Source organism: Micromonospora sp. WMMD558, assembly GCF_049315255.1.
Taxonomy (GTDB): Bacteria; Actinomycetota; Actinomycetes; order Mycobacteriales; family Micromonosporaceae; genus Micromonospora.
Genome location: NZ_CP186061.1, coordinates 5905770 through 5962862, shown reverse-complemented (window position 1 = coordinate 5962862; position 57093 = coordinate 5905770). Strand labels below are relative to the sequence as shown.

Annotated in this window: 50 protein-coding genes and 5 pseudogenes (2 of these 55 running past the window's edge); 27 read left to right on the top strand and 28 right to left on the bottom strand. The window is 68.9% G+C overall.

Annotation, left to right across the window (positions count from 1 at the left end):
• Positions 1-580, bottom strand: the 5' portion of a protein-coding gene (locus ACN26Y_RS28260) for an enolase C-terminal domain-like protein (RefSeq protein WP_422733827.1). It extends 488 nt beyond the left edge of the window; only the first 580 of its 1068 coding nucleotides appear in the window; its start codon is at positions 578-580; the stop codon falls past the left edge of the window.
• 207 nt (positions 581-787) lie between these two features.
• Between ACN26Y_RS28260 and ACN26Y_RS28255 the strand changes: the two genes are divergently transcribed.
• A complete protein-coding gene (locus ACN26Y_RS28255; protein WP_422733826.1) occupies positions 788-1636 on the top strand; it encodes an aminotransferase class IV in 849 nt (282 codons plus the stop codon).
• Here the strand turns inward: ACN26Y_RS28255 and ACN26Y_RS28250 are convergent, their stop codons facing one another.
• The 12 genes from ACN26Y_RS28250 to ACN26Y_RS28195 all read right to left on the bottom strand — a co-directional run bounded on the left by ACN26Y_RS28250 (position 1637) and on the right by ACN26Y_RS28195 (position 14138).
• Positions 1637-1900: an NIPSNAP family containing protein gene (locus ACN26Y_RS28250; protein WP_422733825.1), complete on the bottom strand. Its 264-nt coding sequence runs from the start codon at positions 1898-1900 to the stop codon at positions 1637-1639.
• 962 nt (positions 1901-2862) lie between these two features.
• Entirely contained in the window at positions 2863-3891 is a 1029-nt protein-coding gene (locus ACN26Y_RS28245) for an alcohol dehydrogenase catalytic domain-containing protein (protein WP_422733824.1), read from the bottom strand.
• Positions 3878-4528, bottom strand: coding sequence for a GntR family transcriptional regulator (locus ACN26Y_RS28240; RefSeq protein ID WP_422733823.1), 651 nt, complete (start codon positions 4526-4528; stop codon positions 3878-3880). Before ACN26Y_RS28240 ends, ACN26Y_RS28245 begins: the two co-directional genes overlap by 14 nt.
• Complete coding sequence (locus ACN26Y_RS28235; protein ID WP_422733822.1) at positions 4525-5385, bottom strand: 2-deoxy-5-keto-D-gluconate 6-phosphate aldolase domain-containing protein; 861 nt, start codon at positions 5383-5385, stop codon at positions 4525-4527. Before ACN26Y_RS28235 ends, ACN26Y_RS28240 begins: the two co-directional genes overlap by 4 nt.
• On the bottom strand, positions 5382-6371 hold the full coding sequence (locus ACN26Y_RS28230) for an alcohol dehydrogenase catalytic domain-containing protein (protein WP_422734977.1): 990 nt from the start codon (positions 6369-6371) through the stop codon (positions 5382-5384). Before ACN26Y_RS28230 ends, ACN26Y_RS28235 begins: the two co-directional genes overlap by 4 nt.
• A 5-nt stretch (positions 6372-6376) precedes the next feature.
• On the bottom strand, positions 6377-7192 hold the full coding sequence (locus ACN26Y_RS28225) for a carbohydrate ABC transporter permease (protein ID WP_422733821.1): 816 nt from the start codon (positions 7190-7192) through the stop codon (positions 6377-6379).
• Positions 7189-8142: a carbohydrate ABC transporter permease gene (locus tag ACN26Y_RS28220; RefSeq protein ID WP_422733820.1), complete on the bottom strand. Its 954-nt coding sequence runs from the start codon at positions 8140-8142 to the stop codon at positions 7189-7191. The genes ACN26Y_RS28225 and ACN26Y_RS28220 overlap by 4 nt, the downstream gene beginning before the upstream one ends.
• 4 nt (positions 8143-8146) lie before the next feature.
• Positions 8147-9442 (bottom strand): ABC transporter substrate-binding protein, encoded by a 1296-nt coding sequence (locus ACN26Y_RS28215; protein ID WP_422733819.1) that lies wholly within the window; start codon positions 9440-9442, stop codon positions 8147-8149.
• Entirely contained in the window at positions 9442-10557 is a 1116-nt protein-coding gene (locus ACN26Y_RS28210; protein WP_422733818.1) for a 6-phosphofructokinase, read from the bottom strand. Before ACN26Y_RS28210 ends, ACN26Y_RS28215 begins: the two co-directional genes overlap by 1 nt.
• 2 nt (positions 10558-10559) lie before the next feature.
• Complete coding sequence (locus tag ACN26Y_RS28205) at positions 10560-12011, bottom strand: aldehyde dehydrogenase family protein (protein ID WP_422733817.1); 1452 nt, start codon at positions 12009-12011, stop codon at positions 10560-10562.
• Positions 12008-13174 (bottom strand): mandelate racemase/muconate lactonizing enzyme family protein, encoded by a 1167-nt coding sequence (locus ACN26Y_RS28200; RefSeq protein ID WP_422733815.1) that lies wholly within the window; start codon positions 13172-13174, stop codon positions 12008-12010. The genes ACN26Y_RS28205 and ACN26Y_RS28200 overlap by 4 nt, the downstream gene beginning before the upstream one ends.
• 181 nt (positions 13175-13355) lie before the next feature.
• Positions 13356-14138 carry a DeoR/GlpR family DNA-binding transcription regulator gene (locus ACN26Y_RS28195; protein WP_422733814.1) on the bottom strand — a complete coding sequence of 261 codons (783 nt, stop codon included), beginning with the start codon at positions 14136-14138 and terminating at the stop codon, positions 13356-13358.
• A gap of 129 nt (positions 14139-14267) precedes the next feature.
• Between ACN26Y_RS28195 and ACN26Y_RS28190 the strand changes: the two genes are divergently transcribed.
• The 5 genes from ACN26Y_RS28190 (at position 14268) to ACN26Y_RS28170 (ending at position 18295) form a co-directional block, all read left to right on the top strand.
• On the top strand, positions 14268-15134 hold the full coding sequence (locus ACN26Y_RS28190; RefSeq protein ID WP_422733813.1) for a hypothetical protein: 867 nt from the start codon (positions 14268-14270) through the stop codon (positions 15132-15134).
• A gap of 3 nt (positions 15135-15137) precedes the next feature.
• Positions 15138-15860: a TSUP family transporter gene (locus ACN26Y_RS28185; RefSeq protein WP_422733812.1), complete on the top strand. Its 723-nt coding sequence runs from the start codon at positions 15138-15140 to the stop codon at positions 15858-15860.
• Positions 15767-16162, top strand: a complete 396-nt coding sequence (locus ACN26Y_RS28180; protein ID WP_422733811.1) for a YidH family protein — start codon at positions 15767-15769, stop codon at positions 16160-16162. Before ACN26Y_RS28185 ends, ACN26Y_RS28180 begins: the two co-directional genes overlap by 94 nt.
• A gap of 200 nt (positions 16163-16362) precedes the next feature.
• Positions 16363-17754, top strand: a complete 1392-nt coding sequence (locus tag ACN26Y_RS28175; protein ID WP_155333921.1) for an NF041680 family putative transposase — start codon at positions 16363-16365, stop codon at positions 17752-17754.
• 244 nt (positions 17755-17998) lie between these two features.
• Entirely contained in the window at positions 17999-18295 is a 297-nt protein-coding gene (locus ACN26Y_RS28170) for a DUF202 domain-containing protein (RefSeq protein ID WP_422733810.1), read from the top strand.
• Positions 18296-18437: 142 nt separating this feature from the next.
• On the opposite strand, the pseudogene ACN26Y_RS28165 reads toward ACN26Y_RS28170, so the two are convergent.
• Positions 18438-18640: pseudogene (locus tag ACN26Y_RS28165) on the bottom strand (DALR anticodon-binding domain-containing protein); the annotation flags it as partial.
• A gap of 177 nt (positions 18641-18817) precedes the next feature.
• On the opposite strand from ACN26Y_RS28165, the gene ACN26Y_RS28160 reads away from it, so the two are divergent.
• From ACN26Y_RS28160 to ACN26Y_RS28105, 12 genes are all read left to right on the top strand, one after another.
• On the top strand, positions 18818-19150 hold the full coding sequence (locus ACN26Y_RS28160) for a DUF3870 domain-containing protein (protein ID WP_422733809.1): 333 nt from the start codon (positions 18818-18820) through the stop codon (positions 19148-19150).
• A gap of 171 nt (positions 19151-19321) precedes the next feature.
• On the top strand, positions 19322-20038 hold the full coding sequence (locus ACN26Y_RS28155; RefSeq protein WP_422733808.1) for a CoA transferase subunit A: 717 nt from the start codon (positions 19322-19324) through the stop codon (positions 20036-20038).
• Positions 20028-20678: a 3-oxoacid CoA-transferase subunit B gene (locus tag ACN26Y_RS28150; protein ID WP_422733807.1), complete on the top strand. Its 651-nt coding sequence runs from the start codon at positions 20028-20030 to the stop codon at positions 20676-20678. Before ACN26Y_RS28155 ends, ACN26Y_RS28150 begins: the two co-directional genes overlap by 11 nt.
• 17 nt (positions 20679-20695) lie before the next feature.
• On the top strand, positions 20696-22048 hold the full coding sequence (locus ACN26Y_RS28145) for an aminotransferase class III-fold pyridoxal phosphate-dependent enzyme (protein ID WP_422733806.1): 1353 nt from the start codon (positions 20696-20698) through the stop codon (positions 22046-22048).
• 69 nt (positions 22049-22117) lie between these two features.
• A complete protein-coding gene (locus tag ACN26Y_RS28140) occupies positions 22118-23098 on the top strand; it encodes a tripartite tricarboxylate transporter substrate binding protein (RefSeq protein ID WP_422733805.1) in 981 nt (326 codons plus the stop codon).
• A gap of 8 nt (positions 23099-23106) precedes the next feature.
• Positions 23107-23547: a tripartite tricarboxylate transporter TctB family protein gene (locus ACN26Y_RS28135; RefSeq protein ID WP_422733804.1), complete on the top strand. Its 441-nt coding sequence runs from the start codon at positions 23107-23109 to the stop codon at positions 23545-23547.
• A 10-nt stretch (positions 23548-23557) separates the two neighbouring features.
• On the top strand, positions 23558-25111 hold the full coding sequence (locus ACN26Y_RS28130) for a tripartite tricarboxylate transporter permease (RefSeq protein WP_422733803.1): 1554 nt from the start codon (positions 23558-23560) through the stop codon (positions 25109-25111).
• Positions 25086-26153 (top strand): phosphotriesterase family protein, encoded by a 1068-nt coding sequence (locus tag ACN26Y_RS28125; RefSeq protein WP_422733801.1) that lies wholly within the window; start codon positions 25086-25088, stop codon positions 26151-26153. The genes ACN26Y_RS28130 and ACN26Y_RS28125 overlap by 26 nt, the downstream gene beginning before the upstream one ends.
• A complete protein-coding gene (locus ACN26Y_RS28120) occupies positions 26153-27343 on the top strand; it encodes a thiolase family protein (RefSeq protein ID WP_422733800.1) in 1191 nt (396 codons plus the stop codon). The genes ACN26Y_RS28125 and ACN26Y_RS28120 overlap by 1 nt, the downstream gene beginning before the upstream one ends.
• Before the next feature lie 1085 nt (positions 27344-28428).
• Positions 28429-29193 carry a hypothetical protein gene (locus ACN26Y_RS28115; protein WP_422733799.1) on the top strand — a complete coding sequence of 255 codons (765 nt, stop codon included), beginning with the start codon at positions 28429-28431 and terminating at the stop codon, positions 29191-29193.
• A 339-nt stretch (positions 29194-29532) separates the two neighbouring features.
• Positions 29533-31761: an McrB family protein gene (locus ACN26Y_RS28110; protein ID WP_422733798.1), complete on the top strand. Its 2229-nt coding sequence runs from the start codon at positions 29533-29535 to the stop codon at positions 31759-31761.
• Positions 31758-33002: an McrC family protein gene (locus ACN26Y_RS28105; RefSeq protein ID WP_422733797.1), complete on the top strand. Its 1245-nt coding sequence runs from the start codon at positions 31758-31760 to the stop codon at positions 33000-33002. Before ACN26Y_RS28110 ends, ACN26Y_RS28105 begins: the two co-directional genes overlap by 4 nt.
• A 713-nt stretch (positions 33003-33715) precedes the next feature.
• Here ACN26Y_RS28105 and ACN26Y_RS28100 read toward each other — a convergent pair.
• A pseudogene (locus ACN26Y_RS28100) lies at positions 33716-34660 on the bottom strand (IS701 family transposase); the annotation flags it as partial.
• 534 nt (positions 34661-35194) lie between these two features.
• Between ACN26Y_RS28100 and ACN26Y_RS28095 the strand changes: the two are divergent.
• A complete protein-coding gene (locus ACN26Y_RS28095) occupies positions 35195-36973 on the top strand; it encodes a reverse transcriptase/maturase family protein (RefSeq protein WP_196255720.1) in 1779 nt (592 codons plus the stop codon).
• A 97-nt stretch (positions 36974-37070) separates the two neighbouring features.
• Here ACN26Y_RS28095 and ACN26Y_RS28090 read toward each other — a convergent pair.
• Positions 37071-37370 (bottom strand): annotated as a pseudogene (locus tag ACN26Y_RS28090) (transposase); the annotation flags it as partial.
• Positions 37371-37953: 583 nt separating this feature from the next.
• Between ACN26Y_RS28090 and ACN26Y_RS28085 the strand changes: the two are divergent.
• Positions 37954-38484 (top strand): hypothetical protein, encoded by a 531-nt coding sequence (locus ACN26Y_RS28085; protein ID WP_422733796.1) that lies wholly within the window; start codon positions 37954-37956, stop codon positions 38482-38484.
• Positions 38485-38761: 277 nt separating this feature from the next.
• On the opposite strand, the gene ACN26Y_RS28080 is transcribed toward ACN26Y_RS28085, so the two are convergent.
• The 4 genes and pseudogenes from ACN26Y_RS28080 to ACN26Y_RS28065 all read right to left on the bottom strand — a co-directional run bounded on the left by ACN26Y_RS28080 (position 38762) and on the right by ACN26Y_RS28065 (position 44214).
• The gene (locus ACN26Y_RS28080; protein WP_422733795.1) at positions 38762-39973 is read right to left on the bottom strand and encodes an IS110 family transposase; all 1212 of its coding nucleotides are present in this window, start codon (positions 39971-39973) and stop codon (positions 38762-38764) included.
• Positions 39974-40480: 507 nt separating this feature from the next.
• A pseudogene (locus ACN26Y_RS28075) lies at positions 40481-41862 on the bottom strand (IS1380 family transposase).
• 1046 nt (positions 41863-42908) lie between these two features.
• On the bottom strand, positions 42909-43547 hold the full coding sequence (locus tag ACN26Y_RS28070; RefSeq protein ID WP_422733794.1) for a class I SAM-dependent methyltransferase: 639 nt from the start codon (positions 43545-43547) through the stop codon (positions 42909-42911).
• A 247-nt stretch (positions 43548-43794) separates the two neighbouring features.
• Positions 43795-44214, bottom strand: coding sequence for a barnase inhibitor (locus ACN26Y_RS28065; RefSeq protein ID WP_422733793.1), 420 nt, complete (start codon positions 44212-44214; stop codon positions 43795-43797).
• Positions 44215-44350: 136 nt separating this feature from the next.
• Here ACN26Y_RS28065 and ACN26Y_RS28060 point away from each other — a divergent pair, with 136 nt between their 5' ends.
• From ACN26Y_RS28060 to ACN26Y_RS28050, 3 genes are all read left to right on the top strand, one after another.
• On the top strand, positions 44351-44677 hold the full coding sequence (locus ACN26Y_RS28060) for a hypothetical protein (RefSeq protein WP_422733792.1): 327 nt from the start codon (positions 44351-44353) through the stop codon (positions 44675-44677).
• Positions 44665-45075, top strand: coding sequence for a hypothetical protein (locus ACN26Y_RS28055; RefSeq protein ID WP_422733791.1), 411 nt, complete (start codon positions 44665-44667; stop codon positions 45073-45075). The genes ACN26Y_RS28060 and ACN26Y_RS28055 overlap by 13 nt, the downstream gene beginning before the upstream one ends.
• 610 nt (positions 45076-45685) lie before the next feature.
• Positions 45686-46357 (top strand): hypothetical protein, encoded by a 672-nt coding sequence (locus ACN26Y_RS28050; RefSeq protein WP_422733790.1) that lies wholly within the window; start codon positions 45686-45688, stop codon positions 46355-46357.
• Here the strand turns inward: ACN26Y_RS28050 and ACN26Y_RS28045 are convergent.
• From ACN26Y_RS28045 to ACN26Y_RS28035, 3 genes and pseudogenes are all read right to left on the bottom strand, one after another.
• Positions 46325-47173: pseudogene (locus ACN26Y_RS28045) on the bottom strand (tyrosine-type recombinase/integrase); the annotation flags it as partial. The gene ACN26Y_RS28050 and the pseudogene ACN26Y_RS28045 overlap by 33 nt on opposite strands.
• Before the next feature lie 21 nt (positions 47174-47194).
• Positions 47195-47779, bottom strand: a complete 585-nt coding sequence (locus ACN26Y_RS28040) for an HD domain-containing protein (protein WP_422733789.1) — start codon at positions 47777-47779, stop codon at positions 47195-47197.
• On the bottom strand, positions 47776-48903 hold the full coding sequence (locus tag ACN26Y_RS28035; RefSeq protein ID WP_155333137.1) for a helix-turn-helix domain-containing protein: 1128 nt from the start codon (positions 48901-48903) through the stop codon (positions 47776-47778). The genes ACN26Y_RS28040 and ACN26Y_RS28035 overlap by 4 nt, the downstream gene beginning before the upstream one ends.
• A gap of 405 nt (positions 48904-49308) precedes the next feature.
• On the opposite strand from ACN26Y_RS28035, the gene ACN26Y_RS28030 reads away from it, so the two are divergent.
• The 4 genes from ACN26Y_RS28030 (at position 49309) to ACN26Y_RS28015 (ending at position 51306) form a co-directional block, all read left to right on the top strand.
• Positions 49309-49485, top strand: coding sequence for a hypothetical protein (locus ACN26Y_RS28030; RefSeq protein WP_196255719.1), 177 nt, complete (start codon positions 49309-49311; stop codon positions 49483-49485).
• Positions 49482-49700, top strand: coding sequence for a hypothetical protein (locus ACN26Y_RS28025; protein WP_155333136.1), 219 nt, complete (start codon positions 49482-49484; stop codon positions 49698-49700). The genes ACN26Y_RS28030 and ACN26Y_RS28025 overlap by 4 nt, the downstream gene beginning before the upstream one ends.
• Entirely contained in the window at positions 49697-49870 is a 174-nt protein-coding gene (locus ACN26Y_RS28020; RefSeq protein WP_196255718.1) for a hypothetical protein, read from the top strand. Before ACN26Y_RS28025 ends, ACN26Y_RS28020 begins: the two co-directional genes overlap by 4 nt.
• A 65-nt stretch (positions 49871-49935) precedes the next feature.
• Positions 49936-51306 carry an IS701 family transposase gene (locus tag ACN26Y_RS28015; RefSeq protein WP_155333135.1) on the top strand — a complete coding sequence of 457 codons (1371 nt, stop codon included), beginning with the start codon at positions 49936-49938 and terminating at the stop codon, positions 51304-51306.
• Between the two features lie 189 nt (positions 51307-51495).
• Here ACN26Y_RS28015 and ACN26Y_RS28010 read toward each other — a convergent pair whose 3' ends face one another.
• The 5 genes from ACN26Y_RS28010 to ACN26Y_RS27990 form a co-directional block, all read right to left on the bottom strand.
• The gene (locus ACN26Y_RS28010; protein WP_196255717.1) at positions 51496-52470 is read right to left on the bottom strand and encodes an alpha/beta fold hydrolase; all 975 of its coding nucleotides are present in this window, start codon (positions 52468-52470) and stop codon (positions 51496-51498) included.
• Between the two features lie 161 nt (positions 52471-52631).
• Positions 52632-54152 carry a bifunctional 3-(3-hydroxy-phenyl)propionate/3-hydroxycinnamic acid hydroxylase gene (locus tag ACN26Y_RS28005; protein WP_155333133.1) on the bottom strand — a complete coding sequence of 507 codons (1521 nt, stop codon included), beginning with the start codon at positions 54150-54152 and terminating at the stop codon, positions 52632-52634.
• Positions 54149-54505, bottom strand: coding sequence for a DoxX family protein (locus ACN26Y_RS28000; RefSeq protein ID WP_155333132.1), 357 nt, complete (start codon positions 54503-54505; stop codon positions 54149-54151). Before ACN26Y_RS28000 ends, ACN26Y_RS28005 begins: the two co-directional genes overlap by 4 nt.
• Positions 54502-56385, bottom strand: coding sequence for an acyl-CoA synthetase (locus tag ACN26Y_RS27995; RefSeq protein WP_155333131.1), 1884 nt, complete (start codon positions 56383-56385; stop codon positions 54502-54504). Before ACN26Y_RS27995 ends, ACN26Y_RS28000 begins: the two co-directional genes overlap by 4 nt.
• Positions 56382-57093, bottom strand: the 3' portion of a protein-coding gene (locus tag ACN26Y_RS27990) for a fumarylacetoacetate hydrolase family protein (RefSeq protein WP_155333130.1). 227 nt of this gene lie beyond the right edge of the window; 712 of the gene's 939 nt are visible here — the last part of the coding sequence; its start codon lies off the right edge, out of view — the gene reads right to left on this strand; its stop codon occupies positions 56382-56384. The genes ACN26Y_RS27995 and ACN26Y_RS27990 overlap by 4 nt, the downstream gene beginning before the upstream one ends.

Here is a 57093-nt window from a genome sequence, read left to right as displayed (position 1 = left end):
CCTGATCGAGGGCGTCGACGAACCGCCGCGCGTCATCGTAGGAGTACTGACCGTGTGCGTCGACCTGCAGCCAGGAGTGTGGTAGCGCGGCGGCGACCGCCCGTACCCGCGCCACGTCCAGCTTCCACGGGCCGACTGCCTTGATCTTGATACGACTAAACCCCGACCTCCGGGCCGCCCGGGCGGCGGCGAGGGTGTGGGGGATGTCGCCGGGGAGGACCGTCAGGCTGGACCGTAAGGGCACGGGCGATCCACCGAGGTGCCGCACCAGGGACAATCCGGCCCGACGCGCCCCGGCGTCCAGCAGCGCCTGTTCCACGCCACACCGGGTCGCGGTGAGACAGGGGGCCAACGCCCGGACCCGGCGGGAGAGCTCGCACCACATCTGTCCGCAGCTACCGCGGACCGAGGACTCGATCCGGCGGAGCGCAGCAAGGCTCGATCGCTGCGACTCGCTGGTGATCCCGGCGAAGAGTGCCACCTCTCCGTAGCCGACCGTTCCGTCGCGGAGGACCGTACGAACGATGACGTTCCTCGACACGATCCGGGCGCTGCCGGCCGGCTGCGGAATGGACAACATGACGTTCAGTGGAACGGCGTCGATTCTTGTCACCATGCAGCCTGCGTCGCACTGCTGCGGGCGCGGCGACGTGGGAAGGGCCGCCGTTGCACATCGATGCTCCATCCTTCCGGAATGATAACCACTCATCGAGATCCCTGGAATTCTTTCTCAGGGGCCGAGGATCGGCTCGGGGTATGATCAGCCCCTCGGGGGTGGGCGGCACACATGGTCGATTTCGTAGCGGTGTACGGCACCGGCTTCGTGGACCCCGACGAACCCGTCGCCCATGCGGACGACCTCGGGCTGCTTCGCGGCGACGGCGCCTTCGAGGCCCTGTTGTTGCACGGCGGCAAGCCGATGTTGCTCGAGGAGCACATGGACCGTCTCTATGCCTCTGCCCGGCGTATCGAGCTGGAACTGCCCGACCGGCTGCCGCTCACGGAGTTCGTCAACGAACTCGCGGCCGCCTGGCCGGCGGACGTCGAGGGCGTGCTGAGGATCGTCTGCACCCGCGGTCGCAGTGGTGCCGGTCGCCCGACCATATTCGGCACCGTCGACCGTCTCCCCGCCGCCACGGCGGTGAACAGGCGACACGGAGTGACGGCCCGTACCGCCACTAACGGCTACCCGGTGGCTGGGCGCCTTGGTGCGCCATGGCTCCTGGGCGGCGTCAAGTCCCTCTCGTACGCGGTCAATCTGGCGAGCCATCGCTGGGCCCTGAGCCAGGGCGCCCAGGAGATGTTGTGGCTGAGCACGGAGGGCTATGTCCTGGAGTCACCTAGCTACAGCCTGCTGTGGATCACAGGCTCGACGCTGTTCTCTGTACCCGCCTGGACCGGGATCGTCGCCGGAACGACGGCCGCCACCCTCCTCGCGAGTGCCCGGCACCTCGGCCTCGCGATCGGAGAGGCACTGGTGACGCCGGTCGACCTCGCTCGCGCCGACGGCGTGTGGTTCACCGGCTCACTGAGCGGAGTCCTGGCGGTCACGGAAATCGACGGCAACCCACTGCGGCGCTCACCGCTCCTTGAGCCCGCCCGATCCTTGATCGGTTACCCTGGCGCCCTACCATAGTCAGAGGACGGTTTCGACCTGCCGGGTGACCTCCGATACCAAATAGTCGCGGGGATTGAGATCCATGGCGACCCGCTCGGGCGAGGCCCAGTACGCGGCGTTCGCCTCCTCGAAGGAACCTGGCCCCGTATAGAAAACCACCCAGATGTGCTGATCGAGTGAGCGGTCCACCCAGGACCCGGTGATTTTGAACCCGAATTGCCGCCGGAGCGGCACCACCAGGGTGCGCCACCGCTGGACCCACTCGTCCAGCAGGCCCGGCATCACAGTGTAGATCCGTAGCTGTCCGCTCATTCTCTTGGCCTCATTACCCGACCTAATCCGGACCACATCACATGGTCTAGGTGATCGGACGGTACCAGCGGGTCGTCATCGCACATTACCCGTCCCTGATTCCGGGATCCTGCACCGTCGAACCACTTCGGTCGCCTCGGCGCCAACCGGCTGCAGGACCGTCCAATGTCAGCCTGGTGGGCAGCAGCCCTATTACAAGCCCGGGATTGGGGAGCAAGTTGGGAGCAATTGGATGCATTGAACGGCCGTCACCCGCGCCGAACGGCACCCAACGACACGCAACTGCACCCACCCCTGCCTGCGGCTTCGCGTTTTTGCACGTCAGAGTCGATGCAGCGTCCTGCTTCACGCGGAGTGCTCCGCGGTTTGCGCAGCAGTCGACAGCACTCATGTCCCCTGGCAGGGGAGTATGCGCAGGTGACGGCGGTAAGGACCTGCTGGATGGCCAGGCCTTGCAAGTGGGAGCAGACTGGGTGCAGGTTGGCGAGGTGGTCACCGCGCCCGAAGTGCTCACCGACACTGGACAGAGCCGAGGGCTTGACCTGCGGTGATGTGGGCGAGCGGTCCGGCGTGACCTCCCAGAGAACACCGAAGAGGTCACGCTCCGCTTGTCCCGCTTACTCATATCGGTCGCCGTCTCGATCCCGCCAGCGCAGGCGTCCTGGGCTCCGCCAGTATCGACGTGTGGCTCTGGACCATGCCTGTGCCGGCGGCAGAGCGGATCCTGAGGACTGGAACACGAATCCCACGAGGAACTCTCTGAGCAGGGCCTGCAGCTCGGTGACCTCTTCGGCAGCTCCGAAGGGGTCACCACGCGGCTAAACTGGCCTGAGCTTCGAAGTCATGCCGATCGTCGTCGGCGGTGGTTCGTGTCGCCCCGACACGTGCCACGCAGGTCCGCGGCGACCAGCCCGTCTCCCGACACTGATTCGTCAACCCTGTGCGGCGGCGATGCCGTGCGGGGCAATGAACACCTTGTCGGCCGTGCCTGTCCGCTGCGCCTCGAGGGCCTCCGGTAGCTGGTCCAGGCCGTAGAAGGCCGGACGCAGCCGGTCCAGGCCCAGGACCGGCAGCATCTGCACCGCGCGGTGGTGCGTGTACGGGTTGATCACCGCACCGACGAGCGTCAGCTCACGCGCGAAGATCTCGTTGGGGCGTACCCGGGCCTCGTCGTCGGGCCGCGCCACCCCGAAGACCAGGATCCGGCCGCCGCGCGACGAAACGGTGATCGCCGATTCCAGGACCCGGCCGGAGCCGACCGCGTCGATCACGTGCGGGAAGCCGAGACCGTCGGTCAGCGCGATGGCCTCGTCCAGCGACGCCGGGTCGAGGGCATCGTCCGCGCCCATTCGCAGGGCGGCCGCCCGCCGGTCGGCGCGCGGGTCCAGCACCACGACCGGTGCGAGCCCGCGGGCTTTGGCTAGGGCGACCATCATCGCCCCGGCCGGTCCGGCGCCGAAGATCAGGATCGGCAGCCCCGAGCGTGGGTTCAGCTGGTCCATCCCGTGCAGGCAACAGGCGAGCGGCTCGGTCAGCGCCCCTATCCACGGCGGCGTCGCCTCCGGCAGCCGGTACGCGATCCGCGCCGGCACCACCATCCGCTCGGTCATGCCGCCGTCGAGCTTGACCCCGTACCCCCGCTTGCGGTCGCAAAGGTGTTCCTGGCCCAGGCGGCAGTACGTGCACCGGGTGCAGTAGTCGTGCGGTTCGACGGTGACCAGGTCGCCGACGCTGAGCCCGTCGACCGCCGAACCCACCTCGGTGATCCGGCCGCACACCTCGTGGCCGAGCACGACCTGCGGCGCGGCGGCGAAGCTGCCGGCGACGATGTGGCTGTCGGTGCCGCAGACGCCGACCGCGAGGGGCGCGATCGCCACCTCCGCCGGGCCGAGCGGCACCGGCTCGGACTTGAGTAGCCGTACGTCGCCGGCGCCGAAGAAGCGGGCCTCAGTCAGCAGCACGGAGCAACTCCTTCAGTCGGCGGATGTGCGCGCGGGCGGCTTCCTCGGCGGCTTCCGCGTCACCCGAGCCGATGGCCTCGAAGATGGCCTGGTGGTCGTGCACGGCCTGGACCATGCCGCCGGTCAGGCTGGTGGAGCGCATCGCCACCAGGACCCGGCTCTGGACGCTGTCGAGCATCCGGGCCAGCACCGGGCTCTGCGCCGCCTGCCGGATCTCCCGGTGGAACGCCGCGTCCAGCTCGATGTGGCGGGCGAAGTCGCCCTGTTCCGCGACGGTGCGGTGCTCGGTGAGCAGCGCGAGCAGGGTACGCCGCAGCGCGGCGTCGTACTTCTCGGTCGCCAGCCGGGCCACCGCTCCTTCCAGGACTTCGCGGGCCTCGTACAGGCTGACCAGTTCGGCGCGGGAGACGCGCGCGACCTCCGCGCCGCGGTTCATCGTCTCGGCGGCCAGGTTCTCCTGGACGAGGCGGATCACCGCGTCCCGGACCGGGCTGCGGCTGACGTTGAACTCCTCGGCGAGGGCCGGGACGCTCAGCCGCGTGCCCGGGCGCAGTTCGCCGGAGATGATCCGGTCGCGGAGGGTCCTGTAGAGCACCTCACCGACCCGCTGCGGGTCGACCTGAAGAGAGCTGGTCACTGGAGGAACGTCCCTGCGAAGTGGCGGTAGTTGGCAGCGACCGCCGCGATCGCCTCGGGCCGCGTCAGGTCGCCGGCCAGAAGTCCGCGCAGCGCGTCCCACCAGATGCTACGGCCGATGGCGAAGCCCGTGAACCCGTTGGCGGCGGCGTCGGTCAGCCACCTGTCCACTGTGGCCTGCGGGGCGTTCGCGCCCAGCAGGATGCACTCGCCGCCGGTCTGCGCGGCGAGGTCGGCGGCCGTCCGGTAGTGCTCCGGTGCGCCGAGGTGCTCCAGCTTCCAGACGTCGACGGGCACCTCCTCGACGATCTCCGCCATCGCCCGGTGGATGAGCCCCGGCCGCACCTCGGTGTCGAACACCTCGCTTGGGATGGCCCGCTGCTCGGGCGTCGGCGGCACGAGCAGCTCGAAGAGGAACCGGCCGCCGGAGTCCCGGACCGCCTGCGAGACCTTGGCCAGCCGGGACCGCTGCTCCCGGTTGTCCGCCGCCGAGCCCTCGACGTTGTAGCGGACCAGCACCTTGGGGAGCTCGGGGCGGAAGTGGGCGAGGAAGCCCGGCAGGTCGACCGGTTCGGTCTCGTAGAGGTCTCGGCCGCCCCGCTCGACCGGCATGCTCAGCGTCACGTGACGGGCCCGGGCCCGCTCCGCCACGCCCGCCCCGAGCTGCTCGTCGACCAGGATGCCGGCGTGCGCGGCCATCCGCGGCTCGGCCTCGAGGGCGGCGAGCAGTCCTTCGAGGACCATGTGCTTGCCGTCGGTGATCGCCGCGCGCTCCGCGGGCAGCGCTGCCGCGGTGTGGCCGTACAGGGCCTGGGTGAGCCAGGGACGCTGGTCGACGGCGAGGATCAACAGGCTCATCGGGTTACCTCCGACACGAGATGGGCGTCCGCCGACACGATGCAGGGCTTGACGTAGTCGCCGGCCACGAAGCGGGCGAACGCCTCGGGCAGCTCAGGCAGGGTGAGGGGCTTGACGATGAGGTCGCGCAGCCACGCGCCCATGACGCGCAGCAGGTCCCAGTTCGCCTCGACCTCGTTGACCGGGAAGTAGAAGGACCGGACGGTGTAGCAGTCGGTCCGCCGCCAGCGCGGCGTCGCCGGCATGGTGTACGGCTCGTTCGACTCGCCGAGCGCGACGACCGTGCCGCCGGGCCGGATCACCCGCTGTGCCGTCTCCCGGGCCGCGTTCGCGCCGCTGACCTCGACGACCATGTCGTACTGGTTCTCGGCGGACAGGTTACCGGCGGGCGTGGCGCCGAGCGCCGTCGCGGCCTCGAGGCGGGTGGGATTCGGGTCGAAGACGTCCACGGCGATCCCCATGGCCCGGGCGACCGCGACGACACCGAGGCCCAGTGGCCCGGCGCCGACGACCAGCGCGCGGTCCACCGTGTCCTGGGTCCGCAACGCCAGCCGCAGGGCGTGCGCCGCAGTGCCGACCGTGTCCAGCCCGAGGACCGCGACCGACAGCGGGATGTCGTCCGGCACCGGCAGGACGCACCGCGCCGGCACGTCCACGTGCTCGGCGAAACCGCCGTCCCGCTGCCAGCCGATCAGCTGCGACAGGTTCAGGCACTGATTGGTGCGGCCGGCGGCGCAGCGCACGCACGTGCCGCAGAAGACCGGGATGTAGACGATGCCGCGCGTGCCCTCGGGCAGCGCCCCGCCGACGACCGTGCCCCCGATCTCGTGGCCCGGAACGACGGTCGAGCCGCTCTGGAGCAGGCGCTTGTCCGACCCGCAGAGCGCGCAGACGTCGACCCGCAGGCGCACGTCGCCCTCGGCGACGTCGCCGAGCGTGACCTTCTCGAACGTGATCTCCCCGTTGCCCTGGAAGCGGGCCCGCATGGACGTCACTTGACGGCTCCTCCGGTGATGCCGCGGACCAGCCAGCGCTGCGCGAAGAGCGTCAGCAGCAGGGCGGGCGCGGAGATGAGCGTGCTCGCGGCCATCAGGCCGCCGAAGTCGTTGGATCCCTGGCCGATGAAGTTGAACGCGATGACGGTCAACGGCAGCGTCTGCTCGTTCGCCAGGGCCAGCGCGAAGAGGAAGTAGTTCCAGCTGAAGATGAAGCTGAGCGTCAGCGCGACGGACAGCCCGGGCAGGGCCAGCGGCAGGGCGATGCGGCGGAACCGCTGCCAGGCGTTCGCGCCGTCGATCAGCGTCGACTCCTCGATGCTGATCGGGATCTCCTCGAAGAAGGGCACCAGCAGCCAGATGCACAGCGGCAGCGTGATGATCAGGTGCGCGACGATCAGCAGCGTGTAGTTGAGTGCCACGCTGTCCGGGCCGCCGACGCGGATCGAGAGCACGAAGAGCGGCAGCACGAACAGCACGCCGGGCGCCATGCGGGCCAGCAGCGTCATGAAGCCGAGGGCGGCCAGCTTGCGCCGCACGATCACGTACGCCGCCGGCGCGCCGAGGACGAGCCCGAGGATCGTCGACCCGCCGGCCACGATGAAGCTGTTGGCGATGTAGCGGCCGAACTCGAAGCGCTCGAAGAGGTTGGTGAAGTTCTCCAGCGTCAGCGGCGACCCGAGGTCGAACAGCGAGCCGGTGATGTCGACGTTGTTGCGCAGCGAGGACCAGAGCATGAAGAGCACCGGGCCGAAGAAGATGACCGCGAAGACGAGGTACGCGGCGTACACGCCGCTGAGCCGCTTGGTCATCGCGCGGCCCGCTGCCGGAACCAGGTGAACCCGCCCGCGATCACGATCACCAGGGCGAGCAGGGCGATCTGGAGGGTGGCCGCGTAGCTCGGCTCGTAGTCGACGAAGCCGGCGTTGTAGCCGTACACGTTGAGGGTGTTCGTGGAGTTCACCGGCCCCCCCTGGGTCATGATGTAGATCGTGTCGAAGAAGCGCACGAGGTCCACCGTGCGCAGCAGCATCGCCACCGTGAGCACCGGACGCAGGAGCGGGAGGCCGATGTTCCAGGCCGTACGCCAGCCGCTCGCCCCGTCCAGCGCGGCGGCCTCGAACGGCTCCTCGGGCAGCGACCGGATCCCGGCCGAGATGATCAACGCCATGAACGGCGTCCACTGCCAGATGTCGACCAGGGCGATGGACCAGGGCGCGATGTCCGGGTCGCCGAGCCACACCACCGGGTCGACACCGACCTTGGCGAGGATCTGGTTGGCCGCGCCGAGCGTCGGGTCCATGATCAGCAGCCAGACCAGGCCGACCGCGACCGACGCCGTGATCGCCGGGATCAGCATCATGCCCTGGAAGATCCGACGGCCGGGCACGTCGAGGCTCATCACGTAGCCCAGCGCCAGCCCCAGGACGGTCTCCACCAGCAGGCAGACAACGAAGAGGAACAGCGTGACCTTCAGCGAGTTCCAGAACTCCGGGTTGCCGAACATCTCGGCGTAGTTGGCGAACCCGAGGAAGCCCGAGTTCGTCCCGTCGGACTGCCGGTCGCTGACGGAGAGCCAGATCGTGTACGCCACCGGCACCAGCACGAGCACGGCCGTGACCAGCACGGCCGGCAGCGCGAACGGCCACACGCCCCGAGCCGTCGGGTCGAGCCGGCGGCGGCGCCGGGCCGGGGCCCCCGCCCCCGGCTCCGCGCTGGCGGATCCGGAGACGGCGGGCGGCTTCGTCATCAGGTCACTCATCGGACTATCCGGCGTTCTTCGCCAGCAGCGGGGTCAGGCCGTCCTGGATCTCCTTGGCGGCGGCGTCGGCGTCCGCCTGGCCGAGGATCACCTTGCCGACCGCGTCCCCGACCACCTTGCGCATCTCGGGGGCGGCGACACCGACCGGGCCGACCTCGGTGGAGCCGTTCGCCTGCACGTTGGCGAGGGCCTTGCTCCACTCCTTCAGCGTGTCGGTGTTCAGCGTGTCGGTGTACGACTTGTCCTGCGCCACGGAGGTCCGGGGCGGGGCGATGCCGCCCGCGGTCAGCTTGAGCTGGGTGGCCTTGCCGGTCGCCCACTCGATGAACTTCCAGGCCGCGTCCTTGTGCTTGGAGTACGAGGACATCGCGATGCCCCAGTTCAGGACGGTCGACTTCGAGCCCGCCGAGCCGGCCGGGAAATCCAGCACGCCGATCTTGCCGACGACCTTCGAGGTCTTCGGGTCGTTGATGCTGCTGATCTCGTTGCTCGACTCCAGCTCCATCGCCGCGCTGCCCGCCGCGAAGAGCGCCGAGGACTGGGTGAAGGTGTTGTTGACCACGCCGGGCGGGCCGTACTCCTTGGCAAGGGTCGCGTACCGGTTGATCGCGTCGGCGGCGCCGGGCGCGTCGAAGTTCGGGGTGCCGTCCGGCTTGGTCCACTCCACACCCTGGGAGTGCAGGAACGGGCCGAAGGTGAACGGCAGGGCGGCGGACTGGCCGCGCAGCGCGATCGGGGTGACCTTGCCGCCGGACTTCTGCTTGATCGCGGCGGCGACCGTGGGCAGCTCGTCGAGGGTCTTCGGCGGGGTGATGCCGTACTTCTCGAACAGATCCGTCCGGTAGTAGAGGACGACACCCTCGACGTTCACCGGCGCGGCGATCATCTTGTCCTGGATCGTCATGCCGGTCTTGACCGCGGCCGGGAAGTCGGCGGCGTCGTACGAGGCGGACTTGCTCATGTAGTCGTCGAGCGGAGCGTAGTAGCCGGCCTTGCTGAACTGGAGGCCCTCGCGCGACGGCAGGGTCATGAAGACGTCCATCGACGAGCTGCGCGACTGGAGGGTCAGCGAGATCTTGTCGCGGGCCTGCTGCTCGGCGAAGGTCTGCACCTTCACCTTGACGCCCGACGCCTTCTCGAACTCGGGGATCAGCGGCTCGATGGCCTTCTGCCACGGGTGGTTGGACATGACGATGGAGATCTCGTTGGCGTTGCCGCCCGAGTCGCCGCCGCCGCAACCGGCGGCGAGCCCGCCGACGAGGGCCAGGGCGAACCCGGCGCTCAGAATCTTGTTCCGCATCATTGTGCCTTTCCGTTCTGACCGAGGAGTGGGGCGAGCCAGTCGTGGAAGTCGCCGAGGTCGGCGGGGTTGGTGCTGCGCCACTGCGGGGGTACGGGCCGGGTCCGGCCGGCCACCTCCGCAAGCGGCACCGGGTCGTGCACGGTCTCGCCGGCTCTGCGGTGCAGGCCGACCATCAGTCCGGTGGCGTTGTCGGCCAGCAGCTTGGCCGCGTGTCGCCCGGCCTCCGCCGCCTCCGCCCGGTCGACGTCACTGGCGAGCGCGCCGCTGCTGCGCTGGACCATGCCGAGCACCTCGCCGCGGGCGGCGACACCCAGCTCGGTGCTCACCAGCCCGGCGAGCGCCCGGGAGACGCCGCCGAGGATGATCCGGGTGTGGTTGACGGCCTCGAACGGGTCGTCGGTCATCTCGCTCGCCGCGCCCTCGCTGACGACCACGAACGCCCGCCCGTGCGCGCGCAGGGCGTCCTGCACGGCGGTGAGGAACGCCGCCCGGTCGAAGGTGAGTTCCGGGATCAGGACCAGGTGTGGCGCGTACGCCGGATCGTCGCGGTGCCAGGTCGCGGCGAGGGCCAGCCAGCCCACCGAGCGGCCGAGGGTCTCCACGATGCGGACCGGCTCGATGCCGGCCATCGCGGCGTGGTCGCGGGCCAGGTCCGGGACGACCGTCGTGAGGTAGCGCGCGGCGGAGCCGTACCCGGGGCAGTGGTCGATGCCGACCAGGTCGTTGTCCACGGTCTTCGGGATGCCGACGACGCTGAGGTCACGCCCGGTCGCGGCGGCCCGGCTCGCCAGGGCGTGCAGCAGCGCCATCGTCCCGTTGCCGCCGATCAGCGCCACGCCGTCGACCCCGTTGGAGGCCAGCACGTCGAGTGCCGTGTCGAGGTCCGCCTCCGTGACCGCCCGTCGCCCGGCGCCGAGCCAGGATCCGCCGTGCCGGGTCGCGGCGACCGGCACGTCGGCGGCGGTGACCGGGGTGAGCCGGCCCTCGACCAGGCCGTCCGGGCCGCCTCGCAGCGCCAGCACGTCGTGCTCCGCCGCCGCCTCGAGGAAGCCGCGGAGGCTGGCGTTGACGACGCTGGTGGGCGCGCCGGTCTGTCCGATGAGCAGGCGCATCGTCACACCTGCGCCTTCGAGCCGACGGACAGGAAGGTCTGGAAGGCCTCCAGGCCGGGGCGGCCGCCCTCGTACCCGAGGCCCGAGTCCCGCACCCCGCCGAAGGGGATCCACGGCGTGTTCGGGGTTCCGGTGTTGATGCCGACGATCCCGGCGGAGAGGCGGCCGGCGACGGAGTGCGCGCGGTCGAGGTCCGCGCTGCAGACGTAGCCGGCCAGGCCGTACCCGGTGGCGTGGTGCAGGGCGAGCGCGTCGTCGAGGTCGTTGTAGACGTGGATCGGCGCGATCGGTCCGAAGATCTCGTCGGTCATCACCCGGCTGTCGACGGGCGCATCCAGCAGCACGGTCGGCGGGGCAAAGTGGCCCCGCTCCGGGACGGCGCCACTCGTGACCTTCCGCGCGCCCCGGCTCACCGCCTCCTCGACGAGCGCGGCCATCCGGGCCGGGTCCCCGGCCGGCGCGAGGGGGCCGAGGTCGGTGGCCGGGTCGGTGGGAAGGCCGACAACGAGCTTCTCGGTCGCCGCGACGAACGCCTCGGTGAACTCGGCCGCCACCTCGCGGGCCACGAGGACCTGGTTCGCGGCGATGCAGGACTGGCCGTTGTTGCGGTACTTCGCCACCAACAGGGTCTGCGCGGCGGCCTGCGGATCCGCGTCCGACATCACGAGGAAGGGCGCGCACCCACCGAGCTCCATCACCGTACGCAGGAAGCGCGGCGCCGCGGCCGCGGCGACCAGCCGCCCGACCCGGGTCGACCCTGTGAAGGACACGACGCCGACGCTCCGGTCGGCGAACCACGGATCGACCACATCGGCGGGGGTGCCGATCACTGTGGACAGGACCCCCTCGGGCACGTGCCGTTCGACGACCGCGGCCAGCACCATCGACGACAGCGGCGCCAGCTCGGAGGGCTTGAACAGCACCGGGCACCCCGCCGCCAGCGCCGGCGCGATCTTGCGAGCCGGGATGGAGACCGGGAAGTTCCAGGGGGTCAGGACCGCGGCGACACCGGCGGGCCGCGCGGTCACCCGGTGCCCGATCCCGGGTACGACGGACAGCTGCTCGGCCTCCTGCCGGTCCAGCAGGTCGGCCATGATGCGGAAGTAGGCGACCGTGAGCCCCAGTTCGGCGACCGACTCGGGGAGCCGCTTGCCGGTCTCCCGGGTGATCAGCGCGGGCCACTCGGGCTCGGCGGCGAGCGCCTCGACGTCCGCGGCGATGGCCCGCAGCGCCGCCGACCGCGCGGCCTGCGGTGTGCCCGCCCAGACTGGCAGGGCCCGCTGCGCGACGCCGAGCGCCGCCGCCGCGTCAGCGCCGTTGCCCGTGCTGACCTCGGTGAACGGCTCGCCGGTGGACGGGTCGAGCACCGCGAGCCGCGGTCCGCCCGCCGTCCGGCCGGTCACGCGCACGGCGGTGGCGGCCGAGCGGATGTCGTTGACGATGGGGTCGGTCACGGAAGCTGCTCCTCGTACGCGTCGAGCTGGTCCTGGTCGAGATCGATGCCGAATCCGGGCCTGTCCGGCACGCGGACCGTGCCGTGGGCGGTGAGCAGGCCGTCGGCGGCCTGCCGCAGCGGGTTGGAGCGGATGTCCCACTCGATGAGCCGGGTCGCGGGCGAGATCGCGCCGGCCTGGACGGTCGCGGCGGTGGCGACCGCGCCGTTGTAGAGGTGCGGGTTGACCGTCCGCCCGGCCGCCGTCGCGGCAGCCAGCACGTCCAGGTACTCGGTGACGCCGCCGACCTTGCCGAGGTCGGGCTGGAGGATCTCGACCGCTTCCAGGTACGGCGTGAACGCCGCGGCGCCGTAGAGGTTCTCCCCGGTCGCCAGCGGCATCCCGGTGCGGCGGCTTAGCTCGGCCAGCTCGGCGGGACGGTCGCCGGCCAGCGGCTCCTCGACCCACGCGACGCCGAGATCGGCCAGCGCGGGGACCATCTCCAGCGCCTCGGCCAGCCGCCACGCCTGGTTGGCGTCGGCGAAGACCTGCACCTGGTCGCCGAGGATCCGGCGGGCGGTCCCGACGTTGACGAGGTCGGTGTCCGCGCCGAACCCGACCTTGACCTTGACGGCGGTGAGCCCGAGCGCGGCGCAGCGGTGGGCGACCTCGGCGACCCCGGTGGGTCCGAGGCTGGAGCCGTACACCGGCAGCTCCGTGCGGGGGCTCGCGCTGAGCAGCCGGGCCAGACTGGTGCCGGCGTGGCGGGCAGCGAGGTCCCACAGCGCCATGTCGACGCCGCTGATCGCCTGGTGGACCGGGCCGGGTGCGCCCCACTGGCGTCCCAGGGGCGCCAGCTCCGCGAGGAGCGTCCGCTGGGCGGTGGCCGGGTGGGGGAAGCTGCGCCCCTTCAGGAGCGGCGCGATGCCGTCGTGGATCGTGGCGATCCGCTCGCGCCACGCCCAGGACGGGTAGTTCGCCCAGCTCTCGCCGACGCCGACTGAACCGTCGGCCAGCTCGACCTCGACCAGGACCATCACGCGGTGGGTCAGCGGGGCGAAGGACATGGCGATCGCCTCGCTGGGGCGCGCCCGGAAGACCCGGCACCGCACGTCCACCACCGCGGCATCCGGCAGCGCGACCGTGCGGGTCTCCGGGGCTGGGGGTGCGGCCTTGAGGTCCATGTGCCTTCTCTCACGTCGACGAGATCTGCATGCAGTGTTGAACGCATGTCACCGAGACGTCAAGAGCACGAAACAAAGAAAAAGGCGGCGAGTTGGCAGCGGTGAGAGGTGCCCATGCCGGGTCCGGGGCGAAATTCACCCACCGCGCGGGCAACCCACCCCGCGGTCGGGCGACTACGGGTCAGGCGGTCAGGACGCGGGTGCCGGTGCGGCGTGCGGCCGCGGCCACCGCGGCGGGCAGCGGACCGTCCACGACCAGCGTGTCGATGCGGTCGAACCCGCACACCTGAACCGGGGCGGTGGCGGTCAGCTTGCTCGCGTCCACGAGCAGCACGACCTCGTCGGCGATGTCCATGAGCGCGTGCTTGGCGCTCAGCTCGACCTCCGAGCGCACGTATGCGCCCCGCTCGTCGACCGCGCTCGCGCCGAGGAACAGCAGGCGCACCCGCATGCGCCGGACGAGATCCAGCGCCGCGAAACCAACCATGGCCTGGTTGTCGTGCAGCAGCTCGCCGCCGATTCCGATGACCCTTGACCTCGGCCGGGACAGCATGTGGGCGAGCACGGGGACGGAGTGGGTGATCACGCAGCCGTCGAAGTCCTCGGGCAGCGCTTGGGCCACCTCGGCCGTGGTCGTGCCGCTGTCGACGCCGATCGTGTCGCCCGCTTGGACGAGGCGGGCCGCCGCGGCGCCGATCGCCCGCTTGGCGCCGGCGTTGCTGAGCGCGCGGGACGCGTACCCCGGGCCCCCGACGCCGCCCGGCGGGAGGCTGACGCCGCCATGAACCAGCAGGACCTCGCCACTCTCGGCGAGTCGCCGCAGGTCACGGCGGATCGTCATCTGAGAGACGCCGAGCTGGGCGCTGATGTCGGCGACCGAGAGGAAGCCGGCCCGGCGCAGCGCGGCCATGATGTGCGTCCGCCGCTGCGGGGCGCCGTCGTAGCGCATGGCTTCCACTGACACGTCGGAAGTCTAGCCCCTGTTCCTCCACTACCAGCGGATGTTATTTTTCGAACATCCTTTGATCTCAGTGGCTCGACGGCGCCGACCTCGGCGGCGGACCGGCCGCTCTCGCGCTGGAGGAACAGAACAGTGACAGTCGACCCGTCGATCCTCGCCCGCCCCTCGGGCGGCTACGCCATGCTCGCCGTCGACCAGCGCGAGGCGCTGCGGGCCATGTTCGCCGCACGCCAGCCGGAGCCGGTGACCGACGCGCAGCTGACCGCCTTCAAGGTGGACGCGGCACGCGCACTAAGCCCGTACGCGTCCGCGATCCTCGTCGACAAGCAGTTCGGCTGGGACGCCGTGATCGCCGCCGACGCCGTCGACCCGTCCTGCGCGCTGATCGCGGCGGCCGACGCGTTCACCCCGAGCGCCACCGAGTTCGTCGCGGACGTGGCGATCGACCCCGAGGTCAACCCCGCGATCGTGCGGAAGGAGGGCGCGAAGGCCCTCAAGCTGCTCGTGCTCTACCGCCCGGACGAGGCGCCGGAGCCGCGGATTGGCATGGTCACCGACTTCGTCGCCCGCTGCCGGGAGGCCGGGCTGGTGAGCATCATCGAGCCGGTGTCCCGTGGCCCGCGCGACGGCGGCGCGTACGACCACGAAGCGGGGATCCACGCGGCGGCCCGCGAGCTGGGCGCCCTCGGTGCCGACCTCTACAAGTCGGAGGTACCAACCCACGGCAGGGGCACCCCGGACGAGATCACTGCCGGCTGCGCCTCGCTGTCGTCTGTCATCAGCAGCCCATGGGTGGTGCTGTCCTCCGGCGTACCCGCAGAGGTCTTCCCCGAAGCCGTGCGACTCGCCTGCCGGGCCGGGGCCTCGGGTTTCCTCGCCGGCCGCGCGGTCTGGGCCTCGGTGGTTGGTAGCCCGACCATGGCCGACGACCTGCGCACGATCTCGGTCGACCGGCTGCGACGCCTCGCCGACGTGGTCGACGACGCCGTGTCGCGCTAAGTGGTGCCCGTCGGCGACGTGCTCGCGGTCGGCGCGGTCGCGCTCGGCGCCACCATGCAAAGAGCAACCGGCCTGGGCTTCGCCCTGGTCGCGGCCCCGTTTCTGGTCGTGATCCTCGGCCCCTTCTCGGGCGTGACCCTGGCCAACCTGCTCTCAGCGGTGATCAACCTGATCGTGCTGTGCGTGACCGCCCGGGCGCTGCGCCGCCGCGTGGCCGTCCAGATGATCGCCGGGGTGATCCTGGCCCTGCCATTGGGGATCTGGGTGGTCCGGGAGTTGCCAGGGCCGGTCCTGCTCGTCGGCATCGGCCTGATTACGGCGGGATCAGTGGCCTGGGTGGCGGTGGGCCAGAGCATGCCGTTCCTCAGGCATCGGGGCGGGGCCGTCGCGTCGGGATTCGCCTCAGGCTTCTTCAACACAACGGCAGGGACGGGCGGACCGCCGCTCGCGGTCTACGCCGTGACTACCGACTGGGAGCACCGAAGCTTCGTCCCGACAGTGCAGCTCGTCGGCCTGGTGACGAACGTGTTGTCCCTTGCGGCGAAGGGCGCCCCGGTCATGTCGTGGACAATGCTGCTGGCCTGCGGGGCGGCGATGCTGGCAGGGATCGGTGGCGGGCACTATCTGGAGCGGTGGTTACCGGAGACGGCCACCCGGCGTTGGGTGCTGGCGCTCGCTCTCACGGGAAGCGTCATAGCGATCGTAAAAGGGCTGGCGGCGTGGTGAGACCTAGCTCGACTCGGTGGCCTCGCCGCGTCTTCAGTCAGGGCAGCGACCCGGATCCACGGTTTAGCCTCGCCAATGAGCGCACGTTCCTGGCGTGGATCCGTACCTCCCTGGCGCTCTTCGCCGCAGGCGTGGCTTTGGAGGCGGTGAATCTGCCGATCGTGCCCGGGTTGCGCCGGGCGTCAACGATCGTGCTGGTCCTGCTGGGTGCCGCCGCCCCAGCACAGGCCTGGTTTGGCTGGGTTCGCACCGAGCTCGCCCTGAGCTTGTTCTTTAACCTCGGCGCCCGTGTGGGGCGCTGATCCTGTGTGGACTCGGCGTGTCATGGAGACGTAAACCGGCCACCACCTGATGATCCTTCACGTTCCCTGCAAGGACACGAAGAACAGAACAGGTGGTGGCCGTGGCCACGATTCTGGACTACCTGGGTGGCCTCGTGTTGCCCGACACGCCCACGCCCGACACGTCGGCGGTCGGGTCGGCCGAGGATCCAGCAGCGAGGTTGGCCGGGTTTCGTCGGGACTTCTACCGGTGTCTGCCACGTCGGGCGGACGCGTTGTTCGAGCTCACCGACGCGCTGCTGTGCTCGGGAGGGCCGGTGACCAGCCTGGTCGACCTGTCGTTGGCCGCCGAGCACCGCCGTGGTCACGGCGCCCTGTACGACGCTTTGGGCGCCGGCGGGATCGATGTCGCCCGGCTGCGGGTGACCCTCGCAGGGTTGGCGCTGCCCCGCGCCACGGACGGGCGGATCATGCTCGCCGTTGACGTCAGCAACTGGCTGCGCCCGGACGCGGCCACCAGCCCGGATCGGTTGTTCTGCCACACCTACGGCCGCGGCAAAGGCTCCGCCCAGATGATCCCCGGCTGGCCGTACTCGTTCGTCGCCGCCTTGGAACCAGGCCGCACGTCGTGGACACAGGTACTCGACGCGGTGCGGCTGGGCCCGGCCGACGACGCCACCGCGGTCACCGCCGACCAGCTCCGGCAGCTGATCGACCGGCTGATCCGTGCCGGGCACTGGCGCCCCGGCGACCCCGACATCCTGATCGTCTGTGACACCGGCTACGACACCGCCCGGCTGGCCTGGGTGCTGTCCGACCTGCCCGTGCTCCTGGTCGGCCGGATCCGCTCGGACCGGGTCCTCCGGTTTCCCAAGCCGAGCAGGCAGCCGGGTGCCATCGGCCGTCCCCGCAAACACGGCGCCGAGTTCGCCTGCAACGACCCGGCCACCTGGCCCGCGCCGCAACACACCACCCTCACCCCGACCAGCCGCTACGGCACCGCGCAAGCCGACAGCTGGGACCAGCTGCACCCCAGGCTGACCCGCCGCACCTGCTGGATCGACCACGACGGTGACCTGCCGATCATCACCGGCACCCTGATCCGGCTACAGGTCGAGCACCTGCCCGGCGAGCGTGACCCCAAACCGGTGTGGCTGTGGTGCTCCGCCACCAACGCCACCACCGCCGATGTCGACCACTGGTGGCAGGCCTTCCTCCGCAGATTCGACCTCGAGCACACGTTTCGACTGTTCAAACAGACCCTGGGATGGACTCGGCCGAAGATCCGCACCACCGAAGCCGCTGACCGGTGGACCTGGCTGATCATCGCCGCCTACACTCAGCTACGCCTCGCGCGACCCCTCGTCGCGGACCTGCGTCGACCGTGGGAGCGGCCAACGGCACCTGACCGGCTCACTCCCGCCCGGGTCCGTCGGGGGTTTCGGAACTTGCGCCCGAAGACCACCCTGCCCGCAAGTGCGCCGAAACCCAGCAGACCAGGTCCTGGACGCCCGTACGGATCACGAAACCGTAGACCAGCACCCCGCCACGACGTCGGTAAAACCGTCAAGCGTGACCTGAGCATCACCGCACGTAAACAGCGCACAGGTTAAAGATCAAGCTGAGACTCGGAAGAAGCCTCCCGCCACCGCTGATGGCTGTGCCAGTCGGTGCAGGTCTCATGCTCGTCGGCGTCCTGGTCCTCCTGGGCCTCACCCTGTGATCGAATTCGGCTCCTCGCCTCGCGGCTGCTCCTTCGCCCCGGACGCTCCGTCCTCGTCGAGCTGTTCGCCTCTCCCGGGCTCGTCGCCGTCCTCAGATCCCTCCTCGGATCCCGTTTCGTCAGGTGATTGCGGTTTGCAGCTGGAACGGACGGTGCTGGCGTGGCGGCGTACAGCAACAGCCTTCGTCGTCGCGGCGGCCGCGGCCAGTCGTTTCCTCCTGCCGCACCTTGGTGGATGGATCTTCCTGGCCGCCGTCGTCAGCGCGATGACGGTGGTCATCGTCGCCGCAGCGGCGCTGCGACGGCGCCTTCCGCCCTCCGATGCCCCGGCCGCGCTGAGCTCGGCCTGCCCGCCCGGCCCCTGGCTGGCGGCGGTCACACTGGCAACCGCCGCTGGCGGTCTCAGCGTGGCGCTCGCCGTTCTGGGTTGAATTCAGCCTGGCGACGAACCCTGCGGGTCCCGGCGACCCAGCCGCCGAGGCGTTCCATCGGCACGCATCACCGCTGCCGGCTGGTTGGTTTGGCATGCTCACGCAGCGGCCGTCTCTGCCGTCCCGCTACGAGGTGAGCGCTTGTGGCAGTTGTCCGACCGAAGCCCGTCAGCTCGATCGCGAGTACCCGCTCCGCCGGGTCGGCGAGGTGCACCATCGTCCCGGGCGGCGTGAAACCTCGGCCCGGCGGAAGATCGACCGGATCCGGGCGTACGCGTACTGCAGGTAGGAGGCGGTGTTGCCGTCCAGTGAGTGCATCCGGCCCCAGCCGAAGACGTAGTCCCGCAGCCCGGATTTAGCGTTGGCGCGTCCGGCTTGCCACGGTCCGGTACGCGTCTCGCGGCGGCTCGTGTGCGGCGTGATCAGCTTGATCTTGCCTGAGCGCCGGTAAGCTGCGACATCTCGTTCTATTTCGGGCCCACTTGTGAGGGCGGTGTATCCGGCAGTTGAGGTGGCTGGAGGATGGGTCTCGTGGAGACAGTTCTCGTCACCGGGTACTCGGCCGCGCCACGTGGCACGAGCATGCACGCGAGGTATGAGCACTGCGGGGTGGTACTGGAGGTTGATCCGCGTACCGACGTGGTGGTTGCTGCCGAGTTCACCGTTATCACCGGACTCGCAAACGACTTCCTGCGACGGCTGGTTGTCGGCTATGACCTGTCACAGGGCATCGCCGGCCTCGCCGCGCTGATCAAGAGTCGTTACCTGGCGCCATCATCCGACGCGATGGTGGTTGCGCTGCGTGGCGCCGTCCAACGGTACAGCGACCACAAGGTGACGCAGGCCACAACCTGAGCCCGCTTGTACGTACAGCGGGTGACTGTTATATGTATTCGAGCAAGTTGGTGGTGCCGCTATCGGTGACGACCGACTCGCCTGTGACGGCTCGTGCCGCTCGCCCACCCGAGCGACCACACGAGCCGAGTAAGCGGGCCAGTCAAGCGTTTCCGAGGACGCAGGCGAGCAGTGCTCACCGTGCCTTGGAAGCTTGACGCAAGGAGTCTCGTGGTCCGCTGTCTTTCGTCCGACCATGCCCTCGGTGCCGTGCGGGATGCTGTCCGCGACGGCGCGACGGTGATGGTCGGCGGTTTTGGCCTGGTCGGCCAGCCACTCGGCCTCGTCGCGGCGCTCGCCCAATCAGGCCGTGCCGGGCTGACGATCATCAGCAACAACATCGGCGAACCGGGCCGTGGCCTCGGCGCGTTGCTGCGCGCCGGCCAGATCCGGCGGGTCGTCGGTTCGTTCTTCACCTCGAACCCCGAGGTAGCGCAGGCGTACGAGCGCGGCGACCTGGAGGTGACACTGCTGCCGCAGGGGACCCTGTCGGAGGCGATCCGCTGCGGCGGCGCCGGGATCCCGGCCTTCTACACGCCGGCCGGCGTCGGCACGCTCCTGGCCGAAGGCCGGCCCGTCGCCCACTTCGACGGCCGTGACTACCTGCTGGAACGGTCGCTGCGGGCCGATGTGGCGCTGGTGCGGGCGCACCGCGCAGACCGGCACGGCAACCTCACGTACCGCAAAACTGCGCGGAACTTCAATCCGATGATGGCCAGCGCCGCTGGGCACGTCATCGCTGAGGTCGACGAGATCGTCGACGAGTTCGACGACCCCGACGTGATCGTCACGCCGCACTTGTACGTGGACACCGTCGTACTGGCTGAGGGGGGTACCGATGAGCGCTGAGAAACGTAACTGGATCGCCGCCCGCGCTGCCGCCGAGCTGCGCGATGGCGACATCGTCAACCTCGGCATTGGCATTCCCACCCTGATCCCCGACCTGGTCACCGGGCGGAATGTGGTGTTCCAGTCGGAGAACGGGATGCTGGGGTTCGGCCCGCGTCCGACGGCGGACGCCTACGACGCGGACATCATCGACGCCGGCAAGCAGCCGGTTACGGAGCGGGCTGGCGTGGCGTACTTCGACTCGGCCAGCTCCTTCGGAATGATCCGCGGCGGCCACGTCGACGTCGCCGTCATCGGGGCGTTGCAGGTCGACGGGCGCGGCCGGGTGGCGAACTGGGCGGTGCCGGGCAAACCGGTACTCGGGGTGGGTGGCGCGATGGACCTGCTCGCTGGCGCCCGACGGGTCGTTGTCGCGATGACGCACACCACGCACGACGGCCAGCCGAAGGTGGTGGATACGGCGACCCTGCCGCTCACCTCGCTGCGCCCGGTCGACCTCATCATCACCGACCTCGCGGTGCTCGCGGTCGACGGCGACGGGCTGCGGCTGGTCGAGATGGCGCCCGGGGTGACCCTTGACGAGGTGCACGCGCACACCACCGCGCGGCTGCGCACCGACCGTGAGGCGGCGGCGCGATGAGAGCTTCGAGGAGTGCGTTGCTGCTCAGCTTGTTGAGTGAGCGGCCGACCGCGGTCCGCGGCGAGGGTGTCTGGCTGTACGACGCGGACGGGCGGGCGTACCTCGACGGCTGCTCCGGCGCGGTGGCCGCGAACATCGGGCATGGCGTCGCCGAGGTGGCCGACGCGATGGCCGCGCAGGCACGGATGGTGGCGTTCCCGCACCGCAGCCAGTTCCACAACGAGCCGGCTGAGCGGCTGGCGGGTGAGTTGGCGGCCTGGACCGGCGGACAGCTGCCGTATGCGATGTTCACCTCCAGCGGGTCGGAGGCGGTCGAAGCGGCAGTGCAGCTCGCGCTGCGCTATCACGCGGCGCGCGGCGATGCCGAACGGACGATCGTGCTGAGCCGCCGGATGAGCTACCACGGCGCAACGCTGGGCGCTCGGTCGGCTGGCGGCAACCCGGTACGCCGTGCCCCGTTTGCGCCGCTGTTGCACGACTGGCCGCAGGTCGACGCCCCGTACTGCTACCGCTGCCCGCTGCGGCTCGATCCGGGCTCCTGTGGCTCGGCCTGCCTGGGAAGCCTGGAGGACGCTATCGCGGCGCACGGCCCGGACCGGGTCGCGGCATTCATCGCGGAACCGATCACCGGTGCCTCGGCCGGGGCGCTGCGCCCGCCCGCCGGCTACTACGAGCGGGTACGCGAGACCTGCGACCAGTTCGGCGTGCTGTTCATCGCTGACGAGGTGATGACCGGCGCCGGGCGTACCGGGCGGCCATTCGGCCACCAGCACTGGGACGCCCGACCGGACATCCTGACGTTCGGGAAGGGCATCGGCGGCGGTTACGTCGCCCTCGCCGGGATCCTGTGCACCAGCGAGGTCGCCGAAGCGGTCGCCAAGCTGCCGGGCGGCCCGGGCATCGGCCACACCTTCACCGACACTCCGGTCGCCGCCGCGGCCGGCGGCGCCGTCGTGGCGTACTTGCGCGAATTCGACCTGATCAGGCGCGCCGCGCAGCTCGGTCCCCAGGTGCGGCAGGCGCTGTGCGACCTCGCCGAGTCCCACGGCGGCGGAATCGTCGGCGACGTTCGTGGCGAGGGCCTGATGTGGGGCCTCGAACTCGTGGCGGATCGCCAGCGCCGGACTCCGTACCCCGCGCATGCCAGGGTTACCGCTCGACTGCTGGCGATCGCCAAGCGGCACGGGCTGCTGCTCTACCCCGCGGGCGGCGGCATCGACGGCAGCCTCGGCGACGCGGTGCTGGTGGCGCCGCCTCTGACCATCGGCGACGACGACCTCGCGGAGCTGCTGCGGCGCCTCGGTGTGGCGCTGGACGACCTGGCCGCCGAGCTGGCGGTCGACGCCGCAGCCACCACCCCGGTCCGATAACCACATTCCCCGGCCAACCCCAACTCTCAGAACCCTGTCCGGCCCTAACCCCATTTAGGAGTAGTAATCATGAAATTCCCGTCCCTGGTCCGCCGATCGACGGTCGTCGCGGCTATCGCCGCGCTCGCGCTGACCGCCGGCTGCCAGCAGCAACAGCGCGGCGGCGGTGACTACCCGAGCGACTCGATCACCCTGCTCGTCCCGTACGCCGCTGGCGGCACCACCGACCGGATGGCCCGGGTGGTCGCGGAGAACCTCCAAGGCAAGCTGGGCAAGCCGGTCGTGGTGACCAACAAGCCCGGCGGCGGTGGCGCCATCGCCATCACTGAGCTGATGAAGGCGAAGAAGGACGGCCACACGATCGCCATCATCGCCACCCCGACCGCGCTGATCCCGCCCGTGCTCGGGCAGGCGACATACCAGCCAAAGGATCTGGCGCCCATCGGCTTGGTCGCCGAGCAGCCGATCGTCGTGGTGACCAGCGCCAAGTCCCGGTTCGCCAACGCGGCCGACTTCATCGCGGCGGCCAAGGCCAAGCCGGAGTCGGTGACCATCGGCACCAACGGCCCGACCACCTCCGCCGGCATCGAGGTCAAGCGCTTCGCCGACGAGTACGGGGTGAAGCTCAAGCAGGTGCCGTTCCAGGGTGAGGCGGAGCTGTCCAGCGCACTGCTCGGCGGCAACATCGACGCGATGGTGACCAACGCCTCTCCCGCCACCCTGTCCAAGATCGAGGGCGGGCAGGCGCGTCCGTTGGCGATCTTCACGCCGCAGCGGGTGCCGTACCTGCCGGAGGTGCCGACCTTCGTCGAGCTGGGCTTCCCGAAGTTGACCCTGGCCACGTCCCGGTTCGGCCTGGTGGCCGGCGGCGGTGTGCCGCAGGAGGTGCTCGACAAGCTTGCGCAGACGCTGCGCGATGCACTCAAGGACGCCAAGGTGATCGAGGGCATCGGCGAGCAGTACGTGCCGAAGGAGTTCGTCGACGGCACGCAGTGGGGCAAGGAGATGGACGAGATCACCAAGACGTACCAAGAGGCGGTGTCTGGGTGACGATGACGATGAGCCGACTCGCGGCCGGGGTCGCGGCCGCGAGCGGCATCGCGATGATGGTCGTCGCGGCCGGCTTGTCGTTGACCACTGCCGACGGGCCAGGGCCAGGACTGTGGCCGTTCACCGCCGCGACGCTGGTCACCGTGTGCGGTGTCGTGGCGATGCTGCGGCCGGCCCAGGAGGAGTACGAACCGGCTGAGCCGGGCGGCATCCGGCGGGTGCTGCTCGGCTCGGCGAGCCTGGTCGTTTTCGTCGTGGCGTTCACCTGGGTCGGGTTCGTCATCGCCGGCACCGTGACGTTCTGGTTCTGGCTCAAGGTGCTCGGCGGTGGGCCGTGGCTGACCTCGACGCTGCTCGCACCGGCCTGCGTGGTCGGCATCCAGTTGCTGTTCGTCGTCGGGCTGGGCGTGCCGTTCCCGCCCGACCCGATCGCCGACCTGTGGTCCTAGGGAGTAGGCAATGGATTCCCTGCTGACCGGTCTCTCGGTCGCCGTCGCACCGCAGAACCTGCTGTACGTCCTGATCGGCGTGCTGATCGGGATGGTCATCGGCGTGCTACCAGGCCTCGGCTCGACGGCCACGGTGGCGCTGCTGCTGCCGGTGACGTACGGCATGGAGCCGACCTCGGCGATCATCATGCTCGCCGGCATCTACTACGGCTCCATGTACGGCGGCACCATCACATCGGTGCTGTTGCAGCTCCCGGGTGAGGCCGCGAGCGTGGTCACCACGTTCGACGGCTACCAGATGGCGAAACAGGGCAGGGCCGGCAGCGCCCTCGGGATCGCGGCCGTCGGGTCGTTCATCGGCGGCACGCTCGCCGTGGTCGGGCTGACCTTGTTCGCGTCCCCACTCGCGCAGGTCGCGGTGAAATTCGGCCCGCCGGAATACACCATGCTCACCGTGCTCGGCATCCTGCTCGTGTCGTATCTCGGCACTCGGTCCCTACCGAAGAGTCTCGCCGCCGCCGGGTTCGGCTTCGTGCTCGCCGCCATTGGGCAGGACCCGATCACCGGTGAAGCGCGGCTCTCGTTCGGCGTGCTGGAGCTGCTCGGTGGCCTCGACTTCGTCGCGGTGGCGATGGGGCTGTTTGGCATCGGCGAGGTGCTCTACAACCTCGAGCGCAGCGAGGCGGGCCAGCGGATCGTCACCCGGGTACGTCGGGCATGGATCAGCCGCGACGACTGGCGGGCGTCCCGGGGCGCAATCGCCCGCGGCTCCGTCGTGGGTTTCCTGCTGGGCGTACTGCCCGGCGGCGGCGGCGTGGTCGCGTCGATGGCGTCGTACGTCCTGGAAAAGCGCCGCGCCAAGCAGCCAGAGCGGTTCGGCCGCGGCGCGATCGAGGGCGTCGCCGGGCCGGAAACCGCCAACAACGCGGCCTCCACGTCGTCGTTCATCCCGTTGCTGACCCTGGGCCTGCCGTCCAACGCGGTGCTGGCGCTGCTGTTCGGGGCGCTACTGCTGCAAGGCATCACGCCGGGCCCGCAATTGATCAACGAGCAGCCGGACGTGTTCTGGGGCGTGATCGCCTCGATGTATGTCGGCAACCTGTTGTTGCTGCTGCTGAACATGCCGCTGGTCGGGGTGTTCGTGCAGATGCTGCGGCTGCGGGCCGGGATCCTCGGGCCCATCGCCGTGCTCGTCACGATGGCCGGGGTGTACAGCGTCAACAACAGCATCTTCGACATCGGCGTGGCGGTGGCATTCGGTGTGCTCGGCTACCTGATGCGCAAGACCGGCTTCGAGGCCGGGCCGCTGGTGTTGGCCTTCGTCCTCGGGCCGATCATGGAGCGTTCGTTCCGCCAGTCGCTGCTGTTGTCCGACGGCTCCCTGACCATCTTCGTTTCCCGGCCGCTGTCCGGTGCGATCGTCGCGGTGGTGCTCGGCATGGTCGCGTTGTCGGTGGTACGGGGGGTGCGCCGGCGCCGCGCTGGCGCGAGCGCCAGTCCGAGTGAGACCACCAGTGCCGGCGGGGCCACCGACGTGATTGAGAAAGACGATGCACATGTCTGAACGGGGAACGGTCCAAACCGTGCTCGGCCCGGTGGCGCCGGAGTCGCTGGGCCATGTACAGCCACACGAACACGTGCTCATCGACCTGTGTCGACCACCTGCCCGGGAACTGCCGGCGACCGCCCGGCGGGCGTACTACGAACCGATCCGGCTCGACAACTACTACGCGCTCCGCCGCGGCAACTTCAACCTGTACGACCGGCAGCTGCTCGACGTTGACGACGCGATCGCCGAGCTGAGCCGGTACCGGGAGCTGGGCGGCGGCACGATCGTGGACGTGACCTCGATCGGGCTGGGCCGCGATCCGGAGGGCCTGGCACATGTCGCGCGTCAGTCGGGCGTGCAGATCGTCATGGGCGCGGGCTACTACGTCCGCGAGTTCCACCCGACGTACGTAGCGGACCGCGACGAGGCGGCGCTCACCGCGCAGATCGTGGCGGACATCGTGGACGGCGTCGACGGCACCGGTATCAGAGCGGGCTTGATCGGGGAGGTCGGCCTGACCGGGATGGGCCACCCCGACGAGATGAAGGTGCTGCGGGCGGCGGCCCGGGCGCAGCGGGAGACCGGTGTCGCGCTGATGATCCACCCAGGCCGCGACGAGGACGCGCCGTTCGCGGCGCTCGAGGTCGTCGAACAGGCCGGCGGGGCGCTCGACCGGGTGGTGATATGCCACCTCGACCGTACGTTGCTCGCAACCGAGCCGCTGCGGCGGCTCGCGGCGACCGGTTGCTACCTGGAGTTCGACCTGTTCGGCCAGGAGTCCAGCTACTACGCGTTCGCCGACATCGACATGCCGAACGACGCGCGCCGGGTCGACTTTCTCGTGGCGCTCGTCGACGCAGGGTACCGCGATCAGCTGCTGATATCGCAGGACATCTATCGCAAGGCTCACCTGTGCCGCTACGGCGGTGAAGGGTACGGCCACATTCTTGCCAACGTACTGCCGGTGATGCGGCGCAAGGGCCTCAGCGAGGCGGACATCGCCGCGATCACCAGGGGCAACCCGGCGCGGATGCTCACGACAGAAGGGACGCTCTGATGACGCAGCAGGTGTACGTCGTGGGAGCGGTGCGGACGCCGATCGGCCGGCACCGGGGAGCCCTCGCCGGCGTACGGCCCGACGACCTGGCGGCGCTCGTCGTCGGGGAGGCCGTCCGGCGCGCTGGGGCCGATCCGTCCACTATCGACGAAGTGGCGCTTGGGGCGGCCAACCAGGCCGGTGAGGACAACCGCAATGTGGCCCGGATGGCGGTCCTGCTCGCCGGGCTACCCGACCACGTGCCCGGCTACACCGTCAACCGGCTCTGCGCCTCCGGCCTGACCGCGGTGGTGTCGGCGGCACAGGCGATCGGCGCCGGCCACGCCGACGTGGTGGTCGCCGGCGGGGTGGAGTCGATGACCCGTGCGCCATGGGTGATGGCGCGGCCGGAACGCCCGTACGCCGCACCGGGCGAGCTGGCCGACACCGCCCTCGGTTGGCGCCTCGTCAACCCACGGATGCCGGACCTTGACGGCGGCGAGGCGACGATCTCCCTGGGGCGGACCGCCGAGAAGGTGGCGCAGCTCGACGGCATCACGCGCGAAGAGTCCGACGCGTACGCCCTGCGCAGCCAGCAGCGCGCGGTCGCCGCCCAGCAGGCGGGCCACTTCGCTGACGAGCTGCTGCATGTGCCCGTGCGCGGCGGTGCGATCGAGGCCGACGAGTGCCCCCGCGCCGAGACCGACGCCAGCAAGCTCGCGGCGCTTAAGCCAGTGTTCGATGGCATCGTCACCGCCGGGTCGGCGTCGCCGTTGGCCGACGGCGCTGCCGCGCTCGTGCTCGCGAGTGAGGCCGCCGTACAACGGCAGGGCCTAACCCCGCTCGCCCGAGTGGTCACGGCCGCCAGCGCGGGCGTGGCGCCATCGGTGATGGGGCTCGGCCCGGTGCCGGCCACCGAGAAGGCACTCGCCCGCGCTGGCTGGACAGTGCCCACTCTGGATGCCGTCGAGCTGAACGAGGCTTTCGCGCCGCAGGTGCTGGCCTGCGTCCGGCGGCTCGGGCTCGACCTCGACGTCGTCAATCGCGACGGCGGCGCCATCGCCCTCGGCCACCCGCTTGGCTGCTCCGGCACCCGCCTGGTGGTGACCCTGCTGGGCCGGATGACACGCGAATCCGCCCGCCGAGGCCTCGCCACACTGTGCGTCGGCGTCGGCCAAGGCGTCTCGTTGCTTCTCGAAAGTCCCAGCTAGGCGGTGCGGCGTCCAGTTGTGGCACGTAGGGCCGCTCGCTGACCTCTGGAAGTAGGCGTACGCGGTCAGGGTTGCCCAGCAAGGGGCAGCACGCGGCAGATTGGGCATTGGCCAGCTCGAGGTCGGTGATCGGTGATCGGTGATGGTGATTCTGGCGGCCAGCACGCGTGGGTTGCGGCCCTGTGCAGGCACGGCCTACCGATGAATGATAGGGGAGCGGGCTGGGAGCAGCGGGGTGCGCTGAACAGCGCTCAACTGCATCAAACGGCGTTCAGCTGCACCCAACGGCACCCGCATCCACCTGCGCCTTCACGTTCCGGCAGGTCAGAGGCCGTTCGGCGTCCCGGTTCACACCGGAGTGCTCCGCGGTTTTGCGCAGCAGTCGACAGCACTCTATGTCCCCTGGCAGGGGAGTATGCGCACGTCACGGCGGTAAGGAGCTGCTGAATCACCTGGCCTTGCAAGTGGGAGCAGATTGGGTGCAGGTTGGCGAAGTGGTCACCGCGCCCGAAGTGCTCACCGACACTGGACAGAGCCGAGGGCTTTGACCTGCGGTGATGTGGGCGAGCGGTCCGGCGTGACCTCCCAGAGAACACCGAAGGGGTCAAGCCGGCCCGCTGCTGGACGCCTTTCGCTCCGGCCGCACCGGCGGCTGCCCGGATGGTGTGGCATGTGAGTTAGTGGATCGGCCCGGTTTGTGGCGAAACTCAGCTGGGTACCGAGCTCGTCTCACCGTCGGCCTCATGACCAGGGCTTCTGGCGACCTATTCGGCACGCCCGAAGTTGTCGCCATTCAGGATCGACAACGAGTTGAGGCATTTGACGCGTCGTCGTCTCGCTAAGCGGGCAGGTTGCGCCGATCGTTGGGTTCGTCGTTCCGCTGTTCGATGGAGCGTGCCGGGTCGGGTCGACGGCGACAATTGCAGTACGCCCACCTGATGGGAGGTGCTGTGTCACAGTTGCCGGATCAACCTGGGCCCTCAGGCGGGCCGCCGTCTCAACGCGACGGGTTTCCGTCTGTGTGGCGGTCGCCGGTACCGTCGGCATCTCCTGCCGCCGCTTCCCGGAAGGGTCTCAGGCTGTGGGTGATCCTGCTCCTGGTGGCGGTGGGTGTGCTGTTCCTGTGCTGCGCGGGCACAACGACTCTTGCCACGATCGGGCTGGTCATTGGTGACACCTCAACGCCGCGATCCGCTTCGGTTAGTCCTGGCACCGAGCCAGCCACGTCGTCACACCGTCCTGATCCCGGTGGCACCGCCGTTGCGCCCACAGCCCCGGCCTCGACGGCTGGTACGCCGTCGGCGGCGGGAACCAGTGAGGTGGCGCCTGGACCAAGCTTGCCTGCCTACGAGATCTTCGAGCGACGGGACGTCAGCGCCGGCTCCGGTGCTCGGCGCCTGGCGCTGCGGGCCGAGCTGCGCACCTTCCCGGTCAGTGAGCAGCAGGTTACAGCTGTGGCATCGCAAGTTGTGGAGCGCCATCGGGGGCAAGGTTGGCAAGCACTGTCGATCGTGGTCACCTACGACCGGCGTGAAGTCTTGCCGAGCTACGCGGTGTTCGAGTGGGCACCCGGCGGCCGCTGGTCGGAGGCCGCCACAGGGGATGCGGCAACCTGGCGGGGCTACCAGCTCAATCCGGCCACGCTTCGCGAGAAGCTGGCGCAGCCAAACAAGTGCAGGCTTCCGACGGAGCAGGCTTACGTGCTGAATGCCGAGTTCAACCAGGCAACCGAGGACAGCGTCGAAGTCAGTGAGGAGACGGTGTTGTCGGAGATTGCCAAGCGACACAAGATCTCGACTGCTCGGGCAGAGGAACTGGTTGTTGCCGTCGAAGACTGGACGATGTGCTGAGCTGGCAAGATCGACCGGATCGGAACCGATCCCGCGGTGGATGCTGACAGCGCACACGACCATGTCGAACATTTGGCTAACCGTGACGTGTAGTAGCCGCGAGTTGGCGGCGTCGGAGGTCGCACGTGCGTCGTGCTGACGGCGCGATCTGCAGGCGGGTTAGGCTGCAACGCCTGCCGCCAGCGTGTCATCCGACGATTGGCGCACCACGACGGGTAGGAGTTCCTCAGGGCGGCGGTCCATGAGGATCGTTGGCCATCAAATTGCCCTACATTGCCACACGCTACGGGAGCGCCGGCCGGTTGCGCGTCGGCCACCTCGAAACGACAGAGGAGCGCCGTGAACGAGGATGCTGTCTACGCCGCCGCCCACAGGGTGATTGACGCCGGTCTCGCCGGTGACGGGTCGGCCTTCACCCCTGGCCGGGCTGTGTGGACAGCCGAGGCAGCGGATCAGCTGTACGCCAGGTTTGTCCAGCAGCCTGACGCGGGCAGGGGCAGCTTCGTCAGGAAGCTACAGGGGCAGCTTGCCGCCGCACCGCCCACGGCGGTGCAGCTCATGGGCGAGCTGATCTATCTGCATCTGCTCCTGCCACGCGACATCGGCGGCGCGGCGAAACGCACCGTGATCAACGGGGCGATGTCGTTGCTGCCCGAGCCGGTCGAGATCCCCGCGGACCTTGACGCGGTCCTCGATGCCGGCGTCGTGCGGGCCGGCACGGCATACATGACGCAGCGGGACCGGCAGATCGCGTGGCTCGTGCGGCTTGTGCAGGCGTGGAAGCGCCTGCCGGTCGACCGTCAGCAGGCGGCACTGCGCGACCCGTGGACCTTCAAGGAGGTCCTGGACAGCATTCCGATCAATAGCGCCTACAGCCAACGCAACATCCTGCTGAACCTCGCGTTTCCGGACACTTTTCCGCCAGTCGCGTCGCGGCGGCACAAGAAGCTCATCGTGACGGCGTTCGCTGACGAGCTGCCCCATCAGAGCGGCGACATCGATCGGGACCTGGCGGAGCTGCGGACAATGCTGTCGGCCAAGGCTGGCACGCCGGTTCATTTCTATCAACCACCCTGGGTCGACAGGTGGCGGCAGCAGACCGCGCCGGCTGGCGACGGCAAGGGACCGCGCGGCTGGCTGGTGCGCGGCGCGAAGGTGCACGGACACAACCTGATCGGCCAATGGCTCTCCGACGGGTTCTGCTCCATCGCCTACCCCGGGCTGCCAGAGCTCAAGCCGGGCCTGTCGAAGGCGGAGCTGGACCAGCACCTACGGGAGTCGCTGCCGGACTTCTCACCCTCGCAGCGCGGTCTGCACGTGGGAGTGCTCGACCGGTTCCTCAATCGGATGAGCGAGGGCGACATCGTCGTCACCGTCGACGGGCCCAAGGTTTATGTCGGCACCATCACCGGCCCTGCCACCTGGGTGAACACGCCTGACGACTTGTCGAACCGGCGGCGGAAGGTTGCCTGGGCGAATCCCGACGCACCAGTTACCCGAAACGAGCTGTCCGCCGAGGCACGGAACAAGCTGTCCGGTCAGCTGACCGTGTCGGACCTCGGAACCTACGCCGTCGAGTTCGCGGCCCTTGCGGAACTGGACGACCAGCCGGGGGAGGAGGACGTCGACGATCAGCTCGAGGTGGCCGAGGTGGAGCTGCCCGAGCCCACGGTCGAGCTGGCCGACGAGCTGCTCATCGATCGTGAGTGGCTCGCCGAGACAGTTGACCTGTTGCGGGAGAAGAAGCAGATCGTGCTGTACGGGCCGCCCGGTACCGGCAAGACCTACCTCGCACAGGCGCTGGCCCAGTTCCTCACCGGGCAGGCCGACAACGCCTACCGGCTCGTCCAGTTCCACCCGTCGTACTCGTACGAGGACTTCTTCGAAGGCTTCCGCCCCCGAGCCACCGCCGATGGCGGGGTCGGCTTCGCACTCGAGCCCGGGCCCTTCAAACAACTGGTGTCCGACGCGAAGGACGACCCTTCCCAGGCCTACATCCTCATCATCGACGAGATCAACCGGGCCAACCTCGCCAAGGTCTTCGGCGAGCTGTACTTCCTGCTCGAGTACCGCAACCGCAGCATCCAACTGCAGTACTCACCCACCGAAGACTTCGAACTCCCACCGAACGTATACCTGATCGGCACCATGAACACCGCCGACCGCTCCATCGCCCTCGTTGACGCCGCCATGCGCCGCCGGTTCTACTTCCAGCCGCTGTTCCCCGGCGAGACTCCCCTTGACGGACTGCTCCGCGAGTGGCTGAAGAAGCACAACCTCCCCGCCGACCGCGCGGACCTACTCGACGAGCTCAACCGCGTCATCGGCGACCGCGACGCCGCCGTCGGCCCGTCCTACCTGATGACAACCCAGGCCGCCACCGAAAAGGGGCTGGCGAGGATCTGGAAGAACGCCATCATGCCCCTGCTCGAGGAACGCCACCTCGGCGACGGAACCGACATCAACCTCCGCTACGGCCTGGTCGCACTCCGCAAACGCGTGAAGCAGGCCGCCGCCAACACCCCCGTGCCTCTGCCCCGCGAACACGCCGGAGATACAGCACAGTGAGGCTGATCAGCCTACGCGAGCACCAGACGCACGAGTGTGAGCCGACGACACCGGCCGTCGCCCGGGCGATGGCAGCCACCAAGCTCGTCGACACCTCACTCACCCTCGACGGGCGGCTGTCGTTGCGATCCGGCTCCATGGTCGGCGCGGCCCGCATCATCGCCGGCGACGAACACGTCGAACTGCACATACGGCCGAAGATCGGAATCGCTCGGCTGCTGTGGCTGCTCGGCTACGCCCGCGACCCCCGCGGCTGGCGCACCGAGCCCGTCGGCCTGACCCCCGAACACGACCTCGTGCCAGCGATGGCAGTCGCCTTCACCACCGCCACCTCCCAGGCACTCGCCCCAGGCCTGTTGCAGGGATACCGAACCGTCGAGGAAGCCCTGCCGCTGGTGCGCGGCCGACTCCGCGAGGCAGACCAACTGAGAACTCGGCCCGGACTGGCCCTACCCGTCGAGGTGCGCTACGACGACTACGACACGGACATACCAGAAAACCAGCTCCTGCTGTCGGCCGTACGCCGTCTGCGCCGCCTACCCGGCGTCCCACCGGCCACCCGCAACGCGCTGCACCGCATCGCGGGCGCACTCGCCGACGTAACACCCCTCACGGCGGGCGCCCCCATACCCAAAACTCCGCCCAACCGCTTCAACAACCGGTACCAACCCGCCCTGCGGCTCGCCCGGCTGATCCTGGCCGGCGAAAGCATCGAACACGCCCACGGCTCAACCCTCGCCGCCGGCTTCGTCTTCGACCTCAACACCGTCTTCGAAGACTGGTTGACCACAGCCCTACGACACGCCGTCGAGATACGCTACGGCGGGACCATCACCGGCCAACACCAGATGCACCTCGACCGTGACCACCTGCTACCACTGGTAAGGCCAGACATCACCTGGTGGAACAGGCGCCACTGCCTGGCCGTCATCGACGCCAAATACAAGGCACCCGGCAACACCCCACCCCGCGACGACATCTACCAAATGCTCGCCTACTGCACCACGCTCAAACTGACCCGCGGCCATCTCGTCTACGCATCGACAGGGAGAAAAGCGGTGACGTACCAGCTCAGCGGAAGCGGGGTACACATCGTCGTGCATCGCCTTGACCTGTCGGCTTCCGTCGAACTGCTGCATGAACAGATCAACCAAGTAGCCGAGGCGATCGCAGGCACCAACGTGGCAGCCGGCGTCTCGGGTGCCGAGAAGGTAGGCCGGGGTGTGGCGGCGAAGGGGTAGCCGTGACGGATCATTGCCCAGCCTGCGGCGGACGGAACCACCTCCGAGGCTGCGGCCCGAGCTGTGGGAAATGAACGTCAGGCGTGGGTTTCGTGGGCGCGGCCACCGCCGGGCTTTCGGCCTGTGACTCTGGCATCGCGAGTCGGGCCCCATGGCGAGGGCCGCCATCGGTCCCGCTCGCTCACGTGAGAGCCAACGGGGTGTCGACGTGCTCGCCGCCGGATGCGGTCTGGCCGAAGTGACGAAAGTGGCTCAGTGACGCCGACGGTTGCTGTCGGGCCGTCCAATCGGCAGTGCTCGCACACTCTCTGTGGTCTCAGACGGGTAATCGCGTTCTAGATCTCGGACTGGTTCCTGCCGCCAGCGGGGCGATGCGCTTCGAACTTCTTGCACGGTCGGCACCTCGTAGTCCCGCTTCTTCCGGCGCTCGGATTAAACCCGATCACGCAATATCCGAACGGCATCGCGGTTGTTGTCTACGTCTGCCACTGCCCTCAGCGTGGTGGCCACGGCACCGTGCAGCTGCAGCAGCTTCTCAACATCCTCAGGCATGGGGACCATGACAGCTGCCGCACAAGGCAAGGGCTCGAAAGATACGACTGGCTTTCCGACGTCGTCGACCCCAACCCAAACCTGCACAGGACCACCACGCCGACGTGGTGCGGGAGTCGCCTGCGGCCTGTCGTCCATGGAATAAGCCTAGTACTCCAACGTCATTTGGCCTGTCTGCGCTGGTAGTGGGATCGGCGGGCGCGGGCTTGGGATGTTCGTCGCCAGATCGACCAGTGCAGGATGTGCTCTGGCGGTAGCGATGCGGTGAGGACGAGGGCGTTGAGGAGTCGGCGGATCTCGGCGATGGTCAAGGCGATGATCTCCGCGTCGGCGTGGGTTTGCTGCGCGGTGGCGGCGAGGATGGTCAGGACGGCGAGGGCGAGCATCGCCAGGGTGATGAACCGGTGCCAGCCGGTCCAGCCGCGGACTTGGTAGTGGTCCAGGCCGACCTGGCCTTTGCCGGTCTGGAACAGCTCTTCGATGCTCCAGCGGGAACCGGCGACACGGACGAGGGTGTGCAGCGGGACGGGTCGGGGTGACCAGCACAGGTAGAAGGCCAGCTCGCCGGTGGTTCGGTTGCGGCGGATGAGCAGCCACCGGTGTTCACCTGGCTGGGTGGCGGTGGTGATCCAGGCCCACAGGTAGTCGCGGGGACCTTTCGCTCCGGCGCCGCAGCTGTGCTGCTGCCACTCGCGGCTGGGGATCCGCTCGGCGAGGTCGTCGACGCGTACGAGGGTGCGGCCGTCGTTGACGTGCACCCGTCGGTCGCAGCCGACGGCCAGGACGTAGCCGATCTGACGCTGTTCGAGGTCGCCGCGTAGGCCGGGGTCGGCGCCGTAGACCTCGTCGCCGGTCACCCACCCCGCCGGGATACCGGCGTCCAACGCGGCAGCGATCATCTGTCGGGCCAGCGCAGGCTTCGTCGCGAACTCGACCTCATCCGGAACGCCGGCGGCGGCGAGACGCTCGGGCCGCTCGCACCACGTCGTCTCGGGCAGGTAGAGCCGGCGGTCGATCAGCGCCCGCCCGTGCGGAGTGACGTAGGCCAGGAAGACCCCGACCTGACTGTTCTCGACCCGACCGGCGGTGCCGGTGTACTGCCGCTGGTGCGCCGCGAGGCGCTCTGTTGTATCCCCAGCTCAGCTGGGAGGAACTTGGAGGGAGGTTCTTGGGTCTGATGGCTTACCCGGAGCTGAAAGGCGATGGGGACAAGAGCATGCCAGGAAACCGGCGGTCATGGTCAGGCGTCTGACGTGATGCGTCGTGGGACCCGCGCGATATGGCGAAGGCTGGATTGCTTGAAACCCAATCTCCAGACGATGAAAAGTACCATCCGCCGGAAATGACGCCTGGAACCGGCGCCGCGCTCTGCTCTGGCTTTACAGCGTGGTCGGGGCAACCTCTGGGGCGCAGGGCGATGCCCAGCGAGGGCATTCAAGGAGATGAGTGGGTCGCCTACGTCGTGCTGTCACGTGCAACAGAGACGAACGCGGGATCGCCTACGGGGCGCGAGCCCTACGGCGACGGAGCGCTCGTAGTAGTCGCCGGGGTCACGTCCGGCCGAGGAGGACGGGAAAGCCGTCCGCAGGGCGAAGGAGCGCAGGTGATTCGGACACCACAGGACTCGGGAGGTATGCGAAATGCAGAGCGCCGAAACGGTGCTGGGTGTCCTGCGTGAACGCGGCAAGCGTGGTCTGCCGCTGGATGAGTTGTATCGACAGATGTTCAACCCGCAGTTGTATCTGCTGGCCTACGGGCGCATCTACGCCAACCAGGGCGCGATGACACCGGGGGCCAGCGCAGAAACCGTGGACGGCATGTCGCTGGGCAAGATCGGCCGCATCATCGATGCGATGCGCCAGGAGCGCTACCGGTTCAGCCCGGTGAAGCGGGCGTGGATCCCGAAGAAGAACGGGAAACGGCGACCGCTTGGCCTGCCCACCTGGTCGGACAAACTCGTCGGCGAGGTGATGCGCCTGCTGTTGGAGGCGTACTACGAGCCGCGGTTTTCCGCCCGGTCCCACGGGTTCCGTCCCGGCCGGGGCTGCCACACCGCGTTACGCGAGGTGGCGACCACCTGGACGGCGACGGCCTGGTTCATCGAGGGTGACATCTCCGACTGCTTCGGCACGCTCGACCACAAGGTCATGCTGTCGACGCTGGCGGAGCACATCCACGACAACCGGTTTCTGCGGCTGGTGCGCAACATGCTCACCGCCGGGTATCTGGAAGACTGGGTCTGGAACGCCACGCTCAGCGGGGCACCGCAGGGCGGCGTAGTTTCCCCGATCCTGTCGAACATCTATCTGCACCGGTTGGACACGTTCGTCGAGAACGTTCTCATCCCCGAGTACACCCGAGGCGAACGCAGGGCGAAGAACCGTGCCTACTGCCGGGTGCAAGACGCGGCCGCACGTGCCCGTGTCCGTGGTGACCGCACCACGGCCCGGAAACTGCGCCAGCAGTTACACAGCCTGCCCAGCCGGGACCCGAACGATCCCGGCTACCGGCGGCTGCGCTACGTGCGCTACGCCGATGACACCCTGCTCGGGTTCGTCGGACCACGAGCCGAAGCCGAGGACATCAAACGGCGTCTCGCTCAGTTCCTGCGCGACGATCTCAAGCTGGAACTGTCCGAGGACAAAACGCTGATCACGCACGCCCGCACAGGCGCGGCGAGATTCCTCGGCTACGAGATCACCGTCCAGCACGGCGACCACATGCACCATCGTGGGAACCGGACGGTCAACGGCACGATCGGGTTACGCGTGCCGAAAACGGTGATCAAGGCCAAGTGCGCTCGGTACCTACAGCGTGGTGAACCCGCGCATCGGACCCGGCTGGTCAACCACGATGACCACACCATCATCGCGACCTACGGGGCCGAGTACCGAGGCATCGTCCAGTACTACCTGCCCGCCGGAGATGTCTGGCGGCTGAGCCGGCTGCGTTGGGTCATGGAGACCTCCATGCTCAAGACGCTGGCCCTCAAGCACCGCTCAGCGGTGTCGAAGATGGCCCGGAAATACCGGACCTCCATCGACACCCAGCACGGCAAGCGACGGTGTTTCGAGGCCCGCATCGAACGCGAGGGCAGGCCACCACTGGTCGCCCGGTTCGGCGGCATCCCACTCAAACGGCAGAAGACAGCGGCCCCCATCGACCGCAGTCCCACCCCAGCCGTCGCCCGCAAGGAGTTGATCAATCGGCTCCTCGCAGGCAGGTGCGAGGTCTGCGGCGGATCAGTGGACATCCAGGTCCACCACGTCCGCAAACTCGCCGACCTCGACCAGGCCGGGCAGTCACGCAAGAACACCTGGACAAAGATCATGGTCAAGCGGCGACGCAAGACGCTCATCGTCTGCGCCGACTGTCACCACCAGATCCACTCCGGGAACAGCGCCGCACTCACGCAGTAGTCACCGGAGAGCCGGATGCTCGGAAACGGGCCCGTCCGGTTCGGGAGGAGGGCGTTGGAAAAGGACCTGCCCCGGCAGGCACCTCGTCAACGCCCCACCTCACCACCCCGACTGAGCACACGCCCTTCTTCAGGAACCCTGTCTCATCGGTGGCCAGCACGGCGTCAGGGTGGCCGAGCTGCTCGACCAGCCACTCTCGCACGTCATCGCGGACGGCGTCGGCGTCCCACACCGCCGTACGCAGTAACCGCTGCATCGCCTGCGGATCCGCGTGCCCCGCCCGCTCCGCCAGGGACCAGCAGGTTTTGCGTTCCAGACCCGACAGCAGACCTTCCACGAACTGCCCGGCAGTCCGGCGCGGCTCCGCCCGTACGAACCGGCCAGCGACACGCGCCACCGCCTCGTCGAGGGTGACCCGCCACCGGCTGGGGTCTACGCTGTGGCACGCGGCCACCGCACGATCTTCGGTTGTCCTCACAAACCATCGATGATCAACGCGGTGGCCGTCTTCATGCCCGCGCCACGCCCAACGCCGAAGCCAAGTGACGTTGGAGTACTAGGCCAGCATCGCAACAGCCCGTAAGTGGAGAGATCTGGTCTGAATCAGTGGCCCGCGGACGACCATCAGCAAGTGTCCTGGCGACTCCGAGACCCTCCACCGGTTGGCCCCCTTTCTCAGTCCGGCCGCCCCGGTCGCGCAGGGCTGAACGGGCTCGACGGTTATGCCGGTGGCCGGCATGCCGGGCAACCCGTGGCAAGCACTGCGCGCCCGCGAGGTTCTGGCCCGGCTGGGCAGCGGATGAGGCGACGGCAAACGGCCCGAGATGTGCGCCGAGCCGAACGCGTCGCACGGTGAGGCGGCAAGCTGGCGGCCGATCTGGGGCGTAGGGCGGGCCTTGGAACGTGGCTTCGACGCCGTCGCGCCAATGTTGCCTGCGGCGGGCGTGCCCCGATGGCGACTTGCAGCGTAGGTTCGTGCCGTGCCTACCGAAGAGTGGCTGCGGGTGTCGCTGGGAAGAGCGATCCTCACGGCGTGTAGGGACGATGAGGTACTGCTGCGTCGCGGTGCCAGTGAACGGTCGGTCATGTTTCGCGTCGGGCGCTACTTGGCGCCTGAGATCGAGCAGCTCTGGCCAGGCGAACTGTGGGTCGATCTTGAATACAACCGGTTGGCGGGCGAGCCAAAGATCGCGAAGGCGGTGACCGGCCTGCTCGACCCCAGTTCCGACAGCGCCACGGAACGGGCGGCGGCTGGGAAGCGTTCGGTGCTGCCGGACCTTATCGTCCACGATCGTGCTGGAAGGACTAGTGAGCACAACGTCCTTGTCGTGGAGGCAAAGAAGCATCCAGCGAGTCAGAAGGCGGTGAACTTCGATCTAAGAAAGCTGAACGCCTACAAGCAGCAGTTGGATTACCAGCACGCCGTCTACGTCGAGCTGAGCAAGGGCCGGCCACGTTGGCAATGGATTGACGTTCACAACGAGTTGGTGATCATTCCTGCTCTGGCCTAGGCATCGGCTGGTCGTCGTTTCGCGCTGGGCGCGGATGGCGTGCCGGTTACCTCGCGCCCGTAACGTGGAGTTCCAGTGGTTTCCTCAGCATCGATGTGCGGCTCTGGGTGCCGTCGTGGTGGCGTCGAGATGGATCCCGCGAGCTGAGACCCGAGTCCCACTGGAGAACCTGTGAGCAGGGCTTCTTGAACGGTGACCACTTGCGCCGACCCGACGGGGTCGACCTCTGGCCGTTACGTGATTGGTTCCAATCGCACGCTCATGGCTCCCCTCTGTGTCAAGACACCATCGGGAGCGGGGTTCTAAGCTGGGTCTTGGCGGGTTCGGGAAGTGACTTCTCCGAAGAGCCGGCTTGGGGATGCGAGTCGGTCACGCTGGAGTCAGTAGTCGTTCCCCGTTGTCCTCCCGGGCCCGCCGCCATGGCGGCTGCGGCGTCGGTGATCATGCGCCGGTAGACGATGTCGGACAGGCGTCGTTTCAGCGCGCGCATCGCTTCCATTGATGTCTTGCCGCCGGCCTTCTTCCGGTCGAAGTAGGCGCGTCCTTCGGTGGGGTTGCGCAGCTGGACGGTGGCCATGATGTGCAGCACCCGGTTGATCTGCCGGTTGCCGGCGCGGGAGAGCCGGTGTTGTACCTGTTCGCCGGATGAGGCGTCGATGGGGGCGGTGCCGTTCCAGGAGGCGAAGTGGGCCCGGTTGGGGAACCGTGCGATGTCGCCGACCTCGACCAGCAGCCGGGCGGCGCCGGATGGTCCTATGCCGTGCAGGTCCAACAGCGTAGTGCCGGTGGAGGCCACCAGTTCCTTCAGTTCCTTGTCGGCTTCCTTGGAGCGTTGGTAGACCCGTTCGAGGTCACTGATGAGCTCCGCGGCGACCCGACGCCGGGCTTTGCCGACTGCGTCACGGGGTCTGACCGTGGCCAGCAGTGCCTTGGCCTGGGCGGCGGACAGGCTCTTCTTCGCCCCGCCGGGAATCAGCTCCAGCAGCAGTTGATGCAGCTGGGAGACCATCCGGGTGTGGTCTTCGCCGAGGGAACGGCGCCGGTCGACCAGGATCCGCAACAGGGCGAGTTGTTCGTCGTTGACGACCGGCCGCAGGCCGGCCATGCGGGTGCCGACCAGCGCGACGGAGTGTGCGTCCGTGGCGTCGGTCTTGCGGCCCTGCCCGGTGGCGAACACCCGCGCCCGGGCGGACAACTTCGGTGGCACATCTACGACCTGCTCGCCATCGGCCAACAACCGGTTAGCGATATGCCGGCCGATACCCTGGCAGCCCTCAATCGCCCAGACCCGGTTCGGCCACTGCCTGGCGTACTTTCTCATCGCCGCATAGCCGTCCCGGCCGGTGTCAAAGCGGCCGCCGCCGACGATCGTCTCGTCGCCGGCCATGACCTCGATGGTGGCGGAGCGCTTGTGCGGGTCCATACCGATGACCACGCGATCCAACGCGACGCTCAACAGGTCCTCCGATGCTCGATCCAGCAGGTTCATCGAGCCGGGAGGGCAACGCTACTTCGAGCCGAGCAAACCCCTCTTGAGCCTCTCCCCGCCCTGGCGGCGCCCGGGACTGCGCAGGCCAAATGAGAGCCACACGACCAGCATGGGCAGCCGAAATGAGAGCGACAGCCCGGGCGCCTCGACCGAAGCCTGGCCGGGCCCACGGTCGTAGGTCAATGAAACAAGTAGCCGATGTGCGTGCACAGGATCATGAGCTCCTGTGGCTTGCCACGTCCACGCCGATGCCGCCAAAGCGGTTGGTGTGGACAACGGGTGTGGACGTGGCATGCCTCGACGACGCAGACTGAGCCGTGACCTCCCGGGACATTCCGCTGCCGCTAGCCTCGATCATTCACGGCTGATGTCGGCCGCTTCGGCCCCGGGCCTTTGATCGCTGGTGTTCGATGCGATTGGGTCGAGGGCATGGTGGTGGGCCGTCTGTCGCGGCGGTGGGCGTGGTTCTCCTTGGTTCCTCCGGTCGTCGGGATAGGGCTGAGCTGGTCAGCCGGGGGCGGGGATCTCCGCGATTCGGGTGAACGCGGCGGTGATCTGGTCGGCCCAGGGCCAGGTCGATGGGATGCGCAGCCGGCGGCGGCGTTGACCGTGGACCAGGCGGGCGGCGGTGTGCAGCAGGCGGTAGCGCAGCCGTTTCGGTTCGGCTTTGGCCAGGTCGCCATCGAGGGCGATGGCCTGCAGCCAGGCGATCAGGTCGTTGGCGATGGCTGCGATCTGGCACCAGGCGGTGTTGATGGCGAACTCGCGGGAGGGCAGCCGGCCGAGTCCGGTGTCTTTGGCGCAGCGGATGCGGTCTTCGACGCGGGCGTGGGCGCGGTGGCGGGCTTCGAGCCACTGCAGGGCGCCGACGGTGGTGTTGGTGACGAAGGCGGTGTAGCGCCGGCCGTCGCGTTCCTCGAACAGCGACAGTTGAGCGCCGGGGTGTGGTCGTTCCCGACGCACGATCACCCGCATGTCGGGCGGCCAGCCGGCCAGGGTGAGCAGGCCGGTCAACTCTGCGACCTGTGCGCCGTCGCGGATGCCGCCGTCGGCGGACAAGGCGGGTGACCAGGCCGCGGTCGGCAGTGCGCTGATGGCGGCGCGTTCGGCTTCGCCGATCGACCAGCCGAGCGAGTACTCCACGTTGCGGCCACGCTTGCGGCCTTGCGCGGTCAGCCAGTCCGGACTGTGTGGGTGGCGGCGGCCGAGTCGCCACGCACCAACAGGTTCCTGCGGTGGGCGGCCGGGACCTGCGCGAACGCCTCACCCAACACGCCCAGGTGATCGGCCGCGGTGTTCGCCCCGGCGTTGCCCGGCCGCAGCCGGATCGCCAGCAGCTCCCCGGTGTTGTCGCAGGTCACCAAGATCGGATGGAACCCGTAGGTGTGCTTGTAGGTGGCCGCGGCGCCGTCCTTGTCGCTGTGGGCGAGCACGATCGTGGAGTCCACGTCCAGCACAACGAGGCCGTCGCCGAGGCTACGGCCGGCGGCACACGCGGCCGGGACCTGCCCGAACAACGCCCACACCCGGGCCCGGACCTTCGCCCGTGCCCGGCTGATACGCCGCACCTGCACGTCGCTGACCTCGTCGAGGGCCCGCCAACACGTCGCCGGCGACGCGACCACGCCGAACACCTCGCCCTGATGGCGCAGCACGTCGATATCCGCAATCGCCTCACCGCCGTCGGCGATCATCACCGCCAAGTCGACCAGCACCCTGCCCCGGTCCCGACCGGGGACGAACCCCCGCCGGGCCACCGACGCCGACAACGCTTGCGTCAACCCGCTGCGATCAGCCAGCAGCCGCAGCAGCGCCGCACCCACGTGCGACACCACGCCACCGCCACCGACCTCGACGGACAAGCCCTTCGACCACTGGGTAATCTGCACCTACGAAGTGCCTCTCACGCGGGGAACCTGCACGACTCGACACCGGGCAGTTTTCCTTACGTGGCAGGCACTTCGCCATATCTACCGACCCGTCAGACACCCAAGATCACGACCGCTGTGAAAGGCCGAGGCTAGGCGAGGTCGGTTGGCTGTTCCCCGCCCTGGCAGATCGGACGGAACACGACCTCGTTCGTCAGCTTCTGCAGTCCGCCGACGAGACCCTCTTCCGGCTGGGGCAGCGGCTGGGTGCACGACCCGACGCTCAGCTCTGGGGCGTCCCGCTCAACCGCTTCCGCTATCAGCGGCTCGGGCCCGAACCGGAGTTCCCGGTCACGGTCCTGGCAGGCGAGGGTGGATCGGATCAGATCTGGGTGGACGTCCTGTGCGCCCCGGCTGGCAGCGGACCGTACCACCGCCCCGGGCCGCCATGGCAGGTGCACACCACGATCTCCCTCAGTTGTGACACCGACCCCACCGGCTGCGGCGGCCACCAGGTCGACGCCCAGACCCGTCCGCCGGTCGAGACCCCGCTCGGAGCCGCCACCGAGGTGCAGGCCGCGACTGCATGGCTGCTACAACGACTCGCCGACGAGACCGCGGACTCCCTCCGAAAGCACGACCTGAACCGCGGGCACCCGCCGGCACCTCGGCGCCGCGACTGACATGGACCGTGCGTCACCCCGCCGGGCTGTCAAATGTGGCCGAGCGAGGGCGGCGGCCCCATCACGGCAGACCGGTACTCATCGGGCGCGATGCCACTCACGCCGCCGTCCGGTTCTGCCGCAGACCGCGCGTCCGGTCAGCGTTCGCTCGTGCCGAAATGAGTGTGCCTGATCATGCTGCTCTCGCTGGGGTTCTCCCGGGATTAGGTAACCCGCTGGTGTGGCGTCTTTGTCTGAATGAGGTTGCCAGAAAGGCTTAATCCTGCGGATTCGGTGGATCACGCTCGAAGGGCTCGGCTCAAGCGCCGCCGCCGAGCACCAAGGGGAAAACGAGGCCTTGATGGCACCCCGATCCGGCGTCGGAGGCACGCTCGGCGAGCGACCTTACGCGCGAGCCAGTACGGTCACGCGACCGGACTCGCCGTTGCACTCGACGATAATCAGGCCCTGCTCCTCGACCAGACGAGGGAGGGAGTTCGTGTCGTAGAAGCGGACGGCGCCGGGCACGAGGTGATAGCACGCTGCGCGCAGCCGCCAGTACAGGCTCTGGGAAGTGAGCGACGCGCTGTCGCGGGCGGGAGCGGTGATCAACAGGTGCCCGCCCGGCCGAAGGCAGCGCCGGATCTCGGCGATGAAGGCCGCAGGATGCGGGAGGTGCTGTAGGACGAGGATCGCGAGGACACCTCCGAGCGTCGCGTCCGCGAAGCGGAGCGGTGCGTTGACGTCGTGCACGTCGAATGTCGCGTCAACGCCGTCGCGCGCGGCTCGTGTCCGCGCGATTTCGATCATGCGGGGCGACCCGTCGACACCGACGACGTCGTAACCGCGCCGCGCGAGTGCGAGTGCGTGCGCGCCGGGTCCGCAGCCGAGGTCGGCTACCGGTCCGGGTGGTGCAACGACGTCCGCGAGCTCATCGGCGGTCCGCTCAACCATGTCACGGTGCTCCGGCTCGTCGCGTCGTCGCCCCCAGGCCGTGCTCTCGCGGTCGTAGATGAAGCGAAAGAACCACTGTGGAGCCGGCATGGCGACGACACTACGCGTGCCACTGCAAGTGGTCGTCCGCACAGGCGTTGAGGTACGGCTCAGGCGCCGACCGTGCCCACAAGCGAACGCTGAGCGGTCACACTCTGTGGTCAGCATCCCTGACGTTCGGCATCCGGAACTGCCGCGGATCGCGCGTTGCTGCGAGTCGTGGGCAGCGGAGGCGTGGACCTGGTGAGCGGATGCAGCTGGGGTCGGGCGGCAACGGTCAGGAAGGGACCCGAACGGTTTAGAGCAACTCGAGGATGATGCCATCCTCGGATTCACTGCCGCCTGGGCCGTGTTCGTGGATGATCTCTACGATCATGTCGAACAGCGTCTGCCCCTGGCCACGCTGTGCGTCGCTGAGCCTGGCCTCGATGCTCGCGCGGTGCGATGGGTGGCAGGTGACGAGGATCTGCTCTAGCCAGCGGACCGTCGCGTCATGACCAAGCGCGACGCGGGACGAGTCAGAGTTGACCCACTTGAGCACCCAGCCGGTCTCGGGGGTGCCGAAGCCTCCGCGGAGGATGTCGTTGAAGGCATCGAGGCTTCCGTTCCAGGTGCCGTGACAAAGCAGCTGCGAGAACTCGCGTACGAAGCCGGCGAAGTCGACGAACGAGGCTCCGTCGATGACGAGCACGGGAAGGGCATCGCTCTGGTTGGTCACGGTGCAAGTATGGGCGCGACCCCAGCATCCGGATCTGCCGGCGAGGGGGCGTCAGGGGCCGCACCTGCGAGACCGACGAGTCAGCCGACCGCTCGTGCCGAGAACAGTGATGTTCGGAACCCGTAAGGTATGGCCAGTGGGGTGGGATGCACTGGGGCAATGGGGTGAAGACGTCGCTCGCATCGAACCGCTCGCTGGCGAAGTCGCCAACGACGTGTGGAGCGTGCGCGTCAACGGGCACCTCGCGGTCGGTCGTCTCGGCACCAGGAGCGACGCTGATCTTGCGTGGGAGACAGGGCTCCTCCAACACCTCGACCGTGAAGGTCTGACCGTGCCGGTCCCGATCCCGACTACGGACGGCCGGCTGTTCGCTGACGGTCTGGTGGTGATGACCTATCTGGATGGCGGACCGCCCGAGACGCAGGCCGACTGGCCGGCACGCTCCGTGAGTTGCATCGGCTGACGCAGGGCTGGCCGCAGCGCCCAGGCTGGCGATCGTCGACCGATCTCCTGCACGCCGAGACCGGGACGAAGATCGACCTCGGCGCGATGCCCCCTGAGGGTGTTGCTCGATGCCGAGCAGCGTGGGCGCGGCTCAGCGGACGTCGGACATGCGTCGTCTACGGCAACCCCAACAACCCTGGCAACGTCCGCATGACCGCGAGTCAGGTCGCGCTGATCGACTGGGACGAGTCGCACGTCGACGTCGCCGACCTCGACCTCGTGCTGCCCGACAACGCCGCCGGCCTCGACGACGGCGCGCTCGACATCGCCGGGCAAGCGTCGGCGGCATGGGAAGCCGCCGTCTGCTGGGACGACGAGTACGCAGTCAGGCGGCTCGCCGAAGTTCGAGCGGTCTGAGAACGCGTTTGAGGAGTGGGGTTGTTGGCGGCCGAGTGCGCACATCTGCCGCTGACAGAGCGCCCACTTGCGGCGCCAGGGGAGTTGCTGGAGTTTGTTGGGGTCCTGGGCGGCCGCGGCCGGCTGGGTGAGCCGGCTGACGTATCCCGGGGGAGCGGTTTGGAGGCGTTGACCTTCGGCACCGCCAACCTCGTAGGCGAGGGCCGGCGCCGCGTGGCAGGTGGTCCATATGGCGTCGGCCGGCCCGTCCGGATGCCGCAGCAGATCAATCTGCCGCCGATCTTCATGCCCGAGCTCGGGGAGCAGGTTGGGAGCAACGGGGTGCACTGAACGGTGTTGAACAGCGCCCAACGGCATTGAACGACACTCTACTGCACCCACTACGACCTGCGGGTTCCCGTTTCCCCAGGTCAGAGTCGGTACAGCGTCCCGCTTCACACCGAAGAGGTCACTGGTTCGATCCCAGTATCGCCCACCCAGGTAGAAGGCCACTTCCCATTGATGGGGGTGGCCTTTTTGCTGCCCGTACAGCAGCGAAGTGCAGCAACGGTCAGCCAGCGGGTGAGCAGCGGGCGACGAGGTGTCCGCCTGTGTTGTTACTTTGCCGGCCGTGAACGATCAGTTGACGTGGATCGACCGGATCATCGACGTGACCGGATGGCACCACCAGCCTGAGGGCGGTGCCGGCTGGGAGCAGGTGGAGGCGGAGCTCGGTGTCGCGCTGCCGAGCGACTTCAAGGAGTTGTGCCGGCGGTTCGTGCCAGGCCTGTTCATGGGCGTCCTTGACCTACCGCGACCGACCGACGATCACGATTCGACCTCGCTGCTCGGGTGGTGGAACTCCAGCCGGCGTTGGGTAAGTGAGCATGACGATCCCGCCGCGCGCTTGTACGCCCCGCACGATCTGTACGAGCCCGACAAGGGGTCCGGGCTGATCGAATGGGGTCACGACTCGTCCGGGGGTCAGTACTTCTGGCTGGCGGACCGCTCGGTGGAGTCTGATCGGTGGCCCGTGCTCGCTCGGCACGATCCGCCCCACCCGTGGCACCGGTTCGACATGTCCATGACGGAGTTCATCTACCGCATGCTCGCGGACCCGGAGCTGGAGTCGTTTTCGATGGTCACTCCGACGTGGCGACCGTTCCATCTGCCGTACTGGCAGCCGTTTCCCGGCACACCTGAGGAGTGGGACGCTCTCGGCGATCCGAACCGCGAGAACTGGACCAGTACCCGTCTCTGTCCGTGTAGGTCAGATGCCGAGGGAGTCGCCGAGGCGCTCTAGGGCGTCGCGTGTCGCCATTGATGAGACCGGGGTGTAGATCTCCATCGTTACGGAGAAGCGGGCGTGCCGGAGGACCTGCATGGCGACTCGCGGGTGGACGTCGAGGTCGGCCAGGAGCGTGGCGCAGGTCCGGCGGGCGTCGTGGACGGTGATCGGCTTGACGCCCGCTTTTCTCGCATCTCTCTGCCAGGAGCGCTGGAAGTTGCGCGGCTCGATGGGTGTGCCATAGCGGGTGGTGAATACGAGGTGTGTTTCGTGCCATGCCTTGCCGGCGGCTGCTCGTGCCTCATCGCGCTGTTCCTGTCTGAGCTTGAGGGCGGTCAGGCAGATGTCGGGCAGGGGGAGAGTGGCGTCGGACGCTTGGGTCTTGGTGTCCCGGTGGAGGAGCTGTCCGCGTACGCGTTGCAGTTGGCGGCCGATGGTCAGCTCTCCGGCGTCGAGGTCGACGTCTGCCCAGGTGAGTCCGAGCGCTTCGTCCTTGCGCAATCCGGTGACGAGGACCAGGGCGTAGGCGGCGTAGAGGAAGTCCTCGTCTGCTCTGGCGGACTCCAGGAACTTCCGCGCCTCGTCGCTCGACCAGGACTTGCCCCGCCGGCGGCGGACGGTGGCGAGGGTGACCGGCACGGCGGGGTTCTTGGTGATGAGGTCTTCGGCCTGGGCGTGGGTGAGGGCGGCCCGCAGCGCGGCTCGGATGTCGCTGACCGTGCGCGTGGACGGGACGGCCCGGCAGCAGCGGCCGACAGCGCAGCAGCGCCGCTTGTGCTTCGGCCGGGTGGCGTCCTTGCCTTGGGCGCAGCACTGGCAGGTCCGGGCCACCGGCAGGTCAACGCCAAGTGACTAGGGCTTACTCGGTGGCGGGGGAGTGAGCCAGGCGAGGGGTTGTCCGCTGAGGGCGGCGTCGGCGAGGCGGTGGGCACTCGCGGTCTTGAGTGCCGCGCGTGAGCTGTCGATCCAGCGCTGGACGTTGTCGACGCCCTGGTGGCGGTACTCGACGGCTTGGACGAGGCATTCGAGCTTGTCGGCGTCGCGGGCGACGGTGGCTTCGAGGGTTTCGCCAGCTTCGTATTCGGCGACGGCGGCGGTGATGACGTCGGCGACGGCCGGTGGGCAGGTGGCGACCTGGTCGGCGGTGACGGTGGTGTTGGGTACGGCGGTGAGGTAGCGCTTGGCGATGTGCGGGATGTCGGTGATTCGGGTTTCCTGGGTGTCGTGCAGGACGCAGAGCATCGACACCCGGGCCGGGTCGGCACCTTCCATGGCGGCGAGCATCATCCCGATGAGCGCGGTCCGGAAGGAGTGTTCGGCGATGGACTCGGGGTGCTTGACGCCGGCGAACCACCAGCCGGTACGGGCGGCGCGTTTGAGTACGCCGGCTTCGAAGATGAAGCTCATTGCTCCGGCGGCGTCGTGGTCGTCGCTCATCTGCCCGTCCCTGTGCCGGTGAGTCCGTCCGCCCGCAGGCGGTAGACGATAAAGGTTAGTTCCTGCCGCGACTGCGCGGAGATCCGGTCACTGTCCAGGAGCGGGACACTGCGGTCGAGGAGTGACCGGGTCGCGGCGGGGCTGTCGAGGGCGAGGCCGCGTCGTGCGGCCAACAGAGCCCAGACGTTGTGGATGTTGAGGTCGACGAAGGGATGCGCTGGGTCCAGGCGCTGGACCAGGTGCCGAAGAAGGATCGAGCCATGCCAGTCCGCGAGCGTCCCGGGCATGAAGCAGTCGTCGCGGTGGCGGTACGGGATTTCGCCTACCCAGTAGGCCGAGTAGTTGAGGGCCGCTCGCTCGCAGGCGTCGTCCGGGTGTGCCCGGGCGATGAAATCCCGTAGCGGTTCCGGGTTGCCCTGGTTGGCGAGGGACGTGACGACGGAGCGGGCGTCGGGCCACAGAGGTGACCAGGTGTGGAAGGTGGTCGTCCGGCGGGCGCGGGCGGTGGTCTGGGTGAGCCAACCCGCCGCCGCCCTGGTGGGGTCCATGCCGGCGAGGAAGCAGGCTTGCCGGTGCAGGAGCACGTTCGGATCCCGTCCGGCGGCTGCGCGTTCGGCGAGCCCGGGAAGGTGAGCGAAGAACGTACGTTGCTCATCGATGGGCAGGGTCGGCCCGGACGCGACCGGACCTCGCCGCGGATGGGCGATGGGTAGCCCTCTTGCGAAGGTCGGTGTCTGCCCGAGGACGGCCCAGAGGATCAGATCTGTCAGGCGGTGGGTGAGTACGGACGAGCCGAGCGGTTGTTCGTCGATGTCGCAGCGGTCCACCTGATCGTCGAGGACTGCGGCGAGGATGAAGTCTGCCTCGGCAGCGTCGTCGAGTGCGGCGAGCAGGACTGCGTTCGCGCCGAGCCGTCTGAGCCGGTGCCGGACGGAGACCGCGTGCCCGAGCGGCACCGCGGTGAATGGCCGCCGCCCGGATTCCCAGCTCTGCACGGTCACGCGGTCGACGCCCAGGCCCACGGCGAGCTGCTCCTGCGTCAGCGGGATGGACTCCCGGATCAGCTTGAACAGGTAGCCGGTCACCCCGCCGCGCTGTAGTGCCGATCGTCCGCGACCTGCCATCCGTCATCCCTACATTGACCGGTGGTCGACGTTCCCGCCGTGAAACCAACACTGTGGAAGGGCATTTGGCCTGCTCACTCGTACTACGGGTGAGTCCAACCGCCGTCCCCGTGATCGTAGCGTCGCAGTTACCGAACGTTCCAGATCCGGTCCCGTGGTTCGGGGTCGGTCATGGAGGGCTGCCCGGCGGAGGGAGGCAGTGATGCGGGACAGAACACCACCGTGGCGACGAGTGTCCTACGACCAGTACCTGATCGCCGTCGCGATGACCCTGGCGCGGCGACACCGCCCGGCATGGTCGTGGCGCAAGTGGGCGTGGGTCTGTCGCTGTGGGGTCGACCTGCCCTGCCGTAACCGACACCGCATCCCGATTAACCGGAAGCACTGGCCCGCCCAGGAGGAGCAATGAGCATCGAGGCGGAGCGGATCCTGGTCGCGCATCTGCCAGGGACGGACGGCCTGTGCACCGGTTGCCGGGCATGGTGGTCGCGGCTCACGCCGTACCCGTGCTGGCAGGTGGAGTGGGCGACCAGCCGGCAGGCGCGGTCGCTGACGGCGGCGCTGCTCGGAGGCTGCGCATGACCACGCACGGACCGGTGCTGCCGATCTGGAGCTGCGGCGGCTGCGACGCGCCCTGGCCCTGCCGCACGCGGCAGCGAGAGCTACGCGCGGAGTTCGACGGCGCACCGATATCCCTGGCTCTCTACCTGGGCGCCCAACTGGTGCGCGCCTCCGAAGACCTGACCTGGGTGCCGGCGGGAGCGCTGCACCAACGCTTCCTCGGCTGGCTGCGGTGAGCATCCTGCGCCCCGGGGACGACAAGTTCCACTACAGCGACGGCTCCCACAAGTGGATCCCGCCGGACCCCGACTACGACCAGGATGCCTGGGACGAGCAGGTCCGCCAGCACAAGCAGGGCCACCTCCGGAACGAGCAGCCGAAGGTGCGCATTCAGCGCCTCCTCTAGTAGTGCTTTGTTAGGTCGGCGTGTCGTTGGGGCGCTGGGAGTGGTTCGGGTAGTTCGATGTTGGCGTGACCCCTGATGAGCTTTCCGTTGTGCGGCAACGGCTTGAGGCGTTCGCCGCGGATGTGTTCACCCCGCTGGCGCGGTCGGATCAGCGGGCCAAGGGTGAGACGTATTTGCGGGGGCTGCTGCTGGACGGGCGGCGTAAGTCGATGCAGCCGATGGCGGATCGGCTCGGGGTGGATCATCAGGGGTTGCAGCAGTTCGTGACGACCTCGACGTGGGACACCACGGCGGTGCGGATGCGGCTGGCCCGGCGGGCGGTTGAGGTGGTCGAGCCGGTGGCGTGGGTGGTCGACGACACCGGCTTTCCGAAGGACGGCAAGAGCTCGCCGGGCGTGGCCAGGCAGTACTCGGGGACGTTGGGCAAGGTGGCGAACTGTCAGATCGGGGTGAGCGTCCACGCCGTCACCGACACCGCATCGTGCCCTCTGGATTGGCGGTTGTTCGTGCCGACGTCGTGGGACGACCAAGCTGTTGACGAGGCTGAACGGCACGGGGTGGCCGCTCGCCGGGCTCGCTGCACGATTCCCGAGGACGAGCGCCATCGCCCGAAGTGGGCGCTGGTCGTGGAGATGCTCGACGAACTGGCCGAGCACGGCCTGCGCCCACCACTACTGGCAGCGGACGCCGGCTACGGCGACAACAGCCAGTTCCGCAGCGCCTTGGACGAGCGTGGGATCGGCTACATCATGCAGGTCAAAGGCGACGCTCTCGCCCACAAGCCAGACGTGCAACCGGTGCCGCGGGTGTGGTCCGGGCGTGGCCGCCCACCGACCCGCACGGAGCCGCGCTACCCGAAGACGGCTGTCAGCCTGGTCGAACACATCCGTGCCGCCGGCCGCCGGACTGCGGAGACGATCATCTGGCGGGAAGGCTCGAAAGGCACGATGAGCTCCCAGTTCATCTTCCTGCGCGTACGCCCGGCCGGGCATCGCGTCGCCAGTGACGCCGACGGCACCCTGCCCGAGCGGTGGCTGATCGCCCAGTGGCCGGACGACGAGGCCGAGCCGGTCAAGTACTGGCTGTCCAGCCTGCCCGCCACCACCAGCCGCACCGACCTGGTCCGCTACGGCAAGATCCGCTGGCGGATCGAACACGACTACCGCGAACTGAAGACCGGCCTCGGCCTGGACCACTTCGAGGGCCGCTCTTGGACCGGCTGGCACCGCCACGTCACCCTCGTCACCGCCGCTCACCTGTTCATCACCGAACTGCGCCTGGACCCAAAGCGGTTGCGCCGGCCTGACCCTCTACGCGGTCATCCGCGAGCTGCAACGACTCCTCGCGACCTGGACCGGCGCCTGCATCACCTGCCACCAACCCGTGAAACCGCTACACCGCAACAAACGCCACCGAACCTAACAAAGCACCACTAGCCCTTGACGCTCTCACCGACGAGCAGATGGCACAGCTCGGCGCCATCTCCCGTGCCATCATCGGCAAGCTGGTCACCGACTGAGCTGATTCCTGCGGTGCGGCCGGCGCAGTTCACCGCCCGCATTGCCGCCGGCAGACGCGCACTATCGCCGGACGCGGTGGGCGCCATCTCGACCGGGGCGGTTCAGTCAGGCCTGCGTCCCGATCCAGCCGATGTCGGTGAGGAATCCCCTGACCTCGGCGTTGGTCTCCGCCGGTGCTTCCAGATGGAAGAAGTGTCCCGCGTCGACGAAGACCAGGCGGCCATCCGGTACCTCGTCGCTGACCGTCTCGTACTCGGAGGGCTGCTGACCGGGATCGCGGGAGCCTTGGAGGAACAGCACCGGCATCGTCATGGCCGCGAAGAGCCGTGCCTTGCGCTCGGCGAGTTCGCGGTCGAAGCTGGCGCCGCGGAACGACGCGGACGCCCCTTCGGCTACGCCTGGGAAGGAGAATTCACGACGGAGCCGGGCCAGGGTCGTGTCGTCGAGCGGCCGGGCGACCAGCGGAGGTTGGCCGTCCGGGCGGGGAAGGGCGCCGTATGCCATGTCGATCAGCAGCCCGGACTTGAAGAGCTCGACGCCGGCGGGGCTAGCGAACAGCTCGTGTGGGGGACGGGGTTCGCTGTGGGGTTGGTTGCCGGACTGTTGCATGCGCACGTAGCCGACGATGCGATCGGCCATGGAGGGGACGGCGCACAGGTTGTCACTGATTACCGCGCCGCGGTCGTGGGCGACGAGGGCGAAGCGGTCGAGCCCGCAGACATCGATGAGGGCGGCGATGTTCGCGGCGACCGCTCCGTAGTGGTAGTCGAGGTCGAGCCGCTTGTCTGACTGGCCGTTGCCCAGGGTGTCCACGGCGACGCAGAAGGCGTCGGCGGCCAGGTCGGCGATCTGGGCGTGGAAGGCCCACCATGATTCCGGGAAACCGTGGAGAAAGACGAGGGGCGGCTTGTCCGGGTCTCCGGCGGTGACCACGTGCCAGGACGTGCCAGCGGCCTCCACATAGTGGTGCCGGGCCGGAACGCCGTTGACGTCCTCGACATGGCCGGGGGGGTCTTCACTGCCCGGGAACGGCACGGCAGCCGGCCAGATGTCGGGCGTGACGCTGTTCGAGACTGTCATCGTTCTCCGATCGCTCGGCCCGGGCCTCCGTGTAGGCGCCAGGGGATGCCGAGGTGAGTGGTGGGGTGGCGAATGTGCGCCATGTTCTGGCAAGGCGTGGTTGCGGAGCGCGACGGGAGTAACTGCGTGCGCTGACGTCCACCGGCCGTACGCCGTTGGGGTCAACGGCGAGGGAGGTTCCGGTTGCGGCCGGGCAGGATGGTGCGGAACTCGGGCAGCCGGCGGCCGGCACAGAGCACGGCGCCGTCTGGGCGAACGATCGCTATGTGGGCGCGGCCTCTCGCCAGCCATTGGTGTAGCTCGCTGCCCGGTCGGGCAGCGACGAGGACCATTCCGCGTCGATCGATGTCTGCTCGTTGGGTGGCGGGCGGCTCGGTGGTGGTGACGATCGCGAATCGGCCGGCGGCAATGTCGTCGAGGCGGCGGTCGCCGTCGACGAGGGTGTTCGGGCACAGTCGGCCCGCGAGGGTGCGGCGCAGGCGGGGCCGTATCACCAGCTCGGACCGGTGCAGCGGAGGTGTCTGGCTGTCCGTGGCGAGGTCCTTGAGACCGGGTACGAGGTGCAGGCGTGGCGCCACCGCGCGGCGGATGATGTCGCCCACTCTGCCGCCGGCCGTCATCGCGGTGCCGATGATCTTCGCCAGCTTGATCATGGCTTGCGCGTGGTGCTTGCGTTCGACTGCGTAGGTGTCGAGGACGGTCTCGGGCAGGGTTCCGTCGAGCACGCCGGCGAGTTTCCAGGCGAGGTTCATCGCGTCGCGCAGCCCGGCGCCCATGCCTTGGCCGATGAACGGTGGGGTGAGGTGGGCGGCGTCGCCGAGCAGGAACACGCGGCGGTCGCGCCACCGGTCGGCGACCTGCGCGCGGAAGGTGTACTCGGCGGCGCGGACGACCTCCAGGTCCGCGAGGGGGATGTTCCCCGTCCACGGCGCGATCAACGGATGGAGCCGGGGCATGTCGCGGAAGTCGTCGGCGGTCTCGCCGGGCGCCAGTAGGAATTCCCAGCGGTAGCGGGTCTTCCCGACGCGCATGTACGTGCCGGCGCGGGCCGGGTCGGAGAGCTGGTGCACGCCTTCCCACTGGCCGAGGTCGGCCTCGGTGACGACGTCGACGACGAGCCAGCGTTGTGTGAACCCGAGGTCCTGCATGGTGGAGCCGATCGCGCCCCGGGTCAGGCTGTTGGCGCCGTCGCAGCCCAGGACGTACCTCGCGTGGACGACGTCGTGCTCGCCGGTGGCCGTGTCGGTGACGTCGAGCCGTACGCCGTCGGCGTCCTGGGTCAGCGCGGTGACCTCGGTGTTGCCGCGCAGGGTGGCGCTGTTGTACTGCTTGAGGTTCTGGCGGAGGATCGCTTCCAGTTCCGGTTGGTCGAACATGCTCCCCTGGGGGTAGCCGTGCCGGCCCGGTGCCACGTCGCGCGGGAACTCGGCCAGCACCCGCATCCTGCGGTCGATGAGTCGAAGGCCCCGGTGTGGCCGGGAGATGGCGGCGAACTCGTCGCGGAGCCCGAGGCGGGCAAGGATGCGGTGGACCTCGTCGTCGAGGGCGACGGCCCGGGGCAGGGGGTAGACCGACTCCCACCGCTCGAGGATCAGGCACTCGACGCCGTACTGGGCGAGCAGTGTCGCGGCGGCGAGCCCGGTGGGGCCCGCACCGACGATCACCACCGGAACCACATTCATCGGGCGGCCAACACCTGGAGAACGAGGTAGGCAGCGACGAGGACTCCGCAGACGATGGCGGGAGCGTACCTGCGCGGGCCGTCCCCCTTGCGTAGGTGTACGACGAGGGCTCCGCCGAGCAGGAGTAGCAGCCCGGCACCGGCGAGGAGGCCGATCAGCGGCTGGAACAGGCCGATGAGCAGCCCGATCACCGCGGCGATCTCGAGCAGGCCGATGCGGCGATAGGCCGAAACGGAGAAGCCGGCGTGCGCCGCCAGCTCACGCATCGGTTGCAGGGCCAGGATCTTGGCCGTGCCCAGGGCGGAGAAGATCAGCGCGAGCAGCACCGCGAGGATGGTCGCAGCGAGCGTCATGACACAACCACCAATCGCCATTCGATGGCATACCGGCCCAGGACCGCCTTGACGGCCTCCTCCTGGGCAGAGGGATGAATGTTCACAGTGGCCACGATGGAGCTGCCCTCGATCGCGGCCTCGATGTCCTGCACTCCGGCGATCCGGTCGAGCGCGGCACGCAGTTCCGCGCGGACGGCGTCCTTCCGCAGGGCGAGCTTGTAGAGCTTGCCCACGGCGGTGACGGGTAGTTCGTCGAGGACCGTCACGGACTTGGGCGCGGCGGTGCGGTCGGGCACCCGGTCGCTTGCCCAGTTGCGCAGGTCGTCCCCCGTGACGGTGGCGCCGGGCGCGAGGGTGACGTAGGCGACCGGTACCTCGCCGGCATGGATGTCGGGGCGCCCGACTGCGCTGGCCGCGGTGACCTGCGGGTGGGCCAGCAGCGTGTCCTCGACGATCGCGGGGTCGATGTTGTGCCCGCCGCGGATGATGAGGTCCTTGGCCCGGCCGGCGAGGTAGACGAAGCCGTCCTCGTCGATGCGGGCGAGGTCGCCGGTGTCCAGCCAGCCGTCGACCAGCTTGCCCAGCCCGTCCAGTACGGGGCCGTTCTCGTCCCGGTCGACGACGTAGCCGGGGAAGACGGTCGGGCCGTTGACCGCCAGCAGGCCCGTCTCACCGGCGGGCCGGTCTTCCCACGTGCCGTCGGCGGCGATCACCCGCAGCCGCTGGTAGGGCAGGCGCTGCCCGACCGAGCCCGGCGGCGACGCGTCGGGGAAGCTGCGGGCGCTCGCGCAGGTCGCCTCGGTCAGCCCGTAGCCCTCGACCAGGGCTATCCCGGTGTGGGCATGGAAGGTGTCCCGGACCGCGGCGGGCAGCGGCGAGGCCCCCACCATCGGGAACCGCAGGCTGCTGATGTCGGCGTCGACCGGTACCTGCGCCAGCACGGCGTACACCGTCGGCACCGCGCTCATGGCGGCGATCCGGTAATGCTCGACGATCTTCCAGAACGAGCCGAACAATGCCGGGTCGCGGTAGCCGAGCGGACCGGCCCACACCACCTCCTGTCCCTTGAACAGGGGTGCGAGCAGGGTGACCACGAGGGCGTTCACGTGAAACAGCGGAAGCGCCGCGAAGACCACGCTCTCCTGGTCGAAGAGGGAGCTGGCGGCCAGCATCCACGCGTCGGTGACCTCGTTGGCGTGCGTGTGCGCGGCCAGTTTCGGGGCGCCGGTGGTGCCCCCGGTGTGGAACATCGCGGCCAGATCGGCGGATCGGGGCAGCTCACCGTCGAAGGTGGCCGGATCCATGGCCGCGGCAAGCTCGCCGAGGTAGCCGACGCGGACGCCGTCGATGGCCGGCAGCGGTTGCGGCGCGTCCGCCGCCCCGGTGAGCCGGAGTACGAGGATCGCGTCGAGCAGGCCGTCGCCGGCCAGTGCCTGCGCGCTGTCCCACGTGTCCGGCGCGAGGTCGGGCCCGGCCGTGACCAGCACCCGGGCACCGGAGCGCCGCAGGAGCTCGGCCAGGTGCTGCCGGGACAAACCGCCGCTCAGCGGCGCCGCGATCCCGGCGAGCTGCGCGGCCAGCGTCGCGGTGATCAGTTCGGCGCAGTTTGGCGACATGAGGGCGACCGCGTCACCCCGCCCGACGCCGAGGTCGTGGAACAGGTTCGCGTACCGGTGGACGTCGGCCAGGAGTTCGGCGAAGGTGGGGCGCAGCGGCTCCCGCCAGCGGGCAGCGTCCGGCAGGACGCTGACAGCCGTACGGTCCGGCCAGCGCGTTGCCGCCCACGACAGCAGCGCGTACGTCGATTCGGGCAGACCCCGCGCCTCCAGCGGCACGGCCTCGATTGCGGCGAGGTCGTCGGGCGTGGCGTAGCCCGGCCACAGCAGGGGCCCGGTCATCGGGCGTACCTCACGACGGTGCGCTGCCGGCCCAGGTCGATCGCGCCGTCGTCGGTGGCGATCGTGGCCTCGACGATGTCGCCGTCCTTGAGGTACTTGGGGTTGCGGGCCTGGCCCTTGAAGAACATCTTCCACTTGACGGCGGGCGGCAGCAGCGAGGCGATGATCTCGACCGGCTTGGGCGGCGCGCTCAGCGCCGTCCCGACGGGCGTGCCGGTCAGCAGCAGGTCGCCGGGGTCGACCCGCTGGAAGCGGGTCAGTGCCTGCAGTGCCTGGACCGGCCGGTAGATCATGTCGGCGGCGGTCATGTCCTGCCGGAGTTCGCCGTTGACCCACAGCTTCAGCCGCAGGTCGGTGAACCGCTTGAGCTCGTCGGCGTCGAGCAGCACCAGCACGGGGCCGACCGGGGTGAAGGTCGGGTAGGACTTGGCCTCGTAGAACTGCGTCTTGGGCAACTGGACGTCGCGTGCGGAGACGTCGTTGGTGACCACCAGGCCCGCGACGTAGTCGGCGAGGTTGTCGTCGGTGACCGTCGTGCCGACCGGCATCTCGCGACCGAAGACCAGCCCGATCTCGACTTCGTAGTCCAGCAGTTTCACGTGGGCGGGGCGGACCACGTCGGCGAACGGGCCGCTGATCGAGCCCGAGGTCTTGCGGAAGAACGTCAGGGGGACTGTCTCGGGATTCCCGTTGGTGTCCTTGACGTGC

Bases quoted from the DNA above. Each gene is read 5' to 3' on its own strand.
- ACN26Y_RS28255 (WP_422733826.1), top strand. From the start codon at position 788: ATGGTCGATTTCGTAGCGGTGTACGGCACCGGCTTCGTGGACCCCGAC.
- ACN26Y_RS28250 (WP_422733825.1), bottom strand. From the start codon at position 1,900: ATGCCGGGCCTGCTGGACGAGTGGGTCCAGCGGTGGCGCACCCTGGTG.
- ACN26Y_RS28235 (WP_422733822.1), bottom strand. From the start codon at position 5,385: ATGAGCCTGTTGATCCTCGCCGTCGACCAGCGTCCCTGGCTCACCCAG.
- ACN26Y_RS28230 (WP_422734977.1), bottom strand. From the start codon at position 6,371: ATGCGGGCCCGCTTCCAGGGCAACGGGGAGATCACGTTCGAGAAGGTC.
- ACN26Y_RS28225 (WP_422733821.1), bottom strand. From the start codon at position 7,192: ATGACCAAGCGGCTCAGCGGCGTGTACGCCGCGTACCTCGTCTTCGCG.
- ACN26Y_RS28220 (WP_422733820.1), bottom strand. From the start codon at position 8,142: ATGAGTGACCTGATGACGAAGCCGCCCGCCGTCTCCGGATCCGCCAGC.
- ACN26Y_RS28215 (WP_422733819.1), bottom strand. From the start codon at position 9,442: ATGCGGAACAAGATTCTGAGCGCCGGGTTCGCCCTGGCCCTCGTCGGC.
- ACN26Y_RS28210 (WP_422733818.1), bottom strand. From the start codon at position 10,557: ATGCGCCTGCTCATCGGACAGACCGGCGCGCCCACCAGCGTCGTCAAC.
- ACN26Y_RS28200 (WP_422733815.1), bottom strand. From the start codon at position 13,174: ATGGACCTCAAGGCCGCACCCCCAGCCCCGGAGACCCGCACGGTCGCG.
- ACN26Y_RS28160 (WP_422733809.1), top strand. From the start codon at position 18,818: ATGGGTCTCGTGGAGACAGTTCTCGTCACCGGGTACTCGGCCGCGCCA.
- ACN26Y_RS28150 (WP_422733807.1), top strand. From the start codon at position 20,028: ATGAGCGCTGAGAAACGTAACTGGATCGCCGCCCGCGCTGCCGCCGAG.
- ACN26Y_RS28140 (WP_422733805.1), top strand. From the start codon at position 22,118: ATGAAATTCCCGTCCCTGGTCCGCCGATCGACGGTCGTCGCGGCTATC.
- ACN26Y_RS28135 (WP_422733804.1), top strand. From the start codon at position 23,107: ATGAGCCGACTCGCGGCCGGGGTCGCGGCCGCGAGCGGCATCGCGATG.
- ACN26Y_RS28130 (WP_422733803.1), top strand. From the start codon at position 23,558: ATGGATTCCCTGCTGACCGGTCTCTCGGTCGCCGTCGCACCGCAGAAC.
- ACN26Y_RS28120 (WP_422733800.1), top strand. From the start codon at position 26,153: ATGACGCAGCAGGTGTACGTCGTGGGAGCGGTGCGGACGCCGATCGGC.
- ACN26Y_RS28095 (WP_196255720.1), top strand. From the start codon at position 35,195: ATGCAGAGCGCCGAAACGGTGCTGGGTGTCCTGCGTGAACGCGGCAAG.
- ACN26Y_RS28080 (WP_422733795.1), bottom strand. From the start codon at position 39,973: ATGAACCTGCTGGATCGAGCATCGGAGGACCTGTTGAGCGTCGCGTTG.
- ACN26Y_RS28070 (WP_422733794.1), bottom strand. From the start codon at position 43,547: ATGCCGGCTCCACAGTGGTTCTTTCGCTTCATCTACGACCGCGAGAGC.
- ACN26Y_RS28040 (WP_422733789.1), bottom strand. From the start codon at position 47,779: ATGAGCGACGACCACGACGCCGCCGGAGCAATGAGCTTCATCTTCGAA.
- ACN26Y_RS28035 (WP_155333137.1), bottom strand. From the start codon at position 48,903: ATGGCAGGTCGCGGACGATCGGCACTACAGCGCGGCGGGGTGACCGGC.
- ACN26Y_RS28030 (WP_196255719.1), top strand. From the start codon at position 49,309: ATGAGCATCGAGGCGGAGCGGATCCTGGTCGCGCATCTGCCAGGGACG.
- ACN26Y_RS28025 (WP_155333136.1), top strand. From the start codon at position 49,482: ATGACCACGCACGGACCGGTGCTGCCGATCTGGAGCTGCGGCGGCTGC.
- ACN26Y_RS28010 (WP_196255717.1), bottom strand. From the start codon at position 52,470: ATGACAGTCTCGAACAGCGTCACGCCCGACATCTGGCCGGCTGCCGTG.
- ACN26Y_RS28005 (WP_155333133.1), bottom strand. From the start codon at position 54,152: ATGAATGTGGTTCCGGTGGTGATCGTCGGTGCGGGCCCCACCGGGCTC.
- ACN26Y_RS28000 (WP_155333132.1), bottom strand. From the start codon at position 54,505: ATGACGCTCGCTGCGACCATCCTCGCGGTGCTGCTCGCGCTGATCTTC.
- ACN26Y_RS27995 (WP_155333131.1), bottom strand. From the start codon at position 56,385: ATGACCGGGCCCCTGCTGTGGCCGGGCTACGCCACGCCCGACGACCTC.